The organism is Candidatus Tisiphia endosymbiont of Myopa tessellatipennis, assembly GCF_964031105.1.
Lineage (GTDB): Bacteria > Pseudomonadota > Alphaproteobacteria > Rickettsiales > Rickettsiaceae > Tisiphia.
Map to the genome: position 1 here is coordinate 1,441,786 of NZ_OZ035005.1, position 57,671 is coordinate 1,499,456.

The 57,671-nt window shown below is 31.8% G+C and carries 50 protein-coding genes and 1 tRNA gene (1 of these 51 running past the window's edge); 17 read left to right on the top strand and 34 right to left on the bottom strand.

Annotated elements, in window-relative coordinates; all coding sequences use genetic code 11:
- From AAHN03_RS07260 to AAHN03_RS07305, 10 genes are all read right to left on the bottom strand, one after another.
- On the bottom strand, positions 1–1,267 hold the 5' portion of the coding sequence (locus AAHN03_RS07260; RefSeq protein WP_342278636.1) for an NTP/NDP exchange transporter. Its footprint begins 272 nt before the window's first position; only the first 1,267 of its 1,539 coding nucleotides appear in the window; its start codon is at positions 1,265–1,267; its stop codon lies beyond the left edge, outside the window.
- 108 nt (positions 1,268–1,375) lie between these two features.
- On the bottom strand, positions 1,376–2,554 hold the full coding sequence (locus AAHN03_RS07265; protein ID WP_342278637.1) for a hypothetical protein: 1,179 nt from the start codon (positions 2,552–2,554) through the stop codon (positions 1,376–1,378).
- Positions 2,555–2,670: 116 nt separating this feature from the next.
- Positions 2,671–3,615 carry an IS110 family transposase gene (locus AAHN03_RS07270; RefSeq protein WP_342278216.1) on the bottom strand — a complete coding sequence of 315 codons (945 nt, stop codon included), beginning with the start codon at positions 3,613–3,615 and terminating at the stop codon, positions 2,671–2,673.
- Positions 3,616–3,759: 144 nt separating this feature from the next.
- Positions 3,760–5,751 carry a hypothetical protein gene (locus AAHN03_RS07275; protein ID WP_342278638.1) on the bottom strand — a complete coding sequence of 664 codons (1,992 nt, stop codon included), beginning with the start codon at positions 5,749–5,751 and terminating at the stop codon, positions 3,760–3,762.
- A gap of 569 nt (positions 5,752–6,320) precedes the next feature.
- The gene (locus AAHN03_RS07280; RefSeq protein ID WP_342278639.1) at positions 6,321–6,491 is read right to left on the bottom strand and encodes a hypothetical protein; all 171 of its coding nucleotides are present in this window, start codon (positions 6,489–6,491) and stop codon (positions 6,321–6,323) included.
- A gap of 282 nt (positions 6,492–6,773) precedes the next feature.
- Positions 6,774–8,366 carry a substrate-binding periplasmic protein gene (locus AAHN03_RS07285; protein WP_342278640.1) on the bottom strand — a complete coding sequence of 531 codons (1,593 nt, stop codon included), beginning with the start codon at positions 8,364–8,366 and terminating at the stop codon, positions 6,774–6,776.
- A gap of 27 nt (positions 8,367–8,393) precedes the next feature.
- Entirely contained in the window at positions 8,394–9,743 is a 1,350-nt protein-coding gene (gene xseA, locus AAHN03_RS07290; protein WP_342278641.1) for an exodeoxyribonuclease VII large subunit, read from the bottom strand.
- Positions 9,744–10,095: 352 nt separating this feature from the next.
- On the bottom strand, positions 10,096–13,416 hold the full coding sequence (locus AAHN03_RS07295; protein WP_342278642.1) for a PD-(D/E)XK nuclease family protein: 3,321 nt from the start codon (positions 13,414–13,416) through the stop codon (positions 10,096–10,098).
- Between the two features lie 12 nt (positions 13,417–13,428).
- Positions 13,429–13,845 (bottom strand): DedA family protein, encoded by a 417-nt coding sequence (locus AAHN03_RS07300; protein WP_342278643.1) that lies wholly within the window; start codon positions 13,843–13,845, stop codon positions 13,429–13,431.
- A complete protein-coding gene (locus AAHN03_RS07305) occupies positions 13,845–14,435 on the bottom strand; it encodes a hypothetical protein (RefSeq protein ID WP_342278644.1) in 591 nt (196 codons plus the stop codon). Before AAHN03_RS07305 ends, AAHN03_RS07300 begins: the two co-directional genes overlap by 1 nt.
- A gap of 153 nt (positions 14,436–14,588) precedes the next feature.
- Here AAHN03_RS07305 and AAHN03_RS07310 point away from each other — a divergent pair, with 153 nt between their 5' ends.
- The 4 genes from AAHN03_RS07310 to AAHN03_RS07325 all read left to right on the top strand — a co-directional run bounded on the left by AAHN03_RS07310 (position 14,589) and on the right by AAHN03_RS07325 (position 21,660).
- Entirely contained in the window at positions 14,589–15,866 is a 1,278-nt protein-coding gene (locus AAHN03_RS07310) for an MFS transporter (protein ID WP_342278645.1), read from the top strand.
- A gap of 94 nt (positions 15,867–15,960) precedes the next feature.
- On the top strand, positions 15,961–18,606 hold the full coding sequence (polA, locus tag AAHN03_RS07315; protein WP_342278646.1) for a DNA polymerase I: 2,646 nt from the start codon (positions 15,961–15,963) through the stop codon (positions 18,604–18,606).
- Between the two features lie 285 nt (positions 18,607–18,891).
- Complete coding sequence (locus AAHN03_RS07320; RefSeq protein ID WP_342278647.1) at positions 18,892–20,499, top strand: IS1634 family transposase; 1,608 nt, start codon at positions 18,892–18,894, stop codon at positions 20,497–20,499.
- A gap of 99 nt (positions 20,500–20,598) precedes the next feature.
- Positions 20,599–21,660 (top strand): IS110 family transposase, encoded by a 1,062-nt coding sequence (locus AAHN03_RS07325; protein ID WP_342278648.1) that lies wholly within the window; start codon positions 20,599–20,601, stop codon positions 21,658–21,660.
- A gap of 407 nt (positions 21,661–22,067) precedes the next feature.
- Here AAHN03_RS07325 and AAHN03_RS07330 read toward each other — a convergent pair whose 3' ends face one another.
- The 5 genes from AAHN03_RS07330 to AAHN03_RS07350 all read right to left on the bottom strand — a co-directional run bounded on the left by AAHN03_RS07330 (position 22,068) and on the right by AAHN03_RS07350 (position 26,542).
- The gene (locus AAHN03_RS07330) at positions 22,068–22,607 is read right to left on the bottom strand and encodes a DUF4410 domain-containing protein (protein WP_342278649.1); all 540 of its coding nucleotides are present in this window, start codon (positions 22,605–22,607) and stop codon (positions 22,068–22,070) included.
- A 117-nt stretch (positions 22,608–22,724) separates the two neighbouring features.
- The gene (locus AAHN03_RS07335) at positions 22,725–24,428 is read right to left on the bottom strand and encodes a peptidoglycan D,D-transpeptidase FtsI family protein (protein WP_375331027.1); all 1,704 of its coding nucleotides are present in this window, start codon (positions 24,426–24,428) and stop codon (positions 22,725–22,727) included.
- Positions 24,429–24,730: 302 nt separating this feature from the next.
- Complete coding sequence (locus AAHN03_RS07340) at positions 24,731–25,144, bottom strand: hypothetical protein (protein ID WP_341761203.1); 414 nt, start codon at positions 25,142–25,144, stop codon at positions 24,731–24,733.
- Positions 25,134–26,084, bottom strand: coding sequence for a 16S rRNA (cytosine(1402)-N(4))-methyltransferase RsmH (rsmH, locus tag AAHN03_RS07345; protein ID WP_342278650.1), 951 nt, complete (start codon positions 26,082–26,084; stop codon positions 25,134–25,136). The genes AAHN03_RS07340 and rsmH overlap by 11 nt, the downstream gene beginning before the upstream one ends.
- Entirely contained in the window at positions 26,081–26,542 is a 462-nt protein-coding gene (locus AAHN03_RS07350) for a division/cell wall cluster transcriptional repressor MraZ (RefSeq protein ID WP_342278651.1), read from the bottom strand. The genes rsmH and AAHN03_RS07350 overlap by 4 nt, the downstream gene beginning before the upstream one ends.
- Positions 26,543–26,898: 356 nt before the next feature.
- Here AAHN03_RS07350 and AAHN03_RS07355 point away from each other — a divergent pair, with 356 nt between their 5' ends.
- The 4 genes from AAHN03_RS07355 to AAHN03_RS07370 all read left to right on the top strand — a co-directional run bounded on the left by AAHN03_RS07355 (position 26,899) and on the right by AAHN03_RS07370 (position 29,830).
- On the top strand, positions 26,899–27,351 hold the full coding sequence (locus AAHN03_RS07355; protein WP_342278652.1) for a hypothetical protein: 453 nt from the start codon (positions 26,899–26,901) through the stop codon (positions 27,349–27,351).
- 75 nt (positions 27,352–27,426) lie between these two features.
- Positions 27,427–28,617: a fatty acid desaturase gene (locus tag AAHN03_RS07360; RefSeq protein WP_342278653.1), complete on the top strand. Its 1,191-nt coding sequence runs from the start codon at positions 27,427–27,429 to the stop codon at positions 28,615–28,617.
- A gap of 293 nt (positions 28,618–28,910) precedes the next feature.
- Entirely contained in the window at positions 28,911–29,150 is a 240-nt protein-coding gene (locus AAHN03_RS07365) for an exodeoxyribonuclease VII small subunit (RefSeq protein WP_342278654.1), read from the top strand.
- Between the two features lie 23 nt (positions 29,151–29,173).
- A complete protein-coding gene (locus tag AAHN03_RS07370; RefSeq protein WP_342278655.1) occupies positions 29,174–29,830 on the top strand; it encodes a 2OG-Fe(II) oxygenase in 657 nt (218 codons plus the stop codon).
- Between the two features lie 388 nt (positions 29,831–30,218).
- Here AAHN03_RS07370 and AAHN03_RS07375 read toward each other — a convergent pair whose 3' ends face one another.
- The 4 genes from AAHN03_RS07375 to AAHN03_RS07390 all read right to left on the bottom strand — a co-directional run bounded on the left by AAHN03_RS07375 (position 30,219) and on the right by AAHN03_RS07390 (position 33,194).
- On the bottom strand, positions 30,219–30,428 hold the full coding sequence (locus tag AAHN03_RS07375; RefSeq protein WP_342278656.1) for a hypothetical protein: 210 nt from the start codon (positions 30,426–30,428) through the stop codon (positions 30,219–30,221).
- Between the two features lie 40 nt (positions 30,429–30,468).
- The gene (locus tag AAHN03_RS07380; RefSeq protein ID WP_342278361.1) at positions 30,469–32,139 is read right to left on the bottom strand and encodes an IS1634 family transposase; all 1,671 of its coding nucleotides are present in this window, start codon (positions 32,137–32,139) and stop codon (positions 30,469–30,471) included.
- 362 nt (positions 32,140–32,501) lie between these two features.
- Positions 32,502–32,801: a hypothetical protein gene (locus tag AAHN03_RS07385; RefSeq protein ID WP_341762345.1), complete on the bottom strand. Its 300-nt coding sequence runs from the start codon at positions 32,799–32,801 to the stop codon at positions 32,502–32,504.
- Positions 32,802–32,822: 21 nt separating this feature from the next.
- On the bottom strand, positions 32,823–33,194 hold the full coding sequence (locus AAHN03_RS07390) for a hypothetical protein (protein WP_342278657.1): 372 nt from the start codon (positions 33,192–33,194) through the stop codon (positions 32,823–32,825).
- 705 nt (positions 33,195–33,899) lie between these two features.
- Between AAHN03_RS07390 and AAHN03_RS07395 the strand changes: the two genes are divergently transcribed.
- Positions 33,900–34,061, top strand: coding sequence for a hypothetical protein (locus tag AAHN03_RS07395; RefSeq protein ID WP_341761540.1), 162 nt, complete (start codon positions 33,900–33,902; stop codon positions 34,059–34,061).
- A 200-nt stretch (positions 34,062–34,261) separates the two neighbouring features.
- Here the strand turns inward: AAHN03_RS07395 and AAHN03_RS07400 are convergent, their stop codons facing one another.
- The 12 genes from AAHN03_RS07400 to AAHN03_RS07460 all read right to left on the bottom strand — a co-directional run bounded on the left by AAHN03_RS07400 (position 34,262) and on the right by AAHN03_RS07460 (position 47,238).
- Complete coding sequence (locus tag AAHN03_RS07400) at positions 34,262–35,806, bottom strand: 3-hydroxyacyl-CoA dehydrogenase family protein (RefSeq protein ID WP_342279212.1); 1,545 nt, start codon at positions 35,804–35,806, stop codon at positions 34,262–34,264.
- A 21-nt stretch (positions 35,807–35,827) separates the two neighbouring features.
- The gene (locus AAHN03_RS07405) at positions 35,828–36,433 is read right to left on the bottom strand and encodes a 3-hydroxyacyl-CoA dehydrogenase family protein (protein ID WP_342278658.1); all 606 of its coding nucleotides are present in this window, start codon (positions 36,431–36,433) and stop codon (positions 35,828–35,830) included.
- Positions 36,434–36,438: 5 nt separating this feature from the next.
- A complete protein-coding gene (tmk, locus tag AAHN03_RS07410) occupies positions 36,439–37,056 on the bottom strand; it encodes a dTMP kinase (protein ID WP_342278659.1) in 618 nt (205 codons plus the stop codon).
- A complete protein-coding gene (zapE, locus tag AAHN03_RS07415) occupies positions 37,046–38,077 on the bottom strand; it encodes a cell division protein ZapE (protein ID WP_342278660.1) in 1,032 nt (343 codons plus the stop codon). Before zapE ends, tmk begins: the two co-directional genes overlap by 11 nt.
- A 1,145-nt stretch (positions 38,078–39,222) precedes the next feature.
- A complete protein-coding gene (locus AAHN03_RS07425) occupies positions 39,223–41,472 on the bottom strand; it encodes a tetratricopeptide repeat protein (protein ID WP_342278661.1) in 2,250 nt (749 codons plus the stop codon).
- A 606-nt stretch (positions 41,473–42,078) separates the two neighbouring features.
- On the bottom strand, positions 42,079–42,990 hold the full coding sequence (gene miaA, locus AAHN03_RS07430) for a tRNA (adenosine(37)-N6)-dimethylallyltransferase MiaA (protein WP_341761218.1): 912 nt from the start codon (positions 42,988–42,990) through the stop codon (positions 42,079–42,081).
- A gap of 100 nt (positions 42,991–43,090) precedes the next feature.
- The gene (locus AAHN03_RS07435) at positions 43,091–43,300 is read right to left on the bottom strand and encodes a hypothetical protein (RefSeq protein WP_342278662.1); all 210 of its coding nucleotides are present in this window, start codon (positions 43,298–43,300) and stop codon (positions 43,091–43,093) included.
- A gap of 139 nt (positions 43,301–43,439) precedes the next feature.
- Positions 43,440–43,515 (bottom strand) — tRNA-Ala (locus tag AAHN03_RS07440).
- Between the two features lie 40 nt (positions 43,516–43,555).
- Positions 43,556–44,107: an isopentenyl-diphosphate Delta-isomerase gene (idi, locus tag AAHN03_RS07445; protein ID WP_341761220.1), complete on the bottom strand. Its 552-nt coding sequence runs from the start codon at positions 44,105–44,107 to the stop codon at positions 43,556–43,558.
- 4 nt (positions 44,108–44,111) lie between these two features.
- A complete protein-coding gene (waaA, locus tag AAHN03_RS07450; protein WP_342278663.1) occupies positions 44,112–45,398 on the bottom strand; it encodes a lipid IV(A) 3-deoxy-D-manno-octulosonic acid transferase in 1,287 nt (428 codons plus the stop codon).
- A gap of 8 nt (positions 45,399–45,406) precedes the next feature.
- The gene (locus AAHN03_RS07455; protein ID WP_341763401.1) at positions 45,407–45,985 is read right to left on the bottom strand and encodes a lysophospholipid acyltransferase family protein; all 579 of its coding nucleotides are present in this window, start codon (positions 45,983–45,985) and stop codon (positions 45,407–45,409) included.
- A 50-nt stretch (positions 45,986–46,035) separates the two neighbouring features.
- A complete protein-coding gene (locus tag AAHN03_RS07460; RefSeq protein ID WP_342278664.1) occupies positions 46,036–47,238 on the bottom strand; it encodes a pyridoxal phosphate-dependent aminotransferase in 1,203 nt (400 codons plus the stop codon).
- Between the two features lie 607 nt (positions 47,239–47,845).
- Between AAHN03_RS07460 and AAHN03_RS07465 the strand changes: the two genes are divergently transcribed.
- From AAHN03_RS07465 to AAHN03_RS07495, 7 genes are all read left to right on the top strand, one after another.
- Entirely contained in the window at positions 47,846–48,868 is a 1,023-nt protein-coding gene (locus AAHN03_RS07465) for an SAM-dependent methyltransferase (RefSeq protein ID WP_342278665.1), read from the top strand.
- Between the two features lie 7 nt (positions 48,869–48,875).
- Complete coding sequence (locus AAHN03_RS07470; RefSeq protein ID WP_342278666.1) at positions 48,876–49,631, top strand: VacJ family lipoprotein; 756 nt, start codon at positions 48,876–48,878, stop codon at positions 49,629–49,631.
- Positions 49,632–49,643: 12 nt separating this feature from the next.
- Positions 49,644–50,225 (top strand): phospholipid-binding protein MlaC, encoded by a 582-nt coding sequence (locus AAHN03_RS07475; protein ID WP_342278667.1) that lies wholly within the window; start codon positions 49,644–49,646, stop codon positions 50,223–50,225.
- Between the two features lie 303 nt (positions 50,226–50,528).
- Positions 50,529–51,584 (top strand): ribose-phosphate diphosphokinase, encoded by a 1,056-nt coding sequence (prs, locus tag AAHN03_RS07480; RefSeq protein ID WP_342278668.1) that lies wholly within the window; start codon positions 50,529–50,531, stop codon positions 51,582–51,584.
- A 112-nt stretch (positions 51,585–51,696) separates the two neighbouring features.
- Complete coding sequence (locus AAHN03_RS07485; protein ID WP_342278669.1) at positions 51,697–52,809, top strand: alanine racemase; 1,113 nt, start codon at positions 51,697–51,699, stop codon at positions 52,807–52,809.
- Entirely contained in the window at positions 52,799–53,578 is a 780-nt protein-coding gene (locus tag AAHN03_RS07490; protein ID WP_342278670.1) for an ABC transporter permease, read from the top strand. The genes AAHN03_RS07485 and AAHN03_RS07490 overlap by 11 nt, the downstream gene beginning before the upstream one ends.
- Positions 53,579–53,594: 16 nt before the next feature.
- Complete coding sequence (locus AAHN03_RS07495; RefSeq protein WP_342278671.1) at positions 53,595–54,353, top strand: ABC transporter ATP-binding protein; 759 nt, start codon at positions 53,595–53,597, stop codon at positions 54,351–54,353.
- A gap of 503 nt (positions 54,354–54,856) precedes the next feature.
- Here AAHN03_RS07495 and AAHN03_RS07510 read toward each other — a convergent pair.
- Positions 54,857–55,111, bottom strand: a complete 255-nt coding sequence (locus AAHN03_RS07510; RefSeq protein WP_342278672.1) for a type II toxin-antitoxin system Phd/YefM family antitoxin — start codon at positions 55,109–55,111, stop codon at positions 54,857–54,859.
- Between the two features lie 419 nt (positions 55,112–55,530).
- On the opposite strand from AAHN03_RS07510, the gene AAHN03_RS07515 reads away from it, so the two are divergent.
- Entirely contained in the window at positions 55,531–55,818 is a 288-nt protein-coding gene (locus tag AAHN03_RS07515; RefSeq protein ID WP_342278673.1) for an Rpn family recombination-promoting nuclease/putative transposase, read from the top strand.
- An 89-nt stretch (positions 55,819–55,907) separates the two neighbouring features.
- Here the strand turns inward: AAHN03_RS07515 and AAHN03_RS07520 are convergent, their stop codons facing one another.
- Together AAHN03_RS07520 and AAHN03_RS07525 are read right to left on the bottom strand one after the other, a co-directional pair.
- Complete coding sequence (locus tag AAHN03_RS07520) at positions 55,908–56,834, bottom strand: S49 family peptidase (RefSeq protein WP_341761233.1); 927 nt, start codon at positions 56,832–56,834, stop codon at positions 55,908–55,910.
- 3 nt (positions 56,835–56,837) lie between these two features.
- Positions 56,838–57,533 carry a TlpA disulfide reductase family protein gene (locus AAHN03_RS07525; RefSeq protein WP_342278674.1) on the bottom strand — a complete coding sequence of 232 codons (696 nt, stop codon included), beginning with the start codon at positions 57,531–57,533 and terminating at the stop codon, positions 56,838–56,840.
- Positions 57,534–57,671 lie beyond the last annotated feature (138 nt).

Below are 57,671 nucleotides of genomic sequence, written 5' to 3' on the forward strand. Positions count from 1 at the left end.
AATCAAACAATGAATATTTTACGCTTTTCCCTAAAACATGCCACAAACTACCTACAAAAACAATGATCATTAATGGAGAAAGATAACTAAGACCGGTCATAATTGCCAGCAAAGGTTTTTCTAGTACAACAAAGGTAAAAAACATCATACCTGATAACAGTGTTACGATAGGGGTGATCACTGCTCCCCAAAACCAACCACAGCTTCTAACTAAACTACTACCTAGAAAAGCACAAATTAAAGTAAGTACTCCCGTCCAAAAAAACACCTCACCAGTGTAAGATATAAATGCTTGGGTACTAGGGTATAATTGCTTGGTTTTAGACATCCATAATCCTTCAATTAGGTTGATTGTCATGGAATATGAAATCATTAATACACAAATAATTCCTAAATATTTAGATGTAAAAATTATTTTGCTGCTTTCAAGTAACCCTAGTTTTAGTATATCGGTTCTTTTATTTTTGAATCTAATATTTTTAGTAGTTTCTATAATTTTCAATTCAACAAATCTATGCAAGATTAAACAAATTAGACCGGAAATTATAATGATTAGCATAAACGATTTAAGGAGAATTTCTGTTTTGTCGTTAAGATGGGAAAATAGAGGTAACAAAAAATGTTCACCTTTGGCAAAATATATAATTATACTGCCAGATATTAGTAAGTTAGTTTGACCAAATAAGGAAAAAAACGTATAAAATCTTGGGGCTTCTTCAATACTGGTAATCTTATTAGCAAGTTGCCAGTATAATAGTGTAAATACAATTACTGGCCACAACTCCCCCATTATATAAAATAACACAATACTCCATTTTCCCCAAATAATGATAAACCATTTTAAATGTGGAAGTACGGTAACATAATATTCTATTACTTCAGGATCTGGATGAAAATATTCCCGGTATGGAAACAACACAAAAGCAAATAATATGAAAAATCCCAAGAAAAAAGATACTACTATCCTAAACACTTGCTCAGTTGTCATAATATTACAAAGTTTGGAGTAAAGAATGACAAATAAGACACCCATAGGCATCTCACCCCAAAGTTTTATAAAGCTTAAAACTTCCGTACTAATTAATGTCACTACCAAGCTATCTTTGATACTACGTACTAGATTTTGGTTAAGGAGAATACAAAACATTAGTAAAGCCATAGGTACAAACTTTACTAACTCATTAGATCTAATAGGCCAAACAACGTGTCTAAATTTACTATTTCTAGCCCTATTCCACATATTGAAAGAAGAATTTACTGCATCCATTTAATACCCATGTTCATTTCTAAGCAACCTAAACTATAAGAAAAACCATGTCAAGTGGTTTTATAATTTAATACATCGCTTCTAGCTAGGCTAAGATTAACATATACCTTATATTACGCTTCCAGTAATTGTTGTTTGTTTAGACTTGGGAGATGGCAAATGTTTTATATCGCTGTTAGATGTCCCATTTGGCACAACATGTTTAGATACACTATCCTTTATATCATTAATGGCCATTGCACTATTCTTGCTTTTAGTACTCTTTGCCACATAACTGGTTGCTTCTTTACCTATTTTTCTAGCCTCACTTTGAACATCTTTTTTATGTTCAGGTAATTTCGTTTTCTCGTCAAAACTAACCTGATCAAACGTAGCTTTACTAATTGCCTTGCTCTTAGACTTAGAGTCTTCTGAAGTAAATTGTGCCTCAGTCAAATCCGTGCCTTTCATAGAAATATCTTTAAATGTTAGCCCACTTATATCACCAACAATTTTAACATTATCTAAAGTTATTTTATTATTTGCATGATTTTTATTATATTTATTAATTGCAGGCAAAAGAGTTTTTAAAGATTTTGCATCAATAGTTGCCCCTTCAAAACTAATTTTATCTTTAAAAATAGCTCCTTTAAAAGAGCAATTGCTAATTTCACTATTTTGAAAAGAACGTTCTTTAAATATCGCCTTATCAAAATTAAACCCATTAATTATAACATTTTCAGTAGGTATCGGATTTTCTTTGTCAAAAACCAAACCTCTGAAATCTTTACTTATTAGAGAATATTCTACAGTTTTTGAGATTGTACCAATATTGGTGGCATCAGCTTGTTGTTGAAGTAACTCACTTAAATCAAGTTTCCCTTCATCTATTTGCTGAGAACTTTGCTGAACACTCTGCTGAGAATCTTTATCAGAAAAACTAAAACGAACTTTGCCTAAAGATTCACTCCATTTTTGTCTACGTGTTCTCAGTGAGGTAAAACTTCTTTGTATTAGGAATCTAGCCCCTTCCACTAATGTTTCTGATACTATTCCTAGTAATTTCTTGTCAGATAATAATTTGAATATCCCGAACATAACCATGTTATAATTACCAGTCTTAAATTGTTCGGCTATCTTTGTTAAATCTGGTATCTTTTTGCTAGCTAACTCAATAATTTCCTGACCTTTTACTTTTAAATTCCTACCCACAACTGTCGTATTGAGAAATTCATCAACTACAGCACCAAATCGGTCAGCATTCTTGCTAAGAAAATTTGGAATATCTTTATCAATTATTTTCCTCACATCTGCATTTTCTGGTTTATTTATAAAATCTAAAATAGAATCTGCTACTGTAACAGCAATTATCTTTTTAAAAAAATTAAATATTTTTTATCTGTATTTTATATAAATAAAAAATATTATTGATTAACAACAAATACACGTTTTTGTTGAATAAGCTTATGGCAAACTTCCAGTAATTTACGCATACAAGCTACTGTCGCAACTTTTTTAGGTTTAAAATTATTAATAAGTCTGTCATATAAAGCTTTTAAATATTGAAAGCCATTTTTACCTGTTAGTACTGCCATATATAGTGCATCTCGTGGTATCTTTCTGCCTCCTCTAATGAATCTTCGACCTTGTTTATTACCACTATCTCGAGCATATGGCGCTATTCCAACCATAGCTGATAATTCGTTGCCGCTATAATTTTTATTTCCCAACTCAGGTAAAAAACTAATTAATTTACTAGCTAGACATTTGCCAATGCCAGGTACAGTTTCTAATATTTTTGTTTTTTCTTGTAGTTCTTCTGATCCATCTATTATCTCATTTAATTTATCATCAATTTTAGATATTTCCTTTTGTAAGCATCCCATCAATGTTTCTATGCTTTCTTTGTCAATACCATCGACACTATTATGCAACCTCTTTTTTTCATTACTAAGCATCAATACTAAATCTTCCCGTCTTTGCTGATATCTCTTCAAATTTTCTGATTCAATTTGATGTATATAATTTGCTGTAAGTTGCATCTTATCACCGTAATACGCTAATTTAAAAGCATCTTGCTTGTCCGTTTTACAAAAATTTACTGACTTACTAAATGAATTAAAACTATAGGTATTTACCTTATGAATCCGTTGCTCATTACTATATAATTTTTGGCAAATTTCATCCTCGTAGCCTCCTGTGGGTTCGCACACTATTAGCTCAATTTTTTGCTCTTTTGTTAATTTTATAAGCTCTTCATGACCTAAATTATCATTTGCAAAACGATGATATTCCGGTTTACTGTTTGAAATATATATACATACATCAAGCCATTTTTTACTTACATCTAGACCTATTATTTTTTTCATAGTATAATCTCCTTCATCTTATTGTGCAAGGCTACTGTACTGCAGTACCTTCTGCAATTTGTTCAAAGCAAACTTAACGATAGAGGGTACTTATTCTGTTCACGACTATTTCAGTCTAGATTGCTTCAAGTCACCCTCTTACAACTACTTATAACATGTTTTTAAGATATAAGCTTGAGCAATTTTCTCTTGTTCAGGACTATTTACTAGGTCTTGAATTTTAGTAATAATAGTTGTTACCCCCTCTTTATCTTTTAAAGTAGCATTAACCAAATCAGTTGCTATTGGTAATATTTGTGGGACAATATCAATAGCTAACTCAGCCATCTTTAATACTAGCTCAGGTTTAACTCCAGCAGGATCTAGGCTAGCTTTAACCTCTTTTTGCTCAGTTACATTTTTTGTAACTGCTAAAATAGTATCTTTATTTTGTTGTAAATAAGCAGGGATACTCTGAGTTAATAGAGGAGTAATATTTTGAGCAATTCTACCTACATCATCAATTATATTAGACAAAATTTCTAGCGTAGCTTCATTACTAGTTTCATTACTAGCTTCATTTTGGTACTTAGCTAAATTACTATTAATTCTAACTAGCTCTGGCACTGTACTAAGACCATCTGACACTATATCGACAATTAATGGCACTGTAGCATCTATCAATTCTTGTGGTACACCATATCTTGCAATTTGGGGATTATTATTGCTAATATTATTAACTATAGCCTTGATAGCTTCTGTATTTGCTCTAAGTAAATTTGGCAAATCCTCCTTTATATTTTTCTGGACATCTGCATTTTCAAGTAATCCTATAAATTGTTTAATTAATCTTTCTGTAGCTTGATCTTTCAACTCAATATCACCAGTTTCCTGAGTTATTGTTTGTATATCTTGATAGAGTTCCTTTATTTGCTCTAGACTTAGTGCTTTCATGGTATTTTGTAGCACATCAATAGCTATAGGAATTACCTTCCCATAAAATTCAGGGTTCACATTAGCTAGCATTGGAACAATAGGTGATACTACTACTTTATAAATATCCTCCTTCTCTAAATTTTGAGTATTGCTTTGAGCTAAAGATTCAGCATTACTCTTTAGTGTTTCAAGCAATTTTGGCAAAACTTGAACAGCAATATTGGCAATCTCTGTTTTATTTTTTGCTAAAACATCCGGCAATCTCTCTTTTAGTGTTGTTAAGGTTGCATCTTGTAACAAAATATTAGGTAACTGTTTAACAATAGCAAGTTTTTTAGCTCCCCCTTGTTTATCTAAATGACTTACTTCCGAAATAGTTTTAGCCTCTCGTATTTTATCATCAGTATCATCCAATATAACTGGCTTTAAAGCTTCATATATATTACTAACCCCTGCATGGTTTGCTAAAACGTTACCAATAAGTTCTGACAGTACAGGTACTACTTCCGGTAATAATTCTTTTTCCATTCCTAAGCTACTAAGCGTTCCCTGCAGTTCTGTATTTGATCCAACGATTATTTGCAATGCTTTGGCTATATTTTCTCCATCATTAATTAAGAATTTAGATAGTATATCATTTTTTATAAGTACACTAAGATCTATTTTATCTAATATTGTAGCAAGTAAATCTTTTTTTACTTGAGGATCGTCAGATAAAGCTCTATCGGCAGTTAGCTGTACAATTTCTATAATATTTTCAGGATTTTTAAGTATCTCAATAACGGTATTTTTGACAATAGGTAACAATTGACTATTTATATATTTTTCATCAAAACCATCTTTCTTTAATTCTTGTAATAAAATAGCCCTATCATACTTGGCTTGTAGAGATTTTAAAGAATCAATTTTTTCTTCTAATTCTTTAATTTTAGATTCTTTTCTTATTGTAGATGATTTTAGCTCTTGTAATTCTTTGTCTAGTTCCGGTAATTTCTGTATATCATCCTTTTTAGAGTTAAAATCTTTTTGTATCTCATCTATTTTCCCCAACTCTTTTAATGCAATCTTGGTAAGAATTGGAGCAAGATTTTCCACTAATCCATTAATTATTTCGACATTTTGAGTAAGAAATGTTTTTGTATCAGGATCTTGCAATAATTTTATAAAGAAAGGAGCGTTAGATGGATCATATTTTTCTTCACCATTTAATATTTTCTGCAATTTCTCTATTTCCTTAGCATAAAAACCCCCTGAAGTTATAACACCAACAGTTGTTTTAGCATGACTTACTGCAAATTGTATACCCTCTATGGCAGCTTTAAATGCCTGACCTTTACCAATACCTTTTTCTTTTGTTCTTGCCTCTGCTAAAGGAGATAATATTTTCTCTAAATGAGTTTGATCTTTTAAAATATCGCTACATATTTTAAAAAATTTCTCTTTTTCTTCTTGATAGGAAAGTTCTTGCTGTTGCTTTATCTCCTTTTTTTCTTGCTTTTGTTGTTGTTCTTGTTGCTTTTGTTCCTGTTTTATCTCCTTTCCTGCTTGCTGTTTATCATGTGAGTTAACTAACTTGTTATAATCCTCTATCTCTTTGTTGCATGCATTAAGTTTTTCTTCCCATGACTTCAGTTGTTCTTTTGTCTTTTTTTCTTGAGGTTTTTGCTGAGGTTCTTGCCTTGCTAATGCAATTAACTCTTTATACTTAGTAATTTCTGCTAATAAATCCGCTTGCCTTTGCTCAACTAATTTTTTATATTCCTCTATTTTTTTTATCTTTTTTTCTATTTTTACTGATTGTTTGGCAATTTTTTCTTTATCTTTGAGGTTCTTATATCTAATACTTCTTTTTCTTTTTTATAAATATTTTCTTGTAGATTTTTCAAAGTATGATTAGCCGATTTAAAAACTTGCTTGACGGCTTTAGTAAAGGTTGATACCTTATCATTTGTTTTACTCATATCTAATTCTCCTTTATTTATAGTTAACCTAAGAAGGTTTTAGCCATATGTTAATCTTAGCTATACGTCTATTAGCGAGGAGGCTGTAAGGTCGACGAAGCAATCCAGTAACATCATTTATTTATAGATTGTTTCCTAGATTGCTTCGCTTACGCTCGCTAATAGACGCTGGTGGTATAGGTGTTTGCAAACTTTCAACAGTTGTGGTATTGCCCCCGCGGGAATGATTGCATGGACTTCGTCCATATATGACATCAATTCTATCACCATTAGCTAAAAGAATCAATTCGCAATACTCCCATTATCCGAACGAAAAGTTAAGTTTGGAATATTATAGTAGTGAACTAAAAACCTACTGACAAAAGCACCTGCAATTACCGTAATAATAGAGTATTTTATTGTATTATAATTAGGATTATAAGCATAAGCATCTAATAATATACTAAAAATTCCACCCCATAATATAAATATTTCAAAATTAACTTCTCTAGGTATATACTCCATATTCTTGTCATGCTTACAAATTAAATTCCGCAATATTATACCAGCACTAGAAGTCAAACACGCAAAACATGGTCCCCAAAACTCTAACGGTTCAATTCTTTGTACAATTACGGTTACAACGCCAATTATCATAAAGGATGCTTGCCCTAAAGAATCACAAATAACAAGAGTATTACTCCATATTTTTTGGATAAAACTATCCTCATATAACTGCTTATTATAATAAGCTAGGAGTTTAACGGTAGAGAAGCCAACAAGTACCGTTATAAAAACACGGAAAGTATAATATGGAGTCAAAACAAGTTTTATATTATCACCATGGTGTACTATTATAATATCGAGTAAAATACATCCTAATAGAGACGGTAACATTGCTAATACAAAAGTACCAAACAACGTGCCATTTGTTTTAGAGGATATAGTGATAGCAGAAATCGCGAATGCTATACTCCCGATAACTCCAATAATATAACACCATTCTGAATCAATAGATTTTGGCAATAAAATATGATATATATAGCTTTTAACGATTTTTTTATATTCATCGCTATCGACAAATTCTTTTATTGAATCGTTAAACCGTACGACTATGTTAGAAGATACAGTTTTCTTACTGAACATTAAATGTACAGGGGTTTTAATACCAGTAGGGATTTCTTCTATTTGATCTTTTTTAATATAGTTTAATGAAAGAGCTACCACTGAAATTCTGTCAGCAAGAAACCCATCAATTTCATTACGTAGCAGCCCATTAAATAACTCTAGATTACTTCCATATTTAATGATAATATCATTATTATTCACCTGATTTAGGTAATCAGTCGTTCTTGCATCACCATAAACAGCTTTTTTAATTATACCAAGACGGAAATTTAGTAAACGTATCTGAGCTAAAAATTCATTTATATTACTAAAACTCAATTGTTTTTTTGCTGAACGTAAAGTAAATAAGGAAATTTCTTCAAATCGATATGGAAGAGAAAAATTGGCAAAGACTGCTCTCTCAGCAGTATAAGTAGCTCCCGCCACCATATCACTGTCACCATGCCCTATATTTGATATTGCTCGCTCCCACACAGAATCAGCATATTGTACGCCAATGCTAATTTTGCTACTAATACTATTGATTAATTCAATATCTAAGCCAGTAACACAATAGTGACCATTTTTAGCTATATGACTAAATTGGTAGGGTTCTAGTGGATACCAATCAACAAGCAGATTATCTTTATCAGACATTTCTTCAGTACATTGAGTAAAATATTTGTCCTGAATACTAGATAGTTGATTACTACTATCCTCAGGATTAGCAAAGGTAAAAAAGTTTTGCACAATAATAATAATCGGGATGATACTTTTAAGTACTTGCATTTTGCATTAGTTCTCCTAAATTAAGGTCTATTCCAAGTTTTTGCAGCATACATTAATATCACCGTCAAAGAACTTAATATTAAATTCTTGTTTTTTGCTTGCAACAACTTTTGATGTTATAAATTCTCCATCTTCTGATTTAATTACCGCAAAACCACGTTTTAGTACAGTTTTATAATCTAGACTTGTAAGTAGCAAATTATTTAAATTTAATTGATGCTCATAATTTTTTAACTTAGTGCTAATAGATTTTAGCATATAATTAGATTGATGCACTAATTCTAACGATTGATAATTAACTATTCTTAGAGGATTTAATATTTCTATATTAAGTGAGTCAAGTTTTGCCACTTTAAATCTGAGTAGGTTAGGCAAAGAATCTGTTAATCTAAAACTGAGTTCATCAAGAAGTTGTTGATTATAGTCTATATAAGTAGTTATACTCCTAAAAATGTCAGTATTAGAGTTAACTGCTTGCTGTTCATATTTAACTAGCTGATTAATACGACTGCATAATGCATCATAATACGAACTGATTGTATAATGTAAATTAGAAAGCACAGGTACAGCAAATTCAGCTGCAGCAGTTGGTGTGGGGGCTCGCCTGTCAGCTACTAAATCAATTAAAGTATTATCCACTTCATGTCCAACTGCAGAAATAATAGGAATAGCTGAATTAAATACGCTCCGTACTACTACCTCTTCATTGAAAGCCCACAGATCTTCTATAGACCCCCCTCCCCTTGCAACAATTATAACATCAGGTTTTATATCTTTATTTAATTCATTAAATCCTGAAATAGCACTAGCAATTTCACTTGCAGCATTTTCGCCTTGAACAGCAACTGACCATATTAGTATATGAGATGGACAGCGGTCATTAATACGGTGTATAATGTCCTTAATTACTGCCCCAGTCATTGATGTAACCACCCCAATCTTATTAGGCAGAAAAGGTAGTGGCTTTTTTTGTTTATTGAATATACCTTCTTTTTCTAATCTCTCTTGCCGCTCCTTGAGAATTTGCATGATAGCACCAAGACCTGCGGGGTCGAGGACTTCTACCGATAGCTGATATCGTGAATTTCCTGCATACCCAGAAAGCTTACCTCTAGCTACCACTTCCATACCATCAATTGGTACAAACTTAATTTTTGCAAGTACAGGACGCCAACAAGTACAGGCTAGAATAGCTGTATTTTCTTTAAGATTAAAGTAACCATGACCAGAAGTTGCTATCTTAAGACCAGAAATTTCTCCCTTTACTCTAATATAACCAAAATTATTCTCTAGCAACTCCTTGATCTTACTAGAAATTTCAGTAACTGAAAATTCCTGATCTACTAGATTAGTAATAAAACTATCTTCTTCTAACATAATGATACACTGATTTGGATAGTGGATTTTGAAAATGATTTTATATAAGCATTTTAAACTAATAAATTCAAGAACAAATAGACAATTAGTAGTATTACCAAGTTTAGTAGTATCACCAGGTGTAGTAGTATTACCAAGTGTGCAAGTTTAAGTAGGTATAATAGTCCTCAATATTTTAAGGGTGATGTCCACAACTGTTGAAAGTTAAAAAATCGTCATCGCGATGAGCTTTGTAAGCCCTAAACCGTCATTGCGAGCGAACGTATGTGAGCGTGGCAATCCATGAAGCTCTTGTCATATAGATTGCTTCGTCGACCTACGGTCTCCTCGCAATGACGCCGGGCTATTTTCTTCATAAATCTCTCCTTGCCAAATGTGCATAGTCGTCATACTTTAGTAAATCAATATCATATGGAAAGTTTTTATTCGTTACATAATATTCTAGTACTCGCATCATCCCCTGTTTATGACGCTCTAAGTCTTCTTTCGTTAAGTCTATTTCCAAAGTTTGGATTATTGGTTTCGAGCTAGAAATTTTTACATAAGTAACCTGTTTAACGCTATGAACTTTTATAGCAAAACCACCTTCCTGTAACATTAAACCTCCAATGATTAGCTGCGGAGATAATCCGGCTTCTACATCTTTTTTACTCGGTAAGCTACCAGTCTTATAATCGATAATGACAGCTGCCCCAAGCTCATCTACCTCAATTCTATCAGCAACTCCAATTATTGTTAATTCTTGCCCTCCAATATTTAACGAAATTTCTCCTCTACATTCTGAGTAAATATATTGGAAATCACTTCTGCGTTTTTCATCAAACTCAATAAAAGACTCAGCAATAGGAATAAATTTTATTTGCCAAATCTTTTGTGTATAGGTTGGTAGAATAGTATTCTGTAAAACATTATTACTAATCTCCAATATTAATCCAATTTTGTTATTTTCTAACTTATCATAATTTTTAGAATATTGTTCTAAGACCTTATGAACAAAACTACCAAATTCAGATATTTTAGGCTCCTGCCCTATCATATCCTTGCTTCTCAAATTCAAAATCTTCTTAGCATAGAAACTATAAGGATTCCGTACTAACATTTCTATATCAGTAACTGATATCACTTCAGGAAAAATTGGACTATATACATAACCACTATGATTATGGCTAACCCAATTAGTATTTTTGACGTCATTGCGGGGAGGCACGAAGCCATAATTGTTGAAAGTTAAAAAACCGTCATTGCTAAGCACTGTTGTAAGGCTTAAATCGTCATTGCGAGCGAACGTACGTGAGCGTGGCAATCCATGAAGCTTGTCATATGGATTGCTTCGTCGACCTACGGTCTCCTCGCTAATAGACGATTTTTTAACTTTCAACAGTTGTGGAGCGAAGCCCGAACGAAGCAATCCATTTCTATTCACTTCCCTAGATTGCTTCGTCGCTACTAAAGTAGCTCCTCGCAATGACGAACTAATGTTAGTCGGATTAGCTATAATTGACTCAACCATATTAACATTAGATATCTTTTGAAACTCTACTTCTGCTGGTAATTTGTACGTCGTTCCGGTACTCAAATCCTCACGTACGCTTAAGTACGCTGCGGTTTTGCGTTCCGTGACTCCTTCAAATTCCTCAGCACAAGCGAGTTTCGAAAGATATCTATTATTTGGTACATCCACTAAGTCACTTTCTGATAAATATGTTAAATAATTTTCTGAAATCAAACTTTTCTGTAAAATAAATTGCAATTTTAGTAATAAATTTGATGGTAATAAACCTGATTTACCATCTTGTCTTTTTGCTCTAGTAATTATCACTTGAGCATTATGCAGAAATAAATAGAAATAATATTGATGTATGGTAGATCCAGTAGCAATATGTAATTTTTTAAGCGTCTGCTCATTAATCCACTGATTTACAGCTGATGACGAAGCTAAGCTCCCTTGATTAAAGTCGGATAAAATTACTAGGTCAAATTTAAGTAACATTAAATCTTCAGCTTTACCAATAATTATATTTTTAGAATAATTATTATGTGCAAAATACTTACAACTAAACATTAAAGATTTAAGTAACTCTGGAAAGCATTTTTTATTACTTAATGTTAGATCACAATTATCTTTGATTAAGCTAGATAAAAAAGTTGATAGTTCAGTAGCTGGCTGCTCATACCAAATATTTGGATAAAGTTTTTCAGCAATCTTAATCGAGGATTTTAATATTTTAACAAAACTACTACCACTATTTGTATAAAGTAAGTCTATTAGTTTCTTACACCACTTTATTAATGCATCATCATTGGTTTTTTCTACTAAAGACAGCATCTGACTAGGCTGCCGTATGAAACGGTTCTTACCGCTCATTAATAGTTCTAATTTTGGTACTAATTTACAATTAATAAAAGGATTCTTTAATAGTAAGAATAACTTTTTTATATCAAAATCATTACATAATATTTCACTAACAGAAATTATTAGAGAACTAACTAGCGTTTTTGTTAAATTATCACCTAGTAAATCTTGAAATTCTAAGGAATATTTGGTCAAAAAATTACAGTAAAAACTTTTGCTTGTTTGATTATTAACAATAATAGCTATCTTCTTATCACTATACTGTTTGCAGATCAGGCTTATTTGTTCTGCTTCTTGAAAAATATCCTCAAGCTCAAAATATTTTATGCAATCTATAGACTCGCTAGTTTTTAAATCTTTATAGTCAATTGATGAGAATTTTGTAACGTCGTCTTCAATCACTCGCCTATTATCTATAGGCTTCGCTCCATCGTACCTGCTATCTAATTCTCCTGAATTGACTATATCCTCAAAAATTATCTGATCTAGAATAGAATGATGTTGTTGCTCATTACCTAAAGGCTGAAAATCTGATAAATCTTTATTTAGAGTTGTCAGTAATTTTTTTAGGCTATATAAACAATCTTCTTCATGCTTATCATATTCTAATAGAGGTCTATTACTAATAGGCGGTAAAATTATAAAACCACACGGCGAATTAGCAATATTCTTTAAGAAATTCCATGATATAAGATTGTGACCTATGATGCCCGCTACTATTAAATTGGTATCAGCTCTTTTCAACCTTGCTATCTCTGCTTCCATCATAGTTATTTGATAATTTACACGATCTAGCAATCCGAACAATTCTATCTGTTTTTTCCATTGATGATGGGTATATTTAAGAAATTCATAAATAACATTCCAATGTTTTGATGGATTCATTTTTTCTATTTCATTTACAGAATCTATCGATAAATTATTACAAGCTAGCTGATAAAATAACTCAGCTATTGTTGAACAAAACTGTAAAGATTGTGTTATACTGAATTGTAGCTTAGGGTAATTATGGATGATTTCTGCTAATATAATTCTCTCTTGCAAAAACGTTATAGGCTCTAGCGTTATAGGTTCTAGATTTTCTGATGTAATACCAAATATTTCCTCACCTTCAGCCATAATATTGGAAAAAGGGATAATATTCGGTAAAATCGCAATATTTTGCTTCTTAATCAAAATATTTTGTAAATTTAAACAAGCAAAGCCACTCGGCAATATAATTTTAAGATTACTAATAGATTCTTTAGCAAAATTATCTAGAATAAAATCAGCTACTATATCCAAAAACGATGAAGACGGGTTGACTCTATAAAGGTTCATTAAATTCCCTAATTATATCATACAAATATAATAACATAACTTGACAACACCACTAATAGCTAAAACTCTTAAAAATCTTGTTTTAGTAAAACCGGCAATTAAAGGAATAAACTTGCCCCATAACGGTATTATCGTAAACCAAAGTATAAATATGTTATATTTTAAAAAAAATTGGGAAAATGATTGGTGGTTAGTATGAACCTGTTCATTTTTAGAATAATAAAAAATTTTCAATAATATCAAACCAAAGAAATAATTTATACTAGTAGCAAATAATGAAGCAATGGTGGCGACAGTAACTATTATTAAATTATTATAAACACCAAATATCCTCATAGAGTGAACGATTAATTCACTATCTAAACTTACAACTAAATTACCTACTAAACTATCAATAAATAATAACGAATATGCCTCAAACTGATCCATCACTCAAACTGGTTACAAACCACACCTTCAGATATAGCAGGTACTTCTCCTAATAATTGAGACCCCTCATCTTCTATTATAGGATGAGTAGCTATGAAATTGTTTAAACTCTCTATTCCTTTCTTAATTTTTTCATAATTGTCTTTATGTTCTTGATTTGGTGAATTATGAAATTTTTCAACTAACTTATCTATTTCTACAACCTCTTTAAAAGACTTAATGAGAGAAAAACCATTATTTTTTTTCTCATTGCAAAAATAATTTATATACTCTTCTACTTTCTCAGGTAACCTTAATATGAAGTCTGAAAATTTTTGCAACTGCAGGTTAGTAATTGCTGTAAAAACTTGTCCAATAAAATGAGGTGTTATTTCTTTTTCAAACAACTCACTTTGACTTGTTTTTAATACTTTAATAACGTCATTAGATGTGATAACTATTTTATAATCTTTATCAGTTTCATTTAATTGAGATTGTACAACTGACTTATCTTTATTCAAATCTTCATCCTTAAAAAATTCTTTATATCGAGCAAGCCAAGACCCAAAAGCTGTTTTCTTAAATGTATCAAAATATCTTCTTAATTGCATAAAACCCCTTAATTAAAGCATATCACCTTATAATATTATCTTAATCTCGATATAACAGCAATTATAAATTCAAAAATAATAAATTTGACAAAATATTATCGATACTATAATTTGCTACCTTAAAATACAATATATTATAATTTAAATTTTCCTGTGGACAAAGCTTTATCCTTAAAAAAACCACTTTTACTATGGTCTCTTGCTACCCTGTTTTTTGCTTTTCAATTTATATTAAGACTCTCAACTGGAATTCTTAGAGAAGAAATTATACAAAAATTTGCCATTGATACCATAGCATTTGGTACGTTTGCTGGATATTATTATCTAGGTTATGCAGGAATGCAATTACCAATCGGCATAATGCTAGATAAATTTAATTTTAGGATTGTCACATTCTTATCTATCTTAGTTACCTCTCTTGGTACTCTAACTTTTGTTGCTAGCACTGATTTTAATTACTTACTCATTGGTAGATTTATGATTGGAGCTGGTTCTGCTGTAGGTTTTTTATCAGTAGCTAAGATTACTAGAAGCTCCTTCCCGGCTAAATACCATTCCTTAATGCTTGGATTCTCCTTTACCTTTGGCTTACTTGGAGCAGTATTTGGCATTACTCCAATGAAGCTATTATTTACACATTTTGGTTATGACGTAACTTTTAATAGTCTAGCTCTAGTTGGATTTATCATTGGACTAATGATTTTATTAGTAAAAACCGATGATATAAGAAGTAATTCTAATACTAGCGACTCCAAATCTTCAATATTGAAGCTCTTATTAAATCCTACTATTTTATTTATTGGAGTTTGTGGTGGTCTAATGGTAGGAGCATTAGAAGGTTTTGCTAATGTATGGGCTATTCCATTCTTCAAACAAGTTTATCAAATGAATGATATGGAAAGTAACTTGGTTACCTCATTCGTTTATATAGGTATGTGTTTTGGTGGTCCAATACTTGCACTTATTGCTAATTTATCAAAATCATCTAATTTTATAATAATAATGACTGGATTGCTAACGGTAGCAATTTTTACTATTCTATTATATTGTCCTTCATTAAATTTCTTTATTAGTAGTTCTCTAATGTTTTTATTAGGAGTTTTTTGTTGTTATCAAGTTCTAATTTTTACTGTTGTAGGTAACCTTGTTACAGATAAATCTGCTGGACTTGCTATTGCGATAGTCAATTGCATTAATATGTCATTCGGACATTTTTTTCATAAAATTATGAGTAATTTAATATCTTACAACTGGGATGGTCTACTAAGTGAATCAGCTGTACCTATTTATAGTCGCTTTGATTTTATTATGGCAATTTCTATAGTTCCAATTTGTTGCCTTATTGGAATCACCGGCTTTTACTACTTGTCCAAAAAGTCAAAAACTCAAATATCAATCAATAGGCTTGTGGAAAAGACTGTTTCAGCTTAAATAGTAATATTTTATAAAATATTACTATTTAAGCTTAGTGCAAATTATAATTGTTGTATACTACATAAACATAACCATTTGTCCTAATAACAAAATGACCAACGAAACAATTAACAAAAATACTTTATTAATAATTGATGGTTATGGATTTGTCTTTAGAGCATACCATGTTCAACCACCATTAACTTCTCCGAGTGGCTTAGCTGTTGGAGCATTGTATGGTTTTACCTCCATGTTGTTAAAGCTATTGAACGATTTTAAGCCAAAGCATGCTGTCATTATTCTTGATTCTGGTGGGAAGAATTTTCGTCACCAAATTTATGAGCAATATAAAGCAAATAGACCTCCTACACCAAAGGACTTGAATGATCAATTACCACTTATCCGTCTAGCAGCAAGTAGCCTAAATTTTCCAATAATTGAAAAAGCTGGTTGTGAGGCAGATGATATAATTGCCACTCTAGCCAATAAAGCAACTGCATTACAAGAAAATACTATTATTATCTCTTCTGATAAAGATTTAATGCAATTAATTAATTCGCATACTAAAATGTATGACCCTATAAAAGCAAAATACATATCTGAAGATGACGTGATAGAGAAATTTGGTGTAGGATCAAGTAAGCTCAGGGAAGTAATGGCTTTGATCGGTGATAAGTCAGATAATATACCAGGTGTTCCAAGCATTGGTCCTAAAACTGCTGCAACACTTATAAAACAGTTTGGTTCGTTAGCAGAACTTTTAAAGTCTCTCGATCAAATCAGTAACGATCGTCAAAGGGAAATCATTAACTCCTCAAAGGATCTAGCATTAATTTCCTGGCAACTAGTTGGTTTAGATTATAATGTTAATATAGACTTGGATTTTAGTTTATTGCAATATAGACCACCTGATAATAGACAAATCTCTGACTTTCTAGCAGAATATGGTTTTAAATCTCTAAACAAACGAGTGGAAAATTTATTCCAAATACAAATTACCAATGAATCTTTGCCTATTAAGCAAGTCATAGTTCAGGAGATATCTTCTAAACAACAGCTTGACTCTGTGACGATTAAAGCTGAAGATCATGGGGTTGTTAGTATTTATCTATCAGATCATCTAGGACAAAATCCTTCTATAATTTTATCGATTGATGATAAGTGCTACAACATTAAGTTTATAGCTAGAACCCCTAGCCATATGTCTGATTTACTTTCTGATGATTTTCGCCAAAACTATCTGCATCAATGGTTTATGCCTGATATTCTCAAATTGCTAAAAAATAAGTCTATTAAGAAAATCACTTATAAACTAAAATTATTATTAAAATTCTTTGTCGATAGTGAAATATACTCATGCGAAGATCTAGAACTAATGCAATATCTGATATCTGCTGGCAAACCTCAAAAAGACCCGTTTGATTCGGTGGAAAAGGATAATTTAGAAGCCATGGCAGAAATAATTACTGGCTTTAGTACTGATTATCAAAAACTATTGTTAGAGTTAAAGGATAATCATGCCTTAGCACTATATAGAGAAATTGATTTACCTTTATGTTATATAATAGATAAAATGGAGAAAGCTGGGATTAAAATCGATTCACAGTATCTTAAACAGCTATCAAATGAATTTGGTAATGAAATTACTAAATTAGAGCAGGAAATTTTTACCATTACTGATACAAAGTTTAACATTGCTTCGCCAAAGCAACTGGGAGAAATTTTGTTTGAGAAAATGCAACTACCCTTTGGTAAATTATCATCAAAAGCTAAGTCTTATTCTACTAGTGCAGAAATACTTGAAAAAATTAGCGAGAGTGGTTTTGCTATTGCCGATTTATTATTAAAATGGCGTCATTTAACTAAATTAAAAAATACTTATACGGATAGCTTACCCCTGCAAGTAAATCCAATAACTAATAGGGTACATACCACATTTTTGCAAACTTCAACTAGCACTGGTAGGCTTAGTTCTCAAGATCCGAACTTACAGAATGTGCCAATTCGCTCGAAAGAAGGCAACAGAATCAGAGCAGCTTTTATTGCAGAATATGGGCATAAATTAATTTCAGCTGACTATTCACAAATTGAACTCCGAATCTTAAGTAACATGGCAGATATACCCTCCTTAAAGCAAGCTTTTGTTAATGGTGAGGATATACATAGTAAAACGGCTTGTAATATATTTAAAATTACCGAAAAAGATTTAACACCAAAACATAGGCGTAAAGCAAAAGCCATAAATTTTGGTATTATTTATGGTATCAGTAGCTTTGGACTAGCAAAACAGTTAAATATTAGCTCTGCACAAGCAGCAGAATACATAAAAAAATATTTTGAAGAATACCCGGAAATTCAAAAATATATGGAATATATAAAAAACTATGCCAAGGAACATGGTTATGTCCTAAACCTATTCGGGCGGAAATGTTTTATTCCCTTAATCCATGATAAAAAACACTTCCTACAGCAATTTGCCGAAAGGGCAGCAATCAACGCTCCAATTCAAGGAACTAGTGCAGACATCATAAAAGTGGCAATGATTGATCTTGACCGTAAGATACGGGAATTAAAATTAAGAACCAAACTAATTCTACAAATCCATGACGAGTTACTTTTTGAGTCTCCTATTGATGAAATAGAAATAGCCACTCACCTAATCAAAACCACTATGGAGAACTCACCCAAATTAGCCATTCCACTTATTGTTGAAACCAAGGTAGGAGATGATTGGCTAAATACACATATCTTCAACTAACTGCACAAACTGTTTTAACAATTGTTAAAACAATTTGTGAATTTGAAGGAGACTAAGGAAACACAAGAAATACGAAAGGTCAAGTAGTCTAGGATGAATCCTAGACTACTCTTTTTTGTCCTATTTCTTCTTTTTCTTAGCAGCCTCACACCTTATCTTCGAGAGGGAGAAGTGTTTGAAGAGGTAGGAAAGTAAGGTTTATAAGGATTTTGCTATAAGATTTGTAGTCATGTAAATGATATTTTTTATTTGACAATGCTGGAATTTAGAGATATAATCTCTTTCATGTATATTACAACTGTTCCAAATAGAAATTCTCGTCCTGCAATATTGCTTCGTACCTCTTATCGCGAAGACGGGAAAGTATTAAATAAAACCCTAGCTAACTTAACTAACTGGGATGATTTACGCATTGAGGCTTTTAAGAAGATGCTGAAAGGTGAATTTGATGGTTTAGATGGTGTTCCTGAGGTTGGTGAAAGTTTTGGGACTATTTTTCTACTAAAAAGAATTGCTGATGAAATTGGTATTACTAAGGCTCTTGGTACTAGAAGCAAAGAAGCTTTATTGAGTCTATTTTTGGTTTTAGCACGCTTTGCTCACCAAGGGTCTAGACTTTCCAGCGTGAAATGGGCGAAATCGCATGCGATATCTGATGTATTATCTGTCGATTCATTTGATGAAACCCATTTATATCAGGCTCTAGAATGGTTAGAAGAGAACCAAGAAAAGATCGAATTAAAATTATTTAAAACTTATCAAAAGAAAAATAACAAGCCGCCTGTTATGCTTTTATATGACGTCACTTCCAGCTATTTCGAAGGAACAGAGAATGAACTTGCGGAATATGGGTACAATCGGGATAAAAAGAAGGGTAAAAAGCAAATAGTGATTGGTCTATTAACTGATGATCATGGCGAACCTTTGGCTGTTAGAGTTTTTAAGGGTAATAGTGCTGATCCTTCTACCATTTATGAGCAGATTGAACTAGTAAAATCTAATTTTGGTATTAAGAATATAGTCTTTGTTGGTGATAAAGGAATGATTAAGGGGACAGGCAAAGAAGCCCTGACCAAAGAAGGGTGGGACTATATTACAACCTTAAGTAAAGTTGATATTGAAAGCTTAGAGAAAAGCGGAGTTTTGCAATATAGTTTTTTTGAAGAACAGCTATGCGAAGTAACCAGTAATGGTAAAAGATATATTTTAAGGAAAAATGGTTCTATAGCCCGAAAAGTTGAGTTTGATAGGAATACCCGAGTTGAAAAATTGGTTGCAAAGATTGAAGAGCGTAATATATATGTATCAACCCATAAGAAAGCAAAGCCAGAACTTGGTTTAAATAATATTCAAAAAATTGCCAAAGAATGGCGGATAGATAAATTTATCAACCTAAAATTAGATGGCAACCAAATAGTGGTTGAAATTGATCAAGATAAGAAAAAAGAGTTGTTTGCTCTTGATGGTTGTTATGCGATTGAAACACAGATTGAAATTAAACTGATGAGTAAAGAATTGGTTGATAAAGCTTACCATAATTTACATGAAGTAGAATCGAATTTTAGCAGTATGAAGACAGGATTACTCGAAGTAAGACCGATCTTTTTAAGGAAAAGCAACAGAACGAAGGGACATGTATTTGTTTGTATGTTGGCATTAAAAATATGGCACTATATGAAAAATAAGTTGAAACAAGGTTGCGGCGTAACCAAGGATGGTAAATATAATGTGACCATTGAGGAAGCATTAAGAGAGCTAGATAAAGTATGTTTTTTATATTACACAATCAAGGGTTGCAAAGTTATAAGATTACCAAAATTAAGCGAGTTTCAACAAAATTTATTCAATTTATTTGATTTAACGATGCCCCAAATGACAAAATCTGCAAAATGATAAAATAATGGTATGGACCTCCTGATATACAGAATGAAAAGCAGTTGCTAATCTTCTAAAGTTAATATTAAATATTAAAATAACAATCAGGAGGCTAAGATGGAAGTTACCACAATTGGTATAGATATTGCAAAAAGAATTTTCCAAATTCATGGTGTAGATAAAAATGGTAAGACGGTATTAAAGAAAAAATTAATGAGAGATCAAGTTTTAACATTTATGGCTAATTTACCAAAATGTTTGGTAGGGATGGAAGCTTGCGGCGGAGCTAGTTACTGGGCAAGAGAAATAACTAAATTGGGGCATATAGTAAAACTAATGGCTCCACAATTTGTCAAACCGTATGTTAAAACTAATAAAAACGATCAAGCTGATGCTGAAGCTATATGTGAAGCGGTGACAAGACCTAATATGAGGTTTGTACCAATTAAAACTGTAGAACAACAAGATATTTTGTCAATTCATCTGGTAAGAGAGAGATTGGTAAAAAGCCGTACGGCACTTGCGAATGAAATTAGAGGATTATTACATGAATTTGGTTTTATTATTCCTCAAGGGATCAATAAGGTTGTAACAAAATTAACTGAGATTTTAGATGAAGGAAATTTGAGTCAGCTAGGTTACCAAACATTTAGTGAACTGAAAGAGGAATTTTTAGATAATGACAAAAAAATAAAAGAGATAGAAAAAAGATTAAAAATAATAGCTAGCAACTTAACTCAATATCAACGATTAACAGCTATACTTGGTCTTGGTTTAATTACTGCTACTGCTTTAATAGCATCAATAGGTAATGCTACAAGTTTTGAGAATGGTAGGCAATTATCGGCATGGCTTGGATTAGTGCCAAGGCAGCATTCCAGTGGAGGGAAAGATAAGTTGCTTGGAATTAGCAAGCGAGGTGATGTTTACTTGCGTACTCTATTGATCCAAGGAGCTAGAGCTGTACTAAATGCCAAGATAAGATTTACATCGGAAGAACAAAAATCTAAAAAAGATTTTAGCAAATTTACGCAGTGGATGTTTAATTTATCTGAGCGAAATGGACATAATAAAACAGTAGTTGCTGTAGCTAATAAACTGGCAAGAGTGGTGTTTGCAGTACTAAGGTCAGGGGATGATTATGTAGAGAGTAAAGTTTGTAGCACAGAGCTATTATAATTAACATAAAATAAAATAAATAGTGGTTTATTAATTAATAGGTAAACAAAGAATATGTAAGAGATTCCAACCCGGAATATGCGTGAGATAATAATATTGATGGTAAATAAGACAAACCTTAGCTTACAAAAAAACTGATGACTACAATGGCTCTTTGAAGCCGATAAAATGATAAGTATATAGTAAATTTGTAAGCCAGCGAATTCCATCAGGGCTGTAGGATAAATTACACATAATTTATTAACTATAAGCCGGATACATGTATGCATTTGCATTTTTGCTATTAGATGTTATTTTTTTCTTGCATTTTACAGGAGGTTCATACATGTAGTCAGTAACGAGAATTTAATTCTACACTCCACTCGTCGTATAATACTCACGTTCTATAGCATAATTTCTGCTCATATTTATCTCGAAGATGAGTCACACTCACAAGCGATGTTAAAAGCAACAGAATTCATATGTGATTTAACATCTTGAGAACCAGCGATTACCCCTCCTAGTGCCCAACTCATTTTATTAGCATCTATGCTACCTAACAATTTTTTTGTCTCGTTATCTTTTATATTAATTTTTGCGTTAAAGTAAGAGCTACCAGCACCAAAACCAATTAGTGTACGCATAACAGCATTACCCTCAGAATACTTAGTTATTTTCCCATCAATAAGTATAGCCCTATCTGTAGAGTCAACATTCCGTTGAACTTTGTCGAATAATTTTTTAGATTTAATTGAACTTGCTATCATATCGGCAAATCTCTTACCTTCTGATATAACATGTGGATCATTAGAAGATTTGCTAGTACCATCCTTAAAATCATTAATAATTATGTAATCATAATTACTAAAATCCACCCGACTCTCTGATGGTTGTGCGTTACGTATACTTGATGTACTACCACAAGATGATAGCATTATTGTTAAAATTAAAAAGATAATATTTTTCATAATTCCTAAATATATATTTAATATATAAAGTATATACTAACAAGAGACATTTAGCAAAGGAAAAATATTATCAGTTGGAATATGGTTTAGATAGTTGATACTACTGTAGAAACAATATCACAACCCTTCCCCTTTTTCAACCGGCTCTATTCCATATAGTGATACCATTCGCTCAAGGACTCTTCCAACAGTAGGAGCTGCAGTCCAGCCAGCAGTAGCAAAGCCAAAGGATTCTTTTGTTCCTTTTGGTTCATCAAACATTATAAAAATAATATATTGGGGATCAATGGCTGGTAATAAACCTAAAAATGATGACATTCTGCTATTCTTAAGATATTTTTTCTTGCCATGCCCATCTGAAGTTAATTTTTCAGCAGTACCAGTTTTACCACCGACAAGATATCCTTTAACATCGGCTCTACGTCCTGTCCCTTCTTTTACCACCAAACGAAATAACTCACTCATTTGTTTAGAGGTTTTCTCACTAAAAACACGCGTGCCAACAAGACGCTCATCGTGCCTTTTGATTAGAGTCAGATCATATAATATCCCTCCATTTACTATTGGCAATACTGCTTGCATAAAGTGTAAAGGGCTAATTGAAATGCCATAACCATAGGCCATAACAGCAGTAGTAAGATCACTCCACCTCTTGTCAGATGGAAACAAAGGAGTACCTCTCTCTGGTAACTCAATTTTAAGCTGATCTAGTAAACCTAATTTCTTTAAATAGTTTTTAAAATCATTCTTCCCAACTTCAAGCATAATTTGGCTAACACCAATATTTGATGAATGCAAGAAAATTTCTGGAACACTGTGCCATCCTTGCCTTGGATGATAATCTTTTATATTAAATCCCCCTACCTTCATATAACTAATATCATAAGCATCGTTCATTGCTATAGAATCAGTATCAAAAGCTACGGCCATAGTCAAAGTTTTAAATACAGACCCCATCTCATAAATACCAAGACTTGCCATATTAAACAGTTCTTCTGGCTTTGCTCTACTAGGATAATGTGGATTAAAATCCGGCTTACTAACAATAGCTAAAATCTCACCATTATTAGGGTTGACAATTATTCCCACCGCTCCTATTGCACTAAACTCCTTTAATGTCCTATCTATTTCTTCACTTAGGATATTTTGTAATCTTACGTCTATAGATAGTTCAAGAGGTTTTTTAAGTTGATCCGGCTGTATAAAGTCAGAATTAGTTAGAAACTTATCATAGGTTCTTTCTAATCCAGCAAGACCAACCAAATCCCTACCCACATATCCTATAATATGTGACAATAAATTGGAAAAAGTATAGATTCTTTTTTGTTCTTGTTCAAAACTAAAACCTGGCATTCCCAAATTTGATATCGCTTCTTGCTCTTTTGGCAATAAATCCCTTTTGATCCATACAAAACTTTTATTACTTTGTAGCTCTGCAAGTAACTTCATTTTATCAATCTCAGGCAATATCTTGGATAATCTTTCTAAACATTGCGAAGGATTAATTACTTTCTGTGGATTGACAAACAATGAGGAGGAAGGTAAATTTACTGCTAATAAGTTACCATTACGATCTACTATCTCTTTCCTAAAGTCACTATTTTTTACTTGATATTCTGGCTTAATATAGCCATTGGTCGCAACAATTATTAAGCGATATGATAGACCACAAAAAAACATAGCAAAACAACAGCTGACTATTAATAATCTGATTTTGGTATTGTTAGCACCTACATCCCATAAAATAATACTACCAAAATTTTTCTTCATCTTAGTTAGAGTATTTTTTAGAAATACCAATAAAAATATATCGTTACCCATCTACATACTGCTGCTAATGGCTTATTAGTATGTTATTCTGCGAAAGTAGCGTATCTATAATACTGAATAGTCTTTCAAGGTATTTTTTTAGATCCCACACCGAATCAGGATATACTGCTCGTAAATGAAGAGTTGGTAGACGAAGATCAAAATCATGAAGTGCTAGGAGTCGAAGGGTCGAGGAGCGGAGCGTACATTTAGTACGTGAGCACCGAAGATACCTAAAGACGACAACGCAATTCTTGATTTTCATCGAGTATAACATCTTTTTTTCCATGTAAGTACCATACTAATGTTGATTTTCATCGAATATATTCTGTTTTTTTAGTTGAAACAGTTTGTATGTATTTATTATTAGCAATTGTTTTATAACGCCATTTAGTGTTGGTTTTACTAGAATACGAGCCACTTACTTCATTAGCCTTTGCATATTTTTTACTCTCATTAAGTGCTAAAGGGTCACTAATCATTTGCTTAACCTTAATAGTATCTAATTGTAAATAAAGTGATGATAATTTTCTTAGTCTAGCTGGAGAAATAAGGTATGATTGTTCGACTTTTAACACGTGAATCATGTTTTTCTCATCAGTTAGTTGTTTTGAAACTTCCCCAAGCTGATAATGCAAACTAATGACCTTATCTTTGACTCTAAATAAACCATAAATAGAAAGAATTATAGTACCTACAACTATATAACTAAATACTCTAACTACCATATACATTACCTGTTTTCTGTCCAGCCCTCAATTTTGCAGACCTTGCTCTTGGATTAAGTGCAACTTCTTTAGGCGATGGACATAATGGTTTTTTTGTAAGAATTTTAAGCCATTCTTTAGAACTTTCTTCAGGCGAAATCTTTACACTGTATTTAGACCTAGCAACTACCTTAGCAGAATTTGCTTTTAAAAAATTCTTAACAATTCGATCTTCTAATGAATGAAATGAAACAATTACTAGCCGACCATTTGGTGCTAAAATATTCTTGCAATTATCTAAAAATCTTGCTAATTGACCTAGTTCATCATTGATATGAATACGAATTGCTTGAAAAGTCTTAGTAGCAGAATCAATTTTACCTTTTCTAAAACCTATACTACTACGAACAATATGGGCAAATTTTGCTGTATTGGTAATAGGCTCTAATAACCTGTGTTCTATAATCTTTTTAGCGATTCTTCGAGAATAAGATTCATCACCATATTTATAAATTACATCTGCTATTTCTTGTTCATCAGCCTCATTTATAAAATCTGCAGCACTATATCCCGTATTGCTCATCCTCATATCAAGTGGACCATCATGGGTAAATGAAAAACCCCTATCTCTAGAATCAAGTTGCATAGAAGAAACCCCTAAATCCATAACTATCCCATCAAATTTCAACGAACCTAATTTTGAAAAACTTTCAGCAAAACCTGTCTGAATAAAGCTCACTCTGCTAGGATAATCGTTTACCAATTGATTAGCATAAGTTCTAACATTTGGATCACAATCAATTGCTACTAACTGACAATTACAAGAATCTAATATCATCCTGCTATAACCACCAAAACCAAAAGTGCAATCTAAATAACTTCCTCCATCTTTAGGACATAAGACTTCTTTAACTTCATTCAACATAACCGGCGTATGAGATGATGCGAACTCTTGTATCATACTACTATATCCTTAATGTTTTTCAGTGTTAAACGGTTACTTTGAGCAATTTGCCGAGCTGAAGAAAGATACGTTTCAAAATTTTGTGGCTGCCAAATTTCAAAGACCAATCCCTTCCCTACAAAGCAAGCTTGATCTGATATATCAGCGTGATCTATTAAAGATTTAGGTAGAATCACCCTCCCCTCACTATCAAAGCTAAGCTGGATAGCTTCACCAAGAATGATTGTTTCGAAAGCATCTCGCTCCTCAGAATAGGGATCTAAGGTTTGGATTATTTGACTTAGCTCCTCAAGCCTCTTCAAACTACAGCCTTCAATGCACTTATTTCTAAAAGAAGGATAGGCAATAATCCCATTAAACGACTGACTAGACAAAGTTAATCTATAGCTGGCAGGTATCGAAACCCGACCTTTCTTATCAATATTGTTTATATATTTTGATAAAAAAATATTCATTTACCCTTTACCTTTCAATAATTACCACATGGGGTATCAGATCCCAGCCTACGCTGGGATGACAGCAAAATTGCTTAAATATTATCCCATAATTAAGTTATAACTAATTTTTGGTTATAATTGGGATAATTTGGGATTATATGGAATTTTTAGGATATTGTACTATAATTATAGAGTCAAGAAGGTTTTAAACAGTTGATAAACAAATTATAAATTTTTATCTATTGTGACTTATTTGACGTATATATGTGATTCAAAGAATTAATAAAAAAATATTAAAAAAAAATGGATACGAGTATTAGTGCAGAGAAAAACTTTACTATAATTATATTATACTAAAACTTAATGAGCATTTTATGATTACACTACTTGCTTCAATAACGGGCTTTATTAGCTCAATTATTCCGGAGATTTTAAAAATTCTAAAGGATCAAAATGATAAAAAACATGCACTTAATCTTTTAGATCGACAAATTGAAATCAATAAACTAGGACATACAAAGCTACTAACAGAACTTGATGCTTCAAAAGACATTGCTGAAAATAATACTTTATATTCAACATATAAATCAGGCGTTAATTGGGTTGACGCGTTGAATGGGTCAGTTAGCCCTGTCCTTGCCTATAGTTTTTTTATTATGTATGCCTACATCAAATATGTACAATATAGAACCATACAGAGTACGGCGATCCTCGTAGAATATCTTGATGTTTTATGGAATATAGACGATCAGGCTATTTTTGCCGGTATTATTAGTTTCTATTTCGGACAACGGATGTTTAACAAATTATGGAAACGTAAAATGTAATATTGCAATATGTTGCAATATGTTATATTGTAGCTATGGAGTTAAGAACATTTAATTTATTTAAAGATTAGATATATGCTAAAAAGAATTTCGTGGCTTACTTTTTTTGTGCTTATCATATACCCAATTTTACTTGCATTTTTGGTTATAAAATATCACATTAACCACAAGATAGGTATATTCGAAATAGGTTTGCTGATAGCCGGTTATTATGGTTCTAATATTACTGTTGGTGTTGGTTTGCATAGGCTTTGGTCACATCATGCCTTTAAAACAAATACAGCGGTGGAGTTTATTCTTGTTATAATGTCAGCTGCTACTTTACAAGGACCAGCCTTGTCTTGGACCTCAAATCATTATAAGCACCATAGTTATACTGATAAAGATCAAGATCCGCATAGCCCATTAAAGTTTGACAATAAAATCTTGGGATTTTTATGGTCACATATTGGATGGATGATCATTGATGGAAGTTATAAGTCAATTGACCGGATTACTATGGTTAAACTTGGTAAAAATAAATTGCTAAGATGGCAATTAAAATATTATTGGCAAATTGCTGCGTTTATGAATATTGTATTTCCAGCATTAATAGGTTACTTAATAGGTGGTACTATCAATTCTGCATATGCTGGTTTCCTGTTTATTGGTATGGGGAGAGCATTGCAACAACAGGCAACTTTTTGTGTCAATTCTCTATGCCATTTCGTTGGTAGTAAACAATATTATAAAGGTACTGCAGGAGATATTTGGTGGATGGCTTTGTTCTTATTAGGTGAAAACTGGCATAATTTCCACCATGCCTTCCCATCAGATTATCGCAATGGTGCTAAGTGGTATCATTTTGATGTCCATAAATGGATAATATACGTAATGAGCAAACTTGGACTAGCTTGGAATTTAGAAGTTACTTCCAAAATCAGAATACAAGCCAAGATAAATGAGACTAGTAAATACCTAATAGAGGGACGCAAACAACAATTAAATTTACTGCAAGATAAAATTAATCAACTGGTAGAACATGTGTATGTAAAGCTTAATGAGCTTGAGAATTCTTCTATATCTATTAAAGCTCAATTAAAAAAATCTTTTATGGAAATTCAGGAATCACTGAAGAAGCTTGCTGAACAACTACATTCATCAATTCAGTTAACTGAAAAGTCATCAGAAAGATTACTAAAAATTGCTAGTAAAAAAATTAAAGATCGAGAAATGGCAATTTATAGATTATATAACGAGCTAGATAGAAAGTATATTAGGAACTAATATATATACTCAAATGATTCGGAGAATGGGGACAACAAACAAGAGGTGAGCAGGAGTACCGCTAGAATCTTGGATAATGACGACGCAATTCTTGATTTTCTATTCTAGAGTATATAAAAAATTATAGCAATTTTGGGTATCCAGCCTTCAACATATGGATTAAAATTTACAGACGAAGCAGCCATTCATTTTGGAAATACGATAAAAATACTTAAGGGTACTTATGCTGCACAATTAGGCAAGGCTGAGGACATACTTCGCAGCATAAGTAAATTTGAAAGAGGTAAATTATTATGCTAGACTTAAAATCTATTGAAAATATGAGCTTTGAAGCTGCCTTAGCTGAACTAAAAGAAATTGTAAAAAAAATTGATACGGGAGAGGAAAGTTTAGATTCATCAATTAATAGTTTTGAAAGAGGAGTCTTACTAAAAGATCACTGTGAAAAGAAACTACAAGCCGCTCGCTTAAAGATTGAAAAAATCACTAAGCTGCCAGATTTAACCATCGCTATAGAAAAGGTAGAGTCCTAATTTAAAAACAAATTAATAATTTTATGTCTTTTGCATTACTAAATTTCGATGAATTGGAATCAGCTCTAGTATCTAATTCTCCTTATACTTATATGGTTGCTAAAAATGTAATTAATATAGATAAAAAAGATATCATTTCTATCGATTATCCCCAAATAAAAAGTGCTGGTTTTTTTCCTCTTGAAAGTATAAAGTATGAGGGAGTTTTTAAAAATTTAATCCAAGAATTGCAAGCTCCTAAACTTGCTGATATCTTGACTAAAAAACTAAAGATTGAGCTTAAAGATAAGCCTTTTATGATAACTATAAGGAGGTGGTCAACAAAATCTGATGGCAGAATCCATAATGACAGTAAATCTAAAATTGTTACGGCTTTATTATATTTAAATGACAATTGGTTACAAGGTAAGGATGGAGGGAGTTTTCGGGTATTAAAGGATAAAAAAACTTTTGAAAGTGCAGCAGCTATTATTCCTCCGGAATTTGGTTCTTTTGTAGTATTTGTTCGCTCTGAGAATTCGTGGCATGGTCATATGCCGTTTGAAGGGGAGAGGCGAGTCATTCAAATAACTTGGCTTAATAGTATAGAAAATATTGAGCGTAAGAATAAAAGAGGAAAATTAACATTGTTTTTAAAAAATATATTTAGTCGTTCTGTAAATGTTGGTATCACTAACTGATAAGGTTTATTGGACATTAAATGCTACAGGGCAATTTAAAAATTACAGCCATTAGTTGTTATAGATGTAAGTTTAACCACCACCGATGTCATCCTTGCGAAGGCAGGAACATCACCACAACTGTTGAAAGTTAAAAACCCGTCATTGCGATGAGCTTTGCAAGCCCTAAACCGTCTATTAGCGAGCGAACAGCGTGGGAATCCATGAAGCTTGTCATATAGATATCTATTATATCATACTTTTAACTTACAATTGCTTCGTCGACCTACGGTCTCCTCGCTAATAGACGATTTTTTAACTTTCAACAGTTGTGCTACGATCCCTGAAGACGACAACGCAATTCTTGATTTTCATCGAGTATATTAAAGCCAGTTCGATATAAGAATTATTAATTCTTATCCTGAATTGGGGTAGTTATCAATAAAGGTACAGTCTCTAATATCTTTACCTTATCTTCTAGTTCTACTAATCCACCTATTACTTCACCCAATTTTGCATCAAACTCATCTATTTCATCTTGTAAAAATTTAATGTGTTTTTCTATACTATCTTCCCGACTTCCGCATTTTTTAATAAGGCATAAGCTTAGAAGGGTCATAGTGCTGGGATTTTTAAAATTTAGGCACAACATTATTTTGTTATTTTAAATATATTGCAGCATGGTCTGAACGTTTGATGTTAAAGGTTTTATAGATTTTTCTAGCTTCGTTTTTTATTGCACTTGGTAGTCTATAAAGATCACCAGTCTTTGTATGTCTTAAGATTGAATCCTGTACTGATATTAATAATTCAACGATGTTAGTTACACTGATCTTTTGGGTCAGAGCAACCTTGTATTCTATAGTTTTAAGCACTGCAAAACTCATATAACACACAGCTATGTGTGCTTCTATCCTTTGTTTAGTCCAGTGAAAAATTGGACGCATTTGTAAATTATGTTTATTGATTCTAAATTGCTCTTCAATTACCCATAATCTAGCATATTTTGCTATTGCTTCATGTGGAGTTATAGTCTGGTCATTGGTGATTACCCCATGTATGCCATCCCACAACGCATCCTGCTCTATCTTCTCTGCGTCAATATAGCTCTTGCCATTTTCACTAGAAGTATATTTTTTTACTCCACTATTAGATATAAGTTTTTTAGTACTACCAAACTCACCAATAGTCTTATTAATTTTATCTAAAATTTTTTGTCGCTCCTGTGCATCATTAATAGCCCTTTTAGATTTATAACTGGTAATTAGACGTTTACCATCATGCTCTAGATCGGCAATCCAAGTAAGATCATTGCCTATAACAGTAGGCTTATAGTTTTCCTCTGATAATATTTCTTCTTTCTTTTCTTTCTTGAGTGTTTTAAGCTTTGCTGCCACAATATAACGATAACCACCTTCATCGAGAGCTTGCAAGTTAGCTTTACTAAACATTGCACGATCAGCAATAAAACAGACATCTTTAACTTTAAGATACGCTTGCCAGCTGTTAATTGATTTAATTAAGGTGCTAACTTCTGCGGTATTACCACTAAACAGCTCATAGCCAAGTGGTAATCCATCCTCATTAGTTGCTAGGGCAAGAACTAGTTGGGTAGTATTAAAGCGATGATCTTTACTATAGCCAAAGGCTCTTAGCTCATCTATTTCTACTGATTCAAAGTATAGTGTAGTAACATCAAAAAATACTAGGCTAATCTCTTTATTAGGAATCAGGGTTAGGGTGTTTTTAAAGCATAATTCTTTAATTTTAGGTATTTGCTCATGTAATTTGTCCATCATCCGATAAGTAGCATCTAGATCATGATGCCTGTCAAATTGATCGCTTAAATACTCAACTATCCCTTTTTTACTATTTGGTCTTACCATACGGGCTAACACTAAATCCTTCAGCATCCCAGCGTCACGTTTCCTTGCTAGTAACTGGTTAAAATGCATTTGATCATAAACATGCCCCCCTATTTGATGCACTCCTTCAACAACTCGCTTGACTTCTACAACCTCATTTAGTTTTACTTCGTTAACAGGTAGAATATCTTTTAGCAGCTTGTTAGTTGGACGACCTCTTTTAACCTCGTTAGTATCATCAGTAAACAAATTCCCCTGCCCAGTTGCAGCTTCTCTCTCAGCTTTAATCTTGGCAATCAAATATTGTGCTAGGGCAACTAATTTAGCTTCTTCTACTTCATCTACGAAGACTCCTAAATGACGTACTATACGCTGTTTGACGTTACCTTTACTATCACGATAACCTTCCACTATTTGAATAGATTGCCTTGGACTATTAGGAGTTTTTTTACGACGTATGTACATATTAGGGCTATAAAATATGGGGCTATATTTAATTAATTAAATAATAAACAACATCGCAGTTAAAGTCAATAATAAAATATCTACTAGGCACAACAGAACGAGAGTACCACTTCACCTCCTTACTAATGCCACTTATAACAACTAATATCAAAAAATCTGCGGAAGTCAGGGGAATCCATGAAGCTTGTCATATAGATATCTATTATATCATACTTTTAACTTACAATTGCTTCGTCGACCTACGGTCTCCTCGCTAATAGACGATTTTTTAACTTTCAACAGTTGTGCTACGATCCCTGAAGACGACAACGCAATTCTTGATTTTCATCGAGTATATTAAAGCCAGTTCGATATAAGAATTATTAATTCTTATCCTGAATTGGGGTAGTTATCAATAAAGGTACAGTCTCTAATATCTTTACCTTATCTTCTAGTTCTACTAATCCACCTATTACTTCACCCAATTTTGCATCAAACTCATCTATTTCATCTTGTAAAAATTTAATGTGTTTTTCTATACTATCTTTATCTATACCATCAATGCTATGATGCAATCTCTCTTTTTCATTGTTAAGTATTAGTACTAAATCTTCTAGCCTTTGTTGATATCTCTTCAAAGTCTCTGATTCAGTTTGATATAGATAATTTGCTGTAATCTGCATCTTAATATAATTGCCTTCATCTTATTTGTGCAAGACTGTTTTTACTGTTTCTTCCAGTATCTTCTGTAATGCATTATTCTCTTTGAGTGTGCTAATTCTCCTAAACTCATCAAGTAACATTTTTACGCCCATTTCTACTTCATCTAAATGAATGGTCATGTGCAAAATATGCTGTTCTTTCTTGGTAGTTAGAGTGGTTATCTCTTTTAATTCTTTATGTAACAAAATTACTTCTTCTTTGGCTGTAATGAAACTATTCGAGAAATCCTGACTCATAAGCCAAATATTGGTACATGCCAGCCTAATACTATATAACCACTTAATACAAATTACTATCAATAGCATTTCAATAATGATTAAAATACTTGAAGAAATTGCTAATAGTTGAATCATTTCATTCCTCCTTTTATTGCCTTCCACGAGATAAGCTATACATTCGAATGCTCGATTGGTATACTCAAATGCTTTGGAGAATGGAGACACAAACAAGGGATGAACAAACGCAAGCAGTACGTGAGTACGCGAATTACCCGATAGTATTTGCAAGAACCAATTCTTCAAAGCAGAAGAGCATATTCAAGTATACTTTTTTGATTGTTTATTACTTAGTAATGCCACTTTTACCTCTAATGTCTTTATACTTTCTCTTTGCTGTAATAAAATTTTTATCTTTTTTATTATTGTTATTTTATCCTACTATTCTTGGATATAACATTTTCTTGGTCTAATTTTATGGGTACATAGGAATTCTCTTTAATTTTAGAGCTGTATATTTTTATATGATACAATAGATATTATGATGTGTAAAGTGCTTTTAATAAAAAAATTTGTGAGAATATTAAGTTTATTGAGAATTTTGCTAGTTCGCCACCATAGTACCCTTCTAGCAGAGATAATTTTTGGAATTCATTGGAAGATATAGTATTGTATAGTAAACTTTGTTCTAAAAACCAAAAATCTTTTTACTCGATAATCAAGTTTTTCCTTAACCGTCATTGCGAGGAGGCCCGGCAACGAGCCGACGTGGCAATCTCGTAAAGTAATACTTCAAAAGATTGCCACGTCGTCGCTTTCGCGACTCATCTTCGAGACGAAAAAGTGCTTGAAACGTCTAAAGAATCAGGTTCGCAGTGGTTTTGGCATGAAGTTTGTAGTCATGTAAACATCACTTTTCTACTTGACATACTAAAAATTAGTCAACATAATGCTTCTTATGTGTATTACCATTGTTTTGTTTCAAATAAAAACTCTTGTCATTAAAGTACACTTTTATCAGTATTTCTTTATTATAAAATTCCACAGGTGAAAAAATGTAGTCAGTAACGAGAATTTAATTCTACACTCCACTCGTCGCATAATACTCACGTTCTATAGCATAATTTCTGCTCATATTTATCTCGAAGATGAGTCGCGACTCCTCGCAATGACGTATTTTTTAATAATTCTAAAAAACTTGATTATCAAGTTTTAGGGTTTTTGGCAAGTTCTAAAAATATCTCTCGTTCAAATTGCAATAATTTTTGCTCATCAATTTGTTGCATGGAAATGATATCTTGAAACTTTGACAATAGCCATCCTTGAAGATTATCATACTCAGCTATACTCTTCTGCTTTGAAAAATTGGTTTCTGCAAATTCTTCAGCTAAAGTAACTTTAGATAAAATAACTTGCTTGCTTACTTTCTTTATTTTTTCTGGCAAATCCAAGGCAAAAGCCTCTTGCAGTATTAAATGTTTATTCATATTTACTTGCACGTTAGTAATATCATAATCAGCTATAAAATAATCAGCAGAACTTGATTTATTTGGTAATAGGATATTTCTTAAATTTTTTACTAGTTTACTTTTATCGCTACTTGCACGATAAAACATTTCCTTAATGCCTCCCCAACTTGGAACTAAGCCAACCGATACCTCAACAAGGCCAGCATTTAACTCCTGATTAGCTACAATAAAATCAGAATGTAACAATATTTCACAGCCCCCACCTAACGCAGCACCTAAAGCACAGCTAACAATATTAATATGCGAGTATTTTAACCTTATCATGGTTTTTTGACCAAGTTTTAAGAAATCTTCTAATTTAGCAAAATCTTGATTTTTTATACAGGAAGCAATGAATTTTAAGTCAGCACCAGCTGAAAAATTATTGGTTAATGGCATAATATATAGTGTTTGCTTCTCATTTTCTGCAATATCAACAGATTCTAACAAAAGTTTAAAAACATTTTCATTGAGGCAATTCATTTTAGTATTAATAGTAAAAACTAACCTATTTTTATACAGAACTAGTTGAGCCGAATCATTCTTCAATAAAATCTTACTTTCTTCTAATCTGACTTTAGGCAAATGAAACTGACTCAGTTCAATAGTTTCATAGGAACTATTAGCGATATATTCCGGTAATGTTAAATTCATTAGCATTGCTTGTTTTTTAAGCCACTCAAATCCTCCTCCTATGTGATTAATTAACAACTCAAAAGGACCAATCTTCCAACTATAACCAAGCCTCATAGCTGTATCTATATCGTAAATATTATCAGTAACCGATGGAATTAAAGATGTTATATATAAGTAAAACTTCACTAGTATCTCATGAAAAAATTTACCATAGCTAGAGTTGCTATTTAACAACTGATCAATAGAACTATATTCAATCTTGGTATCTTCAAATGCTGCATAAGTTAAAGTTGTAAAATCTATGACTTCTTTAGTTTTTATGCCATTTATCTTTGATATACGGTAAAAACCTCCTAAAGCTTTACGACCAATCAAGTTATTCTCTATCATCTTATCAAGGATAGAAGATGCTGAGTAAACTTGGTGATAATCATCATTATTCGGTAGGGAATTAACTAGTGATGTAGAAATTAATCTTATTACGTCGTGACCTATCAAATCATATAAGCCAAAGATTCCTGTACCTGGTAATTTAAATAAATCAGTAAAAATTTTATCGATAATTACTGGACTTAAATTTTCATCTATGCTACTACGAACAACCAGCTCAAGTAGATAACAACCAACTCAATTTGCTATAAAACCTGGAGTATCGTGACATTTAATAATAGTTTTCCCTAAATCTCGTATTAGAAAATCTGATATCCTCTCTATAACCCCTGAGCTAACCTCTGAATCTACAATAAGTTCAAGCAATTCCATATATCTTGGAGGATTAAAAAAATGACTAATGACAAATCTAGACCTGATGGTAGATTTTATAGAATCAGGCATTTGCTCCTTTAATTTCCTTAAAGGTAAGGTTGAAGTATTAGAAGCTAGAATAGCATCTTCTTTTAGGTAGGGTAGAATCTTCTCATATAGCTGATGTTTTATTGCAATTTTTTCAATAATAACTTCAATGATCAAATCACATTCTGTAATCAGCTTTAGATCATCTTCTAAATTACCAATGGTGATAAACGCTAATTTACTTGGATGTGATAAAGGAGCTGGTTGTTGTTTCTCTATATTTTCTAGAGCCTTGGTAAGTATGGCATTCCTATCATTAGGGTCGTTGCTTACTACATCTAGTAAAACAACTCGGTTAGAGGAATTGGCTACCAAGGAAGCTATTGCTAGTCCCATTACTCCAGAACCAATAACACATATTTTCTCTATTTTATTTTCCATCTTATTCACCAAACCTTTGTAACGAGCATCGCAACTATTATATCATGAATTTCTTGCACACTAAGAGTTGAAGCATTTATTTTTACTATTCTATTTGGAAATTTGGCTGATATATATTGAAATCCATCATAGACTTTTTGATGAAATTCAATATTTTTGCTTTCAAATTTGTTGTTATTCCCTCGTACTAATGCCCTTGGTAAGGCAATATTTGGATCTATATCAATAAAAAATGTAATATCAGGCATCACATCAGATATTAAAGACTTATGAAGATCATAAACTAAATCACGACCTATATCTTGCCCCTGATAACAAGCTGTAGAGTCTACAAACCTATCACAAATAACTGATATTCCAGAATTTAGTTTAGGAATAATCTTTTTATGAACATGTTCGTAACGCGCCGCCATGATTTGCAGCAATTCTGACATAGGTAGTAAATCTTGATTAACTAAAATGTCACGCATCTTCTCTGCAGAAATAGTTCCCCCTACTTCACGCGTTAAATCTACGGGAATATTTTGTGATAGTAAATACTGGTATAACATATTACTTTGGGTGGATTTACCGCACCCTTCCCCACCCTCAAACGTAATAAATTTACCCTTTTTAATTGCCATAGCTATCACTATTCATCTCATATAACCTTGAAATAGTTCTGTTAAATTCACCTTTGCGAAAACCATTCTGATATATTTTTATAGGTTCATCTTGTAATGTCATGAATAATATAACCTTATAAAAATAAGCATTATCAACAAAATTAATAAACCTAACCGCTAAGTCTGTGTTATCAGAATCTATTATACGAATATTTTCTACTATTATGATAGAAAATTTTTGGCAAATATTTACATAATCAACATAACCTAATTCTCTTACAAATAGCTCTTCAAAATCTGTTACTAATACTTTTTCACTAGCCATTTTAAAAGATATTTTACGTCCAAAAACTAGGATATCCTTAGAAACTAATCGGTTATTACTATTTAACTTGCTAATAAGGTTCTGTATCTCAAGCTTATTATCTTCATTAATGGGGTATATTATACGTCTATTAGTCATGTGTATAATTTTATCTAATCGATAATCATGATCACTATCTAAATGCATAACTTCAAACTTTTGATAAATCTCTTTAATTATTGGCAAAAAGGAATTCCTTTGTAAACCATCTTTATACAAATCTTTTGGCTCGATATTACTAGTAATGAAGATAAACACCTTATGTCTTATAAGTTCAAGGAGCAGTGATCCTATTATCATAGCATCAGTTATGTCTTTAATTTCAAACTCATCTATGCATATTACTTCCGCCTGCTTTGCATAATTTGCAGCAATTCTTTTGATAATATTATTTTTAGATTGTGATTTATCTTGCAACTGATAAATATCTTTATGTACCGATTGCATAAAGTTTTGGTAATGTACCATTAATTTCTTAATTTGCAATATTTGGAAAAAATGTTGCATTAATACAGTTTTGCCATTACCTACATTACCATATAAATATATAGCTTTTTTTGCTAATAAACTGCTATTAAAGAATCTAAAAAACGACTTATCTTCAATTTGTTTAGCAAACTCTTTAATTCTGCTGAGTAAAAGCAACTGCTTTTCGTCAAATTTTAATTCAGGCAATATATTACATTCTCATTTTAGATTTAGTATAACCTAGTTTGATATAAGAATAATTATTCCCCATGCAAAAGTGATGTCATTCCTAACTAAAAGCAGGAATCCATGATACTTAATAGCCTTTCAGGCTATTTTTAGTCCCAGCCGTAGCAACACCGAGGCTATTAAACTGATCTCCTATATCGAACTCATGTGTATAGGTAAAATTAGAAAATAAACTAAAAATACTCTGAAATAAATAATAAATATATAACAATTTATACCAAGGCAACCTCATTAAAATATTATTAGACTTCTTTCGAAACTCGCTTATGCTGAGGGATTTGAAGGAGACGCGGAACGCAGAACCGCAGCGTACTCTAATGTACGTGAGGATTCGAGTACCGCATCGACGTACAAATCACCAGCAGAAGTAGAGTTTCGAAAGAAGTCTATTATGCTGGGAAGAAGATGCCCTCTGATATGAGAGGAATTGTTGACAACGCGATTCTAATTGTCTATCAGCCCAAACTGCAGCAGACACAGAAATTTCTACATCCTTATTAGGATATTTTGTACTGATTACCTTAATAGCCTCAACCCCTTACCCTGCCTCTAAAAAAACATCAGCCATTTTATATTTTGCCATGCTATTAGGTTGATTTATGTTGCCATATTTTAATTAGAATCAATTCTAAAATAATAGTCAACTTATTTTAATAAAAAAATTAATTATTTTTCATAATATAAACAATATCTAATATTCTACTCGTATGCGATACGATTTTGATAATCAACATCTCTTTGATCTCAGGCTATATTTTTACCAAATATCTCTTTTCCCCCTTCTAATTCTAATTTGTTTATAGAACCGTGATATTGTTACAACCAAGATTTATTATTTCAATTTTCGATATTATAATTTTCTTGCTATCGTTCAACCAAATCTTCAATATTTATAAATACTATAATAAATGATAGGATATCAGCAGGAACAAAGAAGCCTAAAGAATAAATCTCCTACATTAATTAAACCGAGCTAATGTAAAGTTGGAGTATTGAATGCAAAAATTAATCTCTTAAACAAGGTCTCTTATATATTATAAACACATAATGCCATCAATGATTTTACCAACAGCTGCCGAGTAGAAATCATAGAACCTTAATGTTTAATTGTTCTTGACCCACAAATCCATGTTATATTGTTTGCAATATTCAAACATATCAACTGTATTAGGGTGGTGTATGCCAAACTCCTTAATTTGTGGCTTGCCAAAGAATTTGTAATTATATAAATCTTTGCTTTTACAAGAGGCTCTTGCTCCATGATTATACAGATCACTTATTCGGGCAACATTTTTACTTCTATCTCCATATGAATAATGATATATAACAAACGCTTTTTTATAGGATTCTATAGCTTGCTTAAAGTTATCTTGAGCAAACAAAACATCACCTTGTACTCTATAACTATCTGCTAAATCAACATTTTTAGAATAATTTGCGCTTTCAAAATCGTTGTTTTCATCTGCTAAAAATATGGAAATAGTTTTATTAATGTATTCAGAAGCTTTATCTATTTTACCTAAACCTAATTCACTTCTTGCCATTTCTGTATAAATATCTGCAAATATTTTATTAGGCTTATGTTTAAGGGGTTTATATATGTCATATATCTGTTGAACTTGAGTATAAGCTTCTTGATATCTACCAAGAAAATTTAATATACTTGCTCTATATAATCGGTGTTCACTAAGGACTAGAGCATTAATATCAAATCCATTTTTTATAAATATTTCAGTAGCTTTATCTACATACTCTAAACTTTCCTTATATTTGCCTTGTATCTCACATAATGCACTTTTTAATTGATACATTATAGATATATCAATTTCTTGTATTACTCCTTGTTTTGCTAGTTCTTCTATCTTTTTAAGCAATTCTTCAGCAAGTGTTATATTACCTAAAAATATCTGAGATTCAGATATATTTGACATAATACTAAATTTAAGAGAATAATTGGCTTCATCATCATCAAACTTATCTACAATATTTAATGATTTATTCAGATAAGAACTCGCTGTGTCAAAATTCCTTAATATCATTTCATGATACACTCCTATTGCTCCTAAGTACCTAGCATAATAAAATTTTTGAGATTCAGACATTTGCCACAATTTAAATTCCTTATTTTTATCTTTTTGATTAAACCAATCAAACATTTGTTTGGCTTTGTCGTTATAAATGTTTAGATATAGAGAGAATAACTCAGACCTTAAGGTAAGTATTGCGTATAAATTAATATTATATTTTTCAGAGTTTTTTAGAAGAATCTCTAAATTTTCTGGTATAGTTTTGGCACTTCTCCACAAATATGCTGAATAAATTCCTTTTGGTTTAGGTAATTTGCTAATCATATTTTCTAAATATATTTTATTATTATTGCCATTTAGTTCTATTATTTTATTGCTGATTATATCATGCATTTCAAAAATAGGGTTATCCTCGCTAGCATTAATATTACTGATTAGCACAAATTTAGATAATTGATATATATCATCCTCTAAAGTATCTTTATTATCAGTAATGATGGTAAGAAGCTGTTTTGAAAAGCTTTGGTTATTTAATAAAGCTATTTTATTAAGTAACTTTACTGCATTAGGGTTTAGCTGTTGAATAGCCATACTAATATTTGTTGCTATTTTATTAGTCGATTGATAGATTTTCTTTTTATATTCCTCTTTATCTAAACCTTTAATTTTGTTAAGTAATTGCGCCCCTTGCACGATAAGTATTGGATAACCACTAAAAGATTGCACTAAAAATTCGATACTATTATTATCCTTATTGTTCAATAAGTTATTAGCTAAAGCTACAATAGTAGGGTGATCGAGTAGCGGCATGGCTATAATGTTATGTAACTTTTCATTATCTTGCGAGCAAAACACTACATGACCATTATGTTCCCAATCAATTAAATCTTGTACTTTTTTATTTTCATTAACTTTTAAATTATCAAACACCAATAACCATTTAGTAGTAGTAGTTAAATATGACATTACTTCTTTTTTGGATAGAGTTATTGCTTCAGATATATTAGCTTGTTTAACCATATTGAGTTGTTGGGCTAATTTAACAAATTGTTCATTAAGGTCTAGGTTACAATCAAAAAACCAAATTAGATCATAATTATTTTTATTCTCATAACTATACATCCTAATTAACTGAGTTTTACCTATACCACTAGTACCAACTATACTTGCTTGTCTATATTTATTTAAATGCTCATCAAGGATTTTAAGTTGTTGCTCATGATTGACAAAATAACTAACTGGAGTGATTAAATTAGATACTTGTTCTTGAGCAAAAGTATTACTATAAATAATTAGTAATATGAATAATGTTAGAAATTTTTTCATATAATGAAACTGTTGAAAAATAAATTATGCCTTAACGGTACGTATAAAACATATTATTACGAACAATTATAAAGAATAAGCAAAAATAACTCAACTTAAGTTTGAATATTAATAATAAAAATCATTAAAAAAAATAGGAAAGTTTGTTTGCTAATTCTGAACCTAAATTTCACTAACCTAGTATCAGTAGGGCATCTTTACAATCTCAAAGTTCGTATAATCCCTTATGGTGATTTTTGACATGTATAACGCCGATAGACCTCTAAATTATAACCTTATCCCAACGTAACTAGTGATTAGCAGTATTATTTATCAGGAGTGTAAATGACATCGTCAAACTCCTCACTTAACGAAGGCATTCTGATTTGCAAACTTGCTGTACAATTTATCACATTAAAATTGATGGAATATATTTACAACATATATGATACAATTAATAGCTCTTTAACCAACTCGGCTAACTGCAACTTTAACACAGTATAGTCGTAAATACTATACAATGAGGTTGATAGCTCACCAACAACAGTTTGTTTATGTTATTACATAATGCACTGCATTTTGTTTGGTGCTTACATCGAACTTAGGTTAATTATAGGTCTAGTTAATTTATAATATCTCCAAATCAATAATCAACTCTTCAAATTGCTGATTATTAGAATATTCTAGAGTTACCTTGTCCTTTATTTGGTTTTTGAACCAAGTAATTTGCCTTTTTGCATATTGCCTAGTCTTAATTTGTGCTAGATTTATGGCATTTTGCAAAGTAATTTCATTATTTAAATAGCATAATATTTCCCGTAGACCAATGGTTTTTATTGCAGAAGAATATATATCAGGAAAATCTTTTTTAATTTGAGCTACTTCTTCAATTGCTCCTTCATTAAATAATTTTTCTAACCTAGTATTACATGTTTGATAAAGAAATTCCCTCTTTGGATGTAGAAAAATTACCTTAAAATCAAATGCTGGAAGAATAGATTTATTTTGTAAGCTTTGGAAAGCAAATATAGATTGCCCGGTTTCCATAAATACTTCATAGGCTCTTATAACCCTTTGAGTGTCGTGTTCATTTAACTTCTGAACAGCTAGGTTATCTAGCTCTTTTAGTTTATAAAAAAACTGGGTTGAACCAATCTTAGAGTGTAGCTCTCTAACATATTGCCTAATTTTAGGAGATATTGATGGTATTTCATTATAACCAAAAAGTAATGAATTAATATATAACCCCGTACCGCCAACAATTATTGGTAACTTGCCTCTACTACGAATGTTTGTAATTTTTTCAAGAGCATAATTTATATATTGTATTACCGAAAATTCTTGTTCTATAGATAAAAAATTATAAAGATGATAAGGAATCTCATTACGGTATATTTGTGATGGCGAGGCAGTAATAATGGGAATCTGCCTATATATCTGCATAGAATCACAGTTAACTATCTCAGCATTATATATTTTAGCTAAATAATGTGCCAAATAAGACTTGCCACTAGCGGTAGGTCCACATATAACTAACATCGAGTCAATAATTTTTTTTGTGTAAGTTAGCTTGATCTTTATATATATTACATTGATCAACTCAAGCTTTTATCAAAGCATTATATTGCAAATCTGTATTCTATATTTCATTTTCAGACGAAACTCTCATATATCCAACCAACATTCGTAAAACCAATGACAAAAGTTGACGAGAGGTTTTACTTAATTGCTTACCACAATTATTGGTAAGATTCCGCCACTCAGGTGGGACAAAATTACCGACTATATTATAGAAAATAGTATCAGGATTTTCAATTAAGTTGTCGGAAAAAATTAACGATTCTGTCATATTTCCTCCCCGTGAAAAACGGTTAAAAATAGACTATTTTGTATGTCAAATTTGGAGACTTTTGGTGGGAAACCAAAATAAAACCAAAATAAAAATACTTTTAAGAAATTATAAAAACCTTGGAAAGGTTGGAGGTATCTGGTGGAGACAGGGGGAATCGAACCCCCGACCTTTTGAATGCCATTCAAACGCTCTACCAACTGAGCTATGACCCCTAGAAATACTTTATATCATTAGTTCAGCTTTATACTATAGTTACAGAGCTGAATCCATAAATTTTTTGAATATTTCATTATTTTCTAATATCTCGAACTCTTCGATGCACCAAGGGGAAAATTTTGTTGGGTATTTTTCCATATATAACTTAAAGTCTACCCATTTAAGTAATTTTACTTCTGCTATTTCTTGTTCATTTATTTTTATGATATCATCTGATAAAGCCAAATATATCGGGCATATTTCATTTTCTACAATATTATTTATAGCAAATTTATATCGATAATTAGCAATAATATCTACTTTCTGTAGGTTTACTAAACCTAATTCAAACTTTGCATGCCTATAAATTGCTTGTTCATAAGTTTCGTTAATTTGTGGATGTCCACAAAAACTATTTGACCAGAATCCACCCCAAGTTTTTTTGAGTAAACTTCTTTTTTGTATCAAAAATTCTTTTTTACTATTGAAAAGAAATACAGAAAATCCCCTATGCAATGGAGTATTAGAATTATGAGCTTTTAACTTATCCTCTATTCCAAGGATATTATCTTGTTCATCAACTAATACCACATGTTCTGAGTATAACATAACATTAATTTCCCACTAAGTATTTTTCTATAACATTTAAATAATTACCTAAAATTTGTTGGTTTTTATTGACAAATTCCAAAGCATTAGCCTGATAGACTTTAGCTTCCTGAGTACCAGTCTCAGATAGAAGATACTCAATTTTATTCAGTAAATCGTTTTCATCACGAATTTGAGTAGCAGCTTTATTAGTAAGCATTTCATTAGCAATATTAGTAGAATTACTCATATTTGGCCCAAATATAATATAATTAGCAAAATATGCTGGTTCAAGTACGTTATGTCCTCCTTGTTTAAATGAACCGCCAATGAATGAGATATAGGCTATGCTAAAAAACAATCCAAGTTCGCCAAATTTATCAACAATGTAAAGATCATCAGTTAGAATAGGTATATTTTGTTTGGACTTGATACTATAAGTTAAATTTAATTGAGTACACGCTTTTCCTATATCATTCTTACGCTCAGGATGGCGTGGAATTAGAATAAAATAGCAATCTGGGTATCGTTGTTTTATTGGTTTTATAATGTTAAGTACTACTACCTCATCGTCTAAGTGGGTGCTAGCAAATACAATAACTCTTTTACCACTCATATGTTGTGTTAAAATTGTTAACTCTTGTTCATGTACAGGTAATTTTTTGTTGGCAAATTTAATGTTACCTAAATTAACTATATTTGTCACACCAAGTTGCGTAAATTTTTGGAAATCACGATTACTTTGCACAATAATCTCACTAAAGTTAGCGGTAACTAATCTAAAAAATGAACTTATTTTTTTCCATGATTCAAATGATTTATCAGAAATACGTGCATTCAATAATAATAGTTCACAATGTTTTGCCCCTTCGCTAATGAGACATGGCCATAACTCTGATTCAACAAGAATTCCTAGGTTTGGTTGCCAATTTCTAAAAAACTTTTTAACAAAAATAATATTGTCTATAGGAATGAATTGATGAATGGCATTTTGCGGTAGTTTTTGTTGTAATATTTTTCCAGAAGATCTAGTTCCCGAAGTAACCAAAAACTTTAAGGAGGTTTTTGGCATAGTTCTTTTTAACCAAAGATTATTGATATTTTCAACTAAGGTAAAAGCTATAAGAGATTCCCCTACACTGGCTGCATGTATCCAAACTAAAGTTTCATTTCGTTTAGCATGTGCATGGGAAATAGCAAAACGTTCCTTAATACGTTTTACATCTTCTTTGCCAATAATAACTCTTAATACTAATAAAAAGAAATACACTGGAAGAAGTAGAAAACTTAAGGCATGGTATAAATAGATCATAGATAGATTTACTTCAACCCCGTTAATGCTTGTGCTAAATTAATATTGTCTTGGTTTTCATTTCCTACAAAAGCTAGTGGTAAGCCTATAAAAGCTGTTATTTTACCAAAAGGTAGAGGCATAATCAGTTTATCCCAACTTTTGAGTAAAAAATATCTAGAAGCACTACAAGAAACTGGTATCAATTTTATATTATATTTTTGAGCAACTTTGTTAATATTACTATTTATTTTATAAATAGGTCCACGTGGACCATCTGGTGTAATCACTATATTACTACCATTATGTAACTTTTGGATAATTATTTTTAAAGCTGATACAGGATTCTTATTACTAGAACCATTTATTACCCCAAAGCCAAATTTACCTACTATATCACTAATTATTCTGCCGTCTCGATGAGGGGAAATAAGAGCATAAATATCTTTATGACCAGCAAATATTCCTGGACCTAAAGCCAATCTGTTATGCCAAAAAGCAAAAATTACCCCTTTTTGTGCCAAAAATTCTTGTTTATTGTGATTATCTGAAAAAACAAATTGCCAACGACAGGTAAAATAAACCACTCTCAAATAAGTATACAGCATCTTAGTAACTACACTAAGTACAAAATTGTTTTTTTTAAGGATTTTTTTTATCACGTTAATTGATTACAAGCATTCTTTATACGCGAGCATGCTTGCTCCAAGCTTTTTATCGAAGTTGCGTATGAAATTCTAAAATAACCTTCTAGACCAAATGCAATACCAGGAATAACCGCAACGTTACATTCTTCAAGCAGATATTCTCCAAAATCGTTACTATTTTTGATAATTTTACTAGTGGGAGTTTTCAAACCAAATAATTCATTACATTTAGGAAACAGGTAAAATGCCCCTGCTGGTTTATCGCAACTAATACCCTTAGTATCACTTAGAATTGATAAGGTTAGATCACGTTTTTCTTGAAAGTTTTTTGCATTAGGTTTAATAAAATCTTGAGTGCCAGTTAAAGCTTCAATAGCTGCCATTTGGCTTATAGAGCAGGGGTTAGAAGTACTTTGTGACTGAATAATAGTCATTGCCTTAATTAATGATTTAGAACCAGCCCCATATCCTATACGCCATCCTGTCATAGAATAAGCTTTTGATACACCATTAACAGTAAATATTCGATCTTTTAAATCCGGTGCTACTTGGGCAAAAGTATAAAATTTAAAATCATCAAAAATAATATGCTCGTAAATATCATCTGACATAATATTTACATTGGGATATTTGCGTAGTAATTCGGCAATATCTGCTAGCTCTTGGTAAGAGTATGCAGCTCCTGTTGGATTACTCGGTGAGTTAATAATTAACCATTTAGTTTTTTGGGTAATTACTTGCTCTAGAGCTTCAGCTGTAAGCTTAAAATTGCTATCAATGCCACAGTTAACAAATACTGGAATCCCTTCAGCTAACATTACCATATCTAGATATGAGACCCAGTAAGGACTGGGAATAATTACTTCGTCCCCTTGGTTAAGGGAAGCCATAAATAAATTATAGATTACTTGTTTACCGCCGCTTGATACTATTATCTCATCTAACTCATAATCTAAATTATTTTCATACTTGAATTTAGTCTGTACTGCTTGTTTCAGCTCCAAAATGCCATCAACATTAGTATATTTTGTGAAACCATCTCGCAGTGCTTTAATTGCAGCCTCTTTGATATTATTGGGTGTGTCAAAGTCAGGTTCACCAGCCCCAAGAGAGATTATATCTCTACCCAGCTTTTTTAGTTCAAATGTTTTTTTAACTAAAGCTAAAGTTGGAGATGGTTTTATTATATCTAAGCGTTTAGCAATAAGTGACATGATTCTGTAGAACCTTATAATTATTTTCGTATTACGCGAATTTACGCGAATTCGGGATAACAGGTTATCCCAAATTCGGCTGTATATATAGAAACAATAAGGTTTGAAGCGGCTGCCCACCTGATTGTTAAAATATCATTTGCGTTCAATAGATGATTTTAATTATTAAAATCATCTATTGAACGGTAAAAAAGTTAAAATGTACTCGTAGAACCGCTTCAAGAGTACATTTTTCTTTATATCACAGCTAATTCGGGATAAGAATTTGTTAATTCTTATCCAAAATAGGGGTGTATTATACCATATTGTTAAAAAAAAACAATTCTTGAAAGCAGAATTTAGTACAATATGATTTATTTTATATAATTTATTACTATTAAGTATTAGTGTCATTTGATATATATGTTATCATATACTCAGATAGAAAATCAAGAATTGCGTTGTCGTCTTCAGGGTTCTTCGGTACTCACGTACTAAATGTACGCCTAGCACCTCGACCCTTTGACTCCTGCTACTATCATGATTTTGATTCTATCGTCTATCAATTCTTCATTTACGAGTAGTATATGATGAATATATGTTTAAAAAATCAAATTTATAGCAATTTATGTTCGGCAGCAAAATTATTCGTAACAGTTACGACTCAATAAAAGACAAAATAAAATTATACTATAATTATATTAAGAATTTCCCATCTTGGTATAGGGAGAAAATCTTTACATCTATCAATTATTTTGTCGATGTAAAATATAGGGTAACACACTTAAAAGAAACTAATTTTAATCTTGGTATAGAACATTTGTATAAAAATAACTTAAATGACGCTATACTAAGGCTTAAATTGGTTGATAAAATTCTTTCTCCTAACGACCATCAAGCTAATTATTGGCTTGGTTGGACATATTTCTTAAAAAATAATTATGAAAAAGCTTTGTATCATCTACAAAGAGCTTTTGAAGCTGATCAAATAAAGTTAGCATCTTTTCTACAAAATTATAATAATTTGTCAGAGATTCCACCGCAAATTTGGCATCAATATAAAAATCTTACCGCTGAATATTATGGCAATAAATTTCGCAGTAATAATAAACTGTACCTACCTTACAGTTTTGTAAGCACAACTATGAATAATATAACAGACTTACCTGATAATTACCATATTTTGGAGTTAGGTAGTAATATAGGCTTAGTGGGTTATGAAGTAAAAAAGCGTTTTCCTGATGGCTTTACTTTTACCGGTATTGAAAATTCAGAAATTATGAATAAGCTTGTCATTATATATGGTAATATTTATGATCAGTTATTAGAAATTTCAATATCGGATTTTATTAAACACGACTCTAATAAATATGATGTAGTACTGAGTTTTAACTCTCTTTCTTTTACTAAAAACCTATTAGATTACTTTAATTCTATTTATTCTATAGTCAATACATTAGGGTATTTTGCATTTTGTTTACCAATAGATAACGTCACAAACCTTTCATTAAAGAGAAAAGGATTTGTTTTTACTATAGCAGATATTAAGAAAGCTTTAGGTCAAACTAAGTTTACCATATTAAATAGTGAAGAATTATCTCTAGAAAAAAATGATAAATACTATATGGTGATTTGTAAGAAAAACCATTAATGAAGCCATGAAGCAATTTATATTACTGTTGTTAGTTAATTTTTCTAGTATAACTGCAATAGCGAGTACTCAAAATACTCAAGATGATGAAGATTTTAGGTATGTTTATAATGAAGGTAAGGGATGTACTCAAGTCTATGACCCTTATGAGAAACTAAATCGTAAAATTTTTGCCTTTAATTCTGTTTTAGACTATCTGTTCTTACGACCTATTACTATAGGCTATAAACGAATTAGTAATAATTATACTAGGGCTAGAGTGAGCAGTTTTCTAGATAACATTAGTGTGCCTTTGACTGTTGTCAATTATGGTCTACAGATGAATTATGACCAAACTATGAAAAGTCTATGGAGATTTTTAATCAATGCCACGTTTGGTATAGGTGGGTTATTTGATGTAGCAGATAAAATTGGATTGAGAGTTACCAAACAAACTTTGGGTAGTACTTTCGCCCACTATGGAGTTGGTCCAGGACCATATTTAGTCATACCATTTCTTGGTGGTACTAATGCAAGAGATAGTACAGATGCTATATTTACAAATAGTTACTTAAATCCTATAATGTACGCGGTACATAGAGATTTTGAAATCATAGTTTCTGGTGTACAAGTTATAAATACTAGATTAGGATTATTACCGTTTACTGACTATATAGGATGTAGTTCTACTGACCCTTACATAGCTGTAAGATCAGCTACACATCAAAATCGTGAATCGGTAATTGTCTATCCTAATCAATTTAAATGCCCTAAACCTAATTAAGAGTAGTTACTTATGAAAAAAATTATTGTTTGCTTAATTTTAAGTTGTCTGTCTTTGTCAGCCTATTCTGCTACTGATGACAAAATGGTGGTTGATAATTATGTTAATCAACTAATAAGAGATGGGCTAGATGTATGTAATGATGAGAGTTTAGATCAAGATGCCAAAATAGCTAAAACTAAAAAGCTAATTTTAGCTAACTTAGATCTGAATTGGATGGCTAAATTCACCCTTGGTGTTTACAGAAGAACTCTAACTCCTGAACAAATTAAACAATTCACAGAAGTTTACAGTAATTATGTAAGCAAGGCCTATGCTGATTTAGTAAAGAATTACCATGGTCAAGAACCTAAAGTTCAACAAGTGCGTGTTCTTGATGAAGGAGAGTTTATGGTAGAAATGTTAATAGGAACTGCTAAAGTAAATTACTTAGTACGTCAAGTAAAGGGTACAAGCGATAAAACTAATTTAAAAGTCTCAGATGTTATTACAGAAGGTGTTAGTCTTATCAATTCTCAACAGTCAGAGTTCATGAATATTCTCAGTAATAGTGGTTTTGATAAGTTAATAGATGAATTGGGAAAGAGGTCGTGATTTTTTAAAAGGCGTATACTTAATATGTCATTGCGAGCGAACGTATGTGAGCGTGGCAATCCATGAAGCTTGTCAATAGATTGCTTCGTCGACCTACGACCTCCACAACTATTGAAAGTTAGTAAATACAGCTTCTCTATACGTCATTGCGAGGAGACCGTAGGTCGACGAAGCAATCTATTGACAAGCTTCATGGATTGCCACGCTCACATACGTTCGCTCGCAATGACGATTTGAGCTTTCGACAGTTGTGGGAGCTTTACTTTGTCGCAGCAATGCTACTACTCGTTAATAGACGACAACTTGAATAAAAATAATAAAAATATTTTTCATAAAACACTTAGTGCAAATTATAATTATTGTATACTACAGAAACTTAAACCAATTCTTAAACCAATTATTATAATTAGCATGAAAATTCTTGCAGGTCTTAGTCATAAAAAATTAGCTAGATATTTAGCTGAGGAACTAAATTGTAAATATGTCAAAACTTATATTACAACTTTCGATGATGCTGAAACAAGGGTGGAAATCCTTGAAGATATGTATAAGTGTGATGTTGTTATAGTACAATCTACTTCTAGACCAGCTAATAACCACTTGATGGAACTTTTATTATTAGTTGATACGGTAAAAAGAGCGGGAGCTTCACAAGTAACTGCGGTTATACCGTATTTTGGTTATAGCCGCCAAGATCGTAGCTCTTGTAGTTTTACTCCAGTATCGAGCCGTCTTGTAGCGAGTATGCTGGAAGTTGCTGGTGTTAATCATGTAATAACTGTCGATTTGCATTCACAGCAATTAGAGGGTTTTTTTAAAATTCCACTACAAAATCTTGATCCAATAAGTTTATTTGCTCCGATTATTGAAACTTATAATAATTCTATTATTGTATCTCCAGATGTTGGTGGTTTTGTACGTGTACGTGATGTGAATAGGCTTTTTAACATGAATATAGCTGTTATTAATAAAAGTAGAGATGTCAAGAGGTATAGTAGACCTCTTGCAGAATTCGCTTCTGCTAGGGAATTTGTAGGAGGATCGGAACGCAGAACCGCAGCGTACTCAGACGTACGTGAGGATTCGAGTCTAGTCCCGACGCACAAATTACCAGCAGAAGTAGAATTATGCAAAATGTCTAATGATAAATGCCAAATATCAGAAATAATAGGTAACGTTTCCGGCAAGCATTGTATACTAATTGATGATATTGTTGATAGTGGCGAAACCCTTTGTAAGGGAGCTAAGCTATTAATGGAAGTAGGAGCTTTATCTGTCAATGCTTTTATAACTCACCCAGTGCTTTCTAGCATGTCTAAAGAAAATATTCAGAATTCTGATATAATGAACGTATTATAACTGATACAATAGAAACTACTGATTTACCATCTAAGTTCCATGTAATATCAGTTGCTCCAATTATTATAGCAGCATTACAAAAATCTGTAAAATTATGAGAATTTAAAACTTTATGCATACTGATAAATGTACACTTGAAATAGACTTAGCAAAAATTCGTGCTAATTATCGTATTATTTCTAAAATTTGTAAAACTTCAGAGATTGCTTCTGTGGTAAAGGCTAACAGCTATGGACTTGGTGCTAATGCTATCGCACCAGCCTTACAGATGGAGAATTGTCAAAGTTTTTTTGTAACCTCAGTTGATGAAGGAATATCATTGCGTAAAGTATTGGGGCAAAAATCTAATAAAAAACCTAATATTTTTGTGTTTAATGGTGTATTTAGCAATGATGTTGAGGAATTTAGAAATAGTAATTTAATTCCCGTACTTAATAGTTTAAAACAAGTTGAAATTTGGCAAGAGTTTGCCTCTCTTAAAAAAGAAGTATTACCTTGTACAATCCATGTTGATACTGGTATGAATCGCTTAGGAATGCTCGACACAGAAATGCAACATATAATAGACAAACCTGATCTATTAGTTGGCCTTGAATTGCAGTATATTATAAGTCATTTATCTGCATCTGAAGTAGTTGATGATCCTTATAATTTACAACAATTAAAAAAGTTTAAGCATTATTTAAAATATTTCCCAAAAGTCAAAGCTAGTCTAGCTAACTCTAGTAGTATATTTCTAGGGAAAGAATATCATTTTGACTTAATACGCCTTGGTGCTGCATTGTATGGTATTAATCCTTTGGGTAATACATTTAAAAATCCAATGCATAATCCAATAAGACTGACTGCTCCAATAATACAATTGCAAGAATTACCACCGAAAAGTTACATTGGTTACAATATGACCTTTAAAACAAATAGTAATAGGCTAATTGCTACCTTACCTCTTGGTTATGCTGATGGCTATCCCCGGGCTTTTAGCAATTGTGGGGTAGTAGTTATTGATTCGTATTCAGCTCCTGTAGTTGGCAGGGTGTCAATGGATTCAATTACTGTTGATGTTACTGAACTACCACCAAACAAAATTTTTCTAGGACAACAAGCTGAAATTATAGGGAATTATTGTACTTTAGATAAAATAGCGAATATAATAAATACCATTGGTTATGAAATTCTCACTCTACTAGGCAGCAGATATAAGAGAGTATACAAAAATGATTCTTGATACCGTTAATTTATTAGGTAAACATACTATTGGTTTTGCAAAGACTATAGGGGCTTTTTCTCTATTTACTATTGCGGGAGTCACTAGTATTTTTAAGAGACCTTTATACTACAACTTAGTATTAAAGCAGTTATTGTCTATAGGTTTTTATTCCCTACCAGTTGTAGCTATGACTACCTTTTTTTCCGGTGCTGTGCTGGCATTACAAAGTTATACAGGTTTTTCTCGTTTCTCAGCTGAAAGTTCAATAGCTACGGTGGTAGTCCTTTCAATAACTAGAGAGCTTGGACCAGTTCTTGCTGGTCTTATGGTTGCTGGTAGAGTTGGTGCATCAATTGCTGCTGAAATAGCTACTATGAGAGTGACTGAACAAATAGATGCACTTTATACTTTGTCAACTGATCCTATAAAATATTTAGTTTTTCCAAGAGTACTAGCCGCAGTTATTACGTTACCATGTTTAGTATTAATAGGTGATATATTAGGAGTAATGGGTGGTTATTTGGTAAGTGTTTATAAGCTTGATTTTAATAGCTTTAATTATATAACGAATAACTTTAAGTTTTTAGAACCAATAGATGTCATTTCTGGTTTGGTAAAAGCAGCAGTGTTTGGTTTTATTATCTCAATAGTAAGTTGTTATAGTGGTTATTATTCAGGTACAGGAGCAAAAGGAGTTGGGACGAGTACAACTTCCGCGGTAGTAAATTCTTCAGTTCTTATTCTAATCAGTAATTACTTGATAACAGAGTTGTTTTTTAAAGTATAAGACTCGAGAATAGATTATGGATGAATCAAAAATAAAAATACGCTCATTATATAAATCTTTTGGCGATCATAAGGTACTTGATGGTATAGACTTAGATATAAAGCGAAATAGTTCAATAGTAATTCTTGGGGGATCAGGAACTGGTAAATCAGTGTTAATAAAGACTATAGTTGGTTTAATGCAGGCTGATGAAGGTAGTATAGTTATTGATGAAGTGGAAACTGTAAATATTTCAAGTAAAGATAGATTTAAAATGATGAAAACCATGGGATTTCTATTTCAGGGAGGAGCTCTTTTTGATTCTTTAACTGTTCAAGATAATATTACATTCTTTACTGAAAAACTGTATAAATTATCTCCAAAAAATAAAGAGGAGTTAGCTGCATCTAAACTTCATTCTGTAGGTTTGTCTACAAAAATACTGGGTCTTTATCCATCTGAGCTTTCTGGAGGTATGCAAAAGCGAGTATCTCTAGCTAGGGCTATTTGTGGCGATCCGTTGATTCTTTTCCTTGATGAACCAACTACCGGTCTTGACCCTATAATGGCTAATGTTATCAATGAATTAATAATTAAAGTTCAAGAAGAGCTAAAGGCTACTACCATCACCATAACTCATGATATGAATAGTGCTTATATGATAGCTAAAGAGGTTGCTATGATTTATAAAGGGAAGATTTTATGGTTTGGTAAAAAAGATGAGATAAAAAATAGTGATAATCCTTACTTGCAACAATTTGTTAATGGTTTAACTACTGGACCAATTGAGATTTAGTATGGTGTATTCAATAATAGAAAGTCAACTAAATCTACAAAATTAAATAACAACCTCCATAGAACCTCATGTGTACTAGTTACGACTTAATCTGACAATAAGTAATAATCAGGCAGCTTGATAAGTAATAGCCAAATTGTCTGATATTCTCTCTATATTACTAATATTTTTATCTTTAGCAATATAAAGTGAATCTCTAAAAGTTTGCATTAGACTTCTTTCGAAACTCTACTTCTGCTGGTGATTTGTACGTCGATGCGGTACTCGAATCCTCACGTACATTAGAGTACGCTGCGGGTCGAGGTTCCGCGTCTCCTTCAAATCCCTCAGCATAAGCGAGTTTCGAAAGAAGTCTAATAAAACATTACCTATTTCAAGTAACCAAATAGTAGGAACAATTGCACCTTCTTTCACAGTTTTTTTTAATAAATCTAAAGAGGCTGTCTCGTTAGGCATAAACCACGAAAGGGTAGTTGAAGAATCTAAAACAAAAGATGTCATAGTTACTTTTTTCCTACATCTCTATATTTTTTCCATTCTTCTAAGTCAGATGGTTGTAAATTAATTTCTTTAGCAAGTTTTCTAAGTCTTACAGCTGCCATTTCTGCAATTTCAATATCTTGTATAGTATTAACTGGGACAATCTTTGCAACAGCTTTTCCTCTTCTTGTAACCAATATTTCTTCACCCTTGCTAGCTCGATCTAATATTTTAGAAAAATGAGTTTTAGCATCAAAAGCTGTAATTGAATTTTGCATAAAAGGAATTACCTAGTTTATTGTCTAGTTTTATTATAATTAGTACTTTAAAAAAATGCTATAATACATGTACGAAATTAGAGAATATTATTTTTATAGTCAGCAAAGTACATCAATATGAAAAGCTGCTATATCATTTTCACTTAGCTTAGTATTAATAATATCGGCTATTTTACGTAAATCGTTAGTATCTTGAGATTGCATATTTGCTATTTTAGTTCAGTTGTAATGGATTTGTTTTTTAAATAATATTATGGTAGTCTTTAATGCTAACAAATAAAAATAAGCTTGTCAATTGCTAGTAAATCATATATTGAATAAGTAATAGGCAATTATACCTACTGAGAGTAAACATATACAACCTAATTTGTTTGGTACTCAAGCATAGCAAACAAAAAAACTAATAATAAATTATCATAATGGTCACAAAGAAGTCCAAAAAATCAAAGAAGCCGAAGCATGATGAAATTGTTAAAGTAGCAATGGAAAATCCTAGAGTAGCTTATGATTTTCTTAAAACTCATTTGCCTAAGGATGTGCTGGCTATAATTGATATTTCTTCTTTAAAAGTAGAAAACGCAAGCTTTATTGAACCAAAGCTTACTCGCAATGACGTTTTTTGGCTGAAACCTTTCCAGTTTAGCTATATGACAAGCTTCATGGATTGCCACGCTCACGTACGTTCGCTCGCAATGACGTGTAGATAAGGTGTATTTACTAATATTAAAGCCAATTAGGGATAAGAATTAACTAATTCTTATCCCTAACTCGGTGAAATTCAGGTTAATTTTAAAAGTTACCGTATATTAAACCTATCATAAGTAATCTTATTCTCTACCGATTCAATCAACGTATCAGAGAATTCTTGCACGAAATCTTGCCTTACCATACCCAATCTCTTCTTAAGCCACGATTGTTTAGCAGATATATATTTAATAGTTACATCACCATATTTCTGTTTTATGAAACTATACATATCATCTATACCATCAATTAAACCAAAATCAATAGCAGTTTCCCCGGACCAAAATGCTCCATTAAATAAAATATCATCTTCTTGTGTTAACTTACCAATACGACGCTCTTTAACATAATCTATAAAATGCCCGTGAATCTGTTTTTGTATATGCTTAATAATTTTAATATCCTCCTCTTGCACTGGTTGAAATGGATCGAGAATAGATTTATTTTTACCTTCTGCATAAACCCTCCTTTCTACTCCAAGCTTATTGATAGCAACAGGAAAACCAAAACCAGCCGAAACTACCCCTATACTACCAATAATTGAACTCTTAGATGCATATATTTGGTCACCAATGCAAGCAAGCCAATATCCACCAGATGCTGCTACATCTTCTACAAAACTATAAATTGGTATTTTCTTTTCCCCAGCTAATGACCTTATACGTTTGCTAATCAGTTCAGATTGTACAGGTGAACCACCTGGAGAATTAATAGTTAAACACAAAGCTTTAAGATTTTTGATCTCAAAAGCTTTGTCAATTAACTCATGTAGCGATTCTATGCTAAGCCCTGATTTTACTGAGCTTACTTTACCTATAACCCCACTAAGACGAAGAACAGCAATTACCGGCTTTGATGCCTTAGAACCTACTCCAGGTAGCAATGAAAGTAATTGCTCTAACTTACCTATTTGACGTTTAGCAATTACCTGATCAAATTTTGCCTCAGCAATTGAATTTTTATTATGTTCTATGTGCATTAGTTACTCCTTATTATCGTTTTTAGAAGCATTATTTTCCTCATTATTCTGTTGTATTTTTGGTTTTTCATCTTTGTTTTCCTGCTCTTCAGGCTTTAACTGTTTATTAACCGGTTGATTAAGGGTTTGTTCCCGGTAACTATTTTTAGGTTCTGGGTGGTTTCCAGGAATATTTGACAAAATAATATTGCGAATTTCTTCATCATACCAATTAATAGTACCAACAAAACTTACTAACATTTTTCCATCTGGATTAATTAGAATAGCAGTTGGTAAACCAACTATTGAAAAAGCTTTAAATAGTTGATTCTTAAAATCATGGTAAATTGGCAAATATCTTATATCATAATCTTTATAATATTTTTGGATAATTTCTATTCCTTGGTAGTCTTGTGATACAGGAATTATCGCAAATGGCAACTTTCTAAAATCTTTTTGCAATACATCCAAATCCGGCATTTCTTTAATACAAGATGCACACCATGTCGCCCAAAATACCAATAATATCGTTTTTCCTTCAAAATTATCAAGAGAATATTTTTCTCCTTTATCATCAAAGAAAACTACCGTATCAGGAACACTAGATAAATCAAGCATTTTAACACCTAATTTGATCTGATCTAATGCAAAACTATTAGTGCTGATCAACAAGTATGTTACAATCAAAAAAAATCGTTTACTATATTTTTTAATATGCATATAAATAACAAATATATTTCCAATTAATTTATTGATCATCATGAAAAACAATATTTTTTTATCTCTAATATTACTAAGCTGCTTAATCTTAACTTCTTGTGGATTAAAAAAACCATTAGAAAACCCACCTTCAGGAAA

Bases quoted from the DNA above. Each gene is read 5' to 3' on its own strand.
- AAHN03_RS07405 (WP_342278658.1), bottom strand. From the start codon at position 36,433: ATGGAAAATAAAATAGAGAAAATATGTGTTATTGGTTCTGGAGTAATG.
- AAHN03_RS07370 (WP_342278655.1), top strand. From the start codon at position 29,174: ATGTCTTTTGCATTACTAAATTTCGATGAATTGGAATCAGCTCTAGTA.
- AAHN03_RS07365 (WP_342278654.1), top strand. From the start codon at position 28,911: ATGCTAGACTTAAAATCTATTGAAAATATGAGCTTTGAAGCTGCCTTA.
- AAHN03_RS07360 (WP_342278653.1), top strand. From the start codon at position 27,427: ATGCTAAAAAGAATTTCGTGGCTTACTTTTTTTGTGCTTATCATATAC.
- AAHN03_RS07460 (WP_342278664.1), bottom strand. From the start codon at position 47,238: ATGTCACTTATTGCTAAACGCTTAGATATAATAAAACCATCTCCAACT.
- AAHN03_RS07390 (WP_342278657.1), bottom strand. From the start codon at position 33,194: ATGATTCAACTATTAGCAATTTCTTCAAGTATTTTAATCATTATTGAA.
- AAHN03_RS07375 (WP_342278656.1), bottom strand. From the start codon at position 30,428: ATGACCCTTCTAAGCTTATGCCTTATTAAAAAATGCGGAAGTCGGGAA.
- AAHN03_RS07300 (WP_342278643.1), bottom strand. From the start codon at position 13,845: ATGGATCAGTTTGAGGCATATTCGTTATTATTTATTGATAGTTTAGTA.
- AAHN03_RS07335 (WP_375331027.1), bottom strand. From the start codon at position 24,428: ATGGGTAACGATATATTTTTATTGGTATTTCTAAAAAATACTCTAACT.
- AAHN03_RS07490 (WP_342278670.1), top strand. From the start codon at position 52,799: ATGATTCTTGATACCGTTAATTTATTAGGTAAACATACTATTGGTTTT.
- AAHN03_RS07350 (WP_342278651.1), bottom strand. From the start codon at position 26,542: ATGAATATTTTTTTATCAAAATATATAAACAATATTGATAAGAAAGGT.
- AAHN03_RS07510 (WP_342278672.1), bottom strand. From the start codon at position 55,111: ATGCAAAATTCAATTACAGCTTTTGATGCTAAAACTCATTTTTCTAAA.
- miaA (WP_341761218.1), bottom strand. From the start codon at position 42,990: ATGTTAGTTATATGTGGACCTACCGCTAGTGGCAAGTCTTATTTGGCA.
- AAHN03_RS07520 (WP_341761233.1), bottom strand. From the start codon at position 56,834: ATGCACATAGAACATAATAAAAATTCAATTGCTGAGGCAAAATTTGAT.
- AAHN03_RS07270 (WP_342278216.1), bottom strand. From the start codon at position 3,615: ATGAAAAAAATAATAGGTCTAGATGTAAGTAAAAAATGGCTTGATGTA.
- AAHN03_RS07330 (WP_342278649.1), bottom strand. From the start codon at position 22,607: ATGAAAAATATTATCTTTTTAATTTTAACAATAATGCTATCATCTTGT.
- AAHN03_RS07295 (WP_342278642.1), bottom strand. From the start codon at position 13,416: ATGAACCTTTATAGAGTCAACCCGTCTTCATCGTTTTTGGATATAGTA.
- AAHN03_RS07475 (WP_342278667.1), top strand. From the start codon at position 49,644: ATGAAAAAAATTATTGTTTGCTTAATTTTAAGTTGTCTGTCTTTGTCA.
- tmk (WP_342278659.1), bottom strand. From the start codon at position 37,056: ATGGCAATTAAAAAGGGTAAATTTATTACGTTTGAGGGTGGGGAAGGG.
- AAHN03_RS07470 (WP_342278666.1), top strand. From the start codon at position 48,876: ATGAAGCAATTTATATTACTGTTGTTAGTTAATTTTTCTAGTATAACT.
- AAHN03_RS07280 (WP_342278639.1), bottom strand. From the start codon at position 6,491: ATGAGTAAAACAAATGATAAGGTATCAACCTTTACTAAAGCCGTCAAG.
- AAHN03_RS07355 (WP_342278652.1), top strand. From the start codon at position 26,899: ATGATTACACTACTTGCTTCAATAACGGGCTTTATTAGCTCAATTATT.
- AAHN03_RS07340 (WP_341761203.1), bottom strand. From the start codon at position 25,144: ATGGTAGTTAGAGTATTTAGTTATATAGTTGTAGGTACTATAATTCTT.
- AAHN03_RS07425 (WP_342278661.1), bottom strand. From the start codon at position 41,472: ATGAAAAAATTTCTAACATTATTCATATTACTAATTATTTATAGTAAT.
- AAHN03_RS07495 (WP_342278671.1), top strand. From the start codon at position 53,595: ATGGATGAATCAAAAATAAAAATACGCTCATTATATAAATCTTTTGGC.
- AAHN03_RS07325 (WP_342278648.1), top strand. From the start codon at position 20,599: ATGGAAGTTACCACAATTGGTATAGATATTGCAAAAAGAATTTTCCAA.
- AAHN03_RS07525 (WP_342278674.1), bottom strand. From the start codon at position 57,533: ATGCATATTAAAAAATATAGTAAACGATTTTTTTTGATTGTAACATAC.
- AAHN03_RS07465 (WP_342278665.1), top strand. From the start codon at position 47,846: ATGTTCGGCAGCAAAATTATTCGTAACAGTTACGACTCAATAAAAGAC.
- idi (WP_341761220.1), bottom strand. From the start codon at position 44,107: ATGTTATACTCAGAACATGTGGTATTAGTTGATGAACAAGATAATATC.
- AAHN03_RS07485 (WP_342278669.1), top strand. From the start codon at position 51,697: ATGCATACTGATAAATGTACACTTGAAATAGACTTAGCAAAAATTCGT.
- AAHN03_RS07380 (WP_342278361.1), bottom strand. From the start codon at position 32,139: ATGTACATACGTCGTAAAAAAACTCCTAATAGTCCAAGGCAATCTATT.
- AAHN03_RS07455 (WP_341763401.1), bottom strand. From the start codon at position 45,985: ATGCTGTATACTTATTTGAGAGTGGTTTATTTTACCTGTCGTTGGCAA.
- AAHN03_RS07435 (WP_342278662.1), bottom strand. From the start codon at position 43,300: ATGACAGAATCGTTAATTTTTTCCGACAACTTAATTGAAAATCCTGAT.
- waaA (WP_342278663.1), bottom strand. From the start codon at position 45,398: ATGATCTATTTATACCATGCCTTAAGTTTTCTACTTCTTCCAGTGTAT.
- AAHN03_RS07285 (WP_342278640.1), bottom strand. From the start codon at position 8,366: ATGCAAGTACTTAAAAGTATCATCCCGATTATTATTATTGTGCAAAAC.
- AAHN03_RS07305 (WP_342278644.1), bottom strand. From the start codon at position 14,435: ATGCAATTAAGAAGATATTTTGATACATTTAAGAAAACAGCTTTTGGG.
- AAHN03_RS07385 (WP_341762345.1), bottom strand. From the start codon at position 32,801: ATGCAGATTACAGCAAATTATCTATATCAAACTGAATCAGAGACTTTG.
- AAHN03_RS07320 (WP_342278647.1), top strand. From the start codon at position 18,892: ATGTATATTACAACTGTTCCAAATAGAAATTCTCGTCCTGCAATATTG.
- xseA (WP_342278641.1), bottom strand. From the start codon at position 9,743: ATGTTAGAAGAAGATAGTTTTATTACTAATCTAGTAGATCAGGAATTT.
- polA (WP_342278646.1), top strand. From the start codon at position 15,961: ATGACCAACGAAACAATTAACAAAAATACTTTATTAATAATTGATGGT.
- rsmH (WP_342278650.1), bottom strand. From the start codon at position 26,084: ATGATACAAGAGTTCGCATCATCTCATACGCCGGTTATGTTGAATGAA.
- AAHN03_RS07515 (WP_342278673.1), top strand. From the start codon at position 55,531: ATGGTCACAAAGAAGTCCAAAAAATCAAAGAAGCCGAAGCATGATGAA.